Origin of the sequence: Nocardia sp. NPDC127526 (assembly GCF_042672265.1) — a bacterium.
Lineage (GTDB): Bacteria > Actinomycetota > Actinomycetes > Mycobacteriales > Mycobacteriaceae > Nocardia.
This window is the reverse complement of record NZ_JBHXVO010000013.1, coordinates 111697-167907: the sequence shown is the minus strand read 5'-3', so window position 1 is coordinate 167907 and position 56211 is coordinate 111697. Positions and strand designations below refer to the sequence as shown.

Genomic DNA, 56211 nt, shown 5'->3' with positions numbered 1-56211 from the left:
GTGGCCACCGACTGGTTCACCCGTTTCGAGGGCGCGGGATTCGACGGGGTGATGGCCAAGGCCGCGGATCTGCCCTACCTGCAGGACAAGCGGGTCATGTTGAAGATCAAGCACGAACGCACCGCCGACTGCGTGGTCGCCGGCTTCCGCTGGCACAAGGACGGCGCCGGCGTGGGCTCACTGCTGCTGGGGTTGTTCGACGAGGAGGGCAACCTCCATCACGTCGGGGTGGCCAGCAGCTTCACCGCCGCCCGCCGCAAGGAACTGGTCGCCGAGCTGGCGCCGCTGCGGGACAACGCCCTCGAGAACCATCCGTGGAAGAACTGGGCCGATGCCGCCGCCCAGGCCAAGGCCGAGGGCAAGATGCCCGGCGGGGTGAGCCGCTGGACCGGCGGCAAGGACCTGTCGTGGGAGCCGCTGCGCGCCGAACTGGTCGCCGAGGTCCGCTACGAGCACGTCATGGCCGGCAGGTTCCGCCACGGCGGGCGGCTGGTGCGGTTCCGTGACGACCGCACGCCCGAATCGTGCACCTACGCCCAGCTCGACGAGGTCGCACCCGCCGAACTCGCCACCATCTTCGACGAAGCGAGAGGCGCGAAACAGTGAGCGCGGCAACCGATATCGAAGTCGACGGGCGCACCGTCACCATCTCCAACCCGGACAAGATCTACTTCACCAAGCGCGGGGAAACCAAGCTGGATCTGGTCAACTACTATCTCGCCGTCGCCGCTCCGATCATGAACACCATCAAGGACCGCCCGGTACTGCTGGAGCGCTATCCCGACGGCGCGTCGGGCAAATCCTGGTTCCAGAAACGCGTCCCGAAATCGGTGCCCGACTGGTTGCAGACCACGGTGGTCTCCACCCCCAACGGCACCACCAGCGACGCCCTGGTCGCCGCCGACATGGCGCACATCCTGTGGGCGGTCAACCTGGGCTGCCTGGGATTTCACGTCTGGCCCACCCACGCCGACCCCGGCAGCACCGACTCCCCCACCGTCTACGACGCCGCCGGGGAAGTCCTGCCCCCCACCGGCGCCACCGACGAGTTGCGCATCGACCTGGACCCCTCACCCGGCATCTCCTTCGACGACCTGCGCACCGCCGCGCTCAAAACCCGTGCGCTGTGCACCGAACTCGGCATCGACGTGCGCATCAAAACCTCCGGCTCGCGCGGCCTGCACCTGTACGCCCTGCTGCAACCGCGCTGGGACGGCTACCAGGTGCGCGCCGCCGCCGTCGCCCTGGCCCGCGAACTCGAACGCCGCCACCCCGACACCATCACCGCCGCCTGGTGGAAAGAGGAACGCGGCTCCCGCGTCTTCGTCGACTACAACCAGAACGCCCCGCACAAAACGGTTTTCGGCGCCTGGTGCGTGCGCCCCAAGGTCGGCGCCCAGGTCTCCACCCCCATCCCCTGGGACGACCTGCCCACCGTCACCAACGACGACCTGACCATCGCCACCGTCCCCGCCCGCGTCGCCGAACACGGCGACCCCTGGGCCGACCGCACCCCCCAATCCATCGAACCCCTCCTGGACATGTCGGCCAAGGACATGGCCGCCGGCCTCATGGACGCCCCCTGGCCACCCCAATACCCGAAAATGCCCAACGAACCTTCCCGCGTACAGCCCAGCCGCGCCCGAAAGGACAACGGCGACTGACGAACTCACCGAGCGCGTCGCAGACTCGCGAGTTGCCGAACGCGCACGGCGCGCCGCCCCGCGTGGCGGTCCACGGGTTTCGCCTGCACCCGAAACATCGTCGCGGGGCGGGCGGGGCGCGGGTAGCCTCGCGGCGTGACCACTGTGGATGCACCGATTGTCGCTGTTGTCGTCTATCCGGGCCAGGCGCGTATCACCCGGCGCGCGGTCGTCGCGGTCGAGGCCGGGGCCCAGCAGGTGCGGGTCGGCGGGCTACCGATCGGTTTGCTGCGGGATTCGGTGCGGGTGAACGGGCGCGGGGACGCCAGCGTGGTGGGCGTGGATGTCGCCATGCAGCAGCATCCGCGCTCGCCCGATGCCACGGTGCAGGAATTGGAGCAGCGGCTCACCGCGGCGCGGGTGGCGTTGGCCGAGACCGCCGACCATGTCGCGGTCGAGGACGGGCGCGCCGAAGTGCTCGCCACGCTCGGGCGCGAAGCCGGTAGCGCGTTCGCGCGGACCGTGGCCAAGGGCAAGGTCGACCCGGATCGGGTGGCGGGGTTCACCGATGCGCTGGCCGAGCAGACCGCGGCGGTGCTCGCCCGCAAGCGGGAGCTGGCGGCGCAGCGGCTGCGGCAGGACGAGGAGCTGCGTTCGCTCGAACGCCGGATCGCCGCGCATCGCAAGCAGCGTCAACCGGATCGGCGCATGGTCGTGGTCGACCTGGAGGTGCGGTCGGGCGGGGAGATCGAGATCGAACTGTCCTATGTCATCGACGACGCGCGGTGGACGTCGAGCTATGACATTCGGTTGCGCGGCGAGCAGCTCATCCTCACCTGGCATGCCGAGATCACCCAGAACACCGGGGAGGACTGGCCCGAAGGCGAATTGGCGTTGTCCACCGCGCGCCCGGCCATCACCGCGCAACTGCCGGAACTGAATCCGTGGTTTCTCGACCGCATGCCGCCGCCCATGCCGCCGATGGCGGTCGGCGCACCGGCCGCCTACGGTGCGCCGCCGCCCGCGCCGGGCGGGGCGGTAATGCGCCGCGCCGCACCCACGCGGGCCGAGGCGCACGAAGAGCTGGCCGATTTCGCCGCGGCCGCCGAACCGGCCGTGGAGCACGGCGCGGCGGCCACCACCTACCGGCCCGCGCGACCGGTGGCGGTGCCCAGCGACGGCACCGCGCACCGCGCCACGGTCGCCGTCATCGACCTGGCCGCCACCCTCGACCACGTGACCGCCCCGGTGCACGGCCCGGAGGCGTTCCTGCGGGCGACCGCGGTCAACACCTCCGAGCACACGCTGCGCCCGGGCAAGGCCTCGGTCTTCCACGAATCCGAATTCGTCGGCACCACCACCCTGGAGGTGTGGGCCCCGCAGGAGGAGATCGAACTCAATCTCGGTGTGGACGACCGCATCCGCGTCGAGCGCGATCTGATCAAGCGCACCGCGGGCAAGGCCGTCCTCGGCGGCACCACCCGCCGCGAGCTCGGCTACCGCATCAAGGTCGGCAACTACGGCCGCCGCGCCACCAAAGTCACTGTGCTCGACCAGATTCCGGTATCGCGCGACGACGGCATCACCGTCAAGGACGTGGCCTGCCGCCCGGATCCCAAGCAGCGCACCGACCTCGGCGAACTGACCTGGGAGCTGCCGCTGGACCCGAGCGCGACCGCGGAGATCACCGTCGGCTTCCGCGTCGACATCGCGCGCGGAGTCGAGCTGCGCGGCTGGCGCGAATAGCGGCCCACACCTCGAGAGGCCGGCCCACACCGCATTTCGCGCCGGCAACGATGAGCATCGGCCGCGAAATGCGGTGCGCGTCCAGGTGGAATCCGCCGGTGCGGCCGGTCCTGCCCGCGGGCTCGCCTCGTCATTCCGGCGCGGTCGTGGCCGGAATCCGCACGCTCAGTTGGCTCGCTCGGCCAGCACCGGTGCCAGAGCGCGCAGCGCGGGCAGGTAGTCGCTGCCGAGGATCTGCACGGCCACGTGGTCGGCGCCGGCGCGCAGGTGCGCGGTGAGCTGGTCGGCGATCTGCTCGGGAGTGCCGTGCACGGCGAGGGCGTCGAGGATGCGGTCGGTGCCCGGGGCGGTGAGGTCGGCGTCGGTGAAGCCGAAGCGGCGCAGGTTGTTGGTGTAGTTGCTCAGGCCCAGGTAGAAGCCGACGGTGTCGCGGCCGGTGGCGCGGGCGCGCTCGGGGTCCTCGTCGAAGACGACCTTGTGCTCGACGCCGATGAAGGTGTCGGGGCCGAGCAACTCGCGCAGGCTCGCGGTGTGCTCGGGGACGGTCAGGTACGGCAACGGGCCCAGGGTGCGGTCGCGGGCCAGTTTGGCCACGCGGGGGCCGAGGGCGGCCAGGGCGCGCTGGCCGGCGGGGACACCGGCGGCGTCGAGGTCGTCGAGATAGGCGGCCAGGGCGTCATAGGGTTTGGTGTAAGCGTCGGTCTGCTCACGGTGCCCGGCGCCGACACCGAGGATGAAGCGGCCCGGGAAGCGGTCGTTCAGGCGGTGGAAGGTGGCGGCGGCGTCCTTGGAAGGGGAGGCCCAGATGTTGACGATGCTGCTGGCGAGGGTGATCGTGTCGGAGCCTTCGAGCAGGGCGTCGTAGCCGTCCCAGTTCGCGGGCGGGGAACCGCCGAGCCAGACGGTGCCGTAGCCGAGTTGCTCGAGTTCACGCATCGCGGCGGGGGTGAGCGCCGAGTAGTACTGCCAGACACCGATCTTACCGAGATCATCCTTTGCCATACCGGCAGCCAACAGTTCACGATCGGGCAGCATTCCCGGATCGGACCGTGTTCTCGGTGTCGAAACTCTCACGCGCGGTGAGCACCTCGTCCATGTTCGCTTCGGCCCACTCGCGCACCGACCGCAGCACCGGCATCAGGCTCGCGCCCAGCGGGGTGATCGCGTAGTCCACGCGCACCGACACCTGCGCATCGACGTGGCCGCCCGCGCCGGAGCCCTCGACGGCATCGTGCCGCGGCGCGACCATCACGTGCCGGGCGTCGAATCGGATTCAGTTGCTGCCGTTCACCTTCGGGAACGATTCGGTGATCAGCGTGGTGAGGGTGTCGCACAGCAGATTGTGCACCTGCGCCCGATTCAGGCTGCCGCGCACGATCCACTCCCGGCCCGCGGCCTTCACCAGCCCGCCGTAACAGCGCACCAGGGCCCGCAATTCGGCGCTGTGCAGCGAATCGCTGAGCCCCACCATCTGCACCACGCGTTCGGCGGCGGCATTGTCGGCCTCGTCGAGGATGCGCTGCACCTCCGGATCGTCGCCGATGCCCTCCAGGCCGGTGACCTTCACCCAGGTGGTGCCGTGCTCGCCGATGGTGTCCAGCAACCACGACACGCTCGCGTCGATGCGCTCGCGGGTGCTGCCTTCCAGGGGCATCACCATAGTGCCGGGCCGCGGCAGGGTCACCATGCGCCGCACCACCGCCAGATACAGGTCGCGCTTGTTGCCGAAATAGTGGTTGATCAGCCCGCGCGCCACCCCGGCCCGCTGAGCCAGCTCGGCGGTGGACACGGCCGCATACGGCCGTTCGCCGAACATCTCGATGGCGCAGGCCAGGATCTGGGCGCGGCGCTCGTCGGGTTCGAGCCGGCGCCGCCGCGCACGCGCGTCGGCCTCGGCCGTGCCATGGGCGGCAGGGCCGGTGGAGCCGGCGGCGGTGCTCGCGGCACCGCCGGTGGGGTTCGGCTCGATCGTGGTGTCAGAGTGAGCGGGCAATGAGGTCCTTCATCACCTCGTTGGCGCCCGCGAGGATCCGCAGAACCCGGGCGCCGGTGTACAACTGGGAAATCGGGTATTCGGTCATGTAGCCATAGCCGCCGAACAGTTGCAGGCAGCGATCCACCACATTACCGAGTTGGTCGGTCAACCAGTACTTCGACATCGCCGCCGTGGGAATGTCGAGCTCACCGCGCAGGTGCTTGCCGATGCAGTCGTCGAGGAACACCCGGGCCACCTTGGCGATGGTCGCGCACTCCGCGAGCTCGAAGCGCGTGTTCTGCATGGCGAACAGCGGTTTGCCGAACGCCTCGCGGCCCTTGGTGTAGTCGACGGTCAGCTCGACCGCCTTCTCGGTCATGGCCACCGCCAGGATGGCGGTCACCAGGCGTTCCTGGGCCAGCATCTGCATCATCTGATAGAAGCCCTGGCCCTCGGCCTCGCCCAGCAGGTTCGAGGCCGGCACCCGCACGCCGTCGAAGAACAGCTCCGCGGTGTCCTGCCCCTTGCCGCCGATCTTGGACAGGATGCGGCCGCGCTTGAACCCCGGCGTCTCGTCGGAGACCTCGGCGAAGATCAGCGAGATGCCGGCCGCGCCCTGGCTGGAGTCGGTCTTGGCGGCGATGATGATGCCGTCGCACAGCCAGCCATTGGAGATGAAGATCTTCTGGCCGGTGATGACGTACTCGTCGCCCTCGCGCACCGCGCGGGTCTTGATGTTCTGCAGATCCGAACCGGTGCCGGGTTCGGTCATGCCGATGGACAGCAGCATCTCCCCGCTGGCCGCCTTGGGCAGCACCCGCCGCTTGAGCTCCTCGGACCCGAACTGGTGAATGTAGGGGGCGATGATCGAGGAGTGCACCGACATGCCCAGCGCGCCGTCGCCGGTGTGGGTCTGGGCCTCGATGATGGCCGCCTCGTGCGCGAAGGTGCCGCCGCCACCGCCGTATTCGGCGGGGATGGCCGCGCACAGCAGACCCAGTTCACCGGCGCGCCGGTACAGGGCGCGGTCGGGATGTCCCTGGGCGATGAACTTCTCCTCGTGCGGGATCACCTCCTTCTCGAAGAAGGTGGTCGCCAGACCACGGACCGCCTCGACCTCGTCGTCGCTCCATGCGGGGCGTGTCATCGAAAGTTCCTTCACGTCGCAACCGTGCGCTCGCGCGCCTCGTGACAAGGGTGCACGGCTATTGGCGAAGTGTCAACAGGATGTCAATGCCCACCCGAGCGGGCCTGGTTGACCTCGGCGAGCGTCGTGAAAATCGGCGTGTCCGGATCGGCCTCGATGCCCTGGCGGCGCAGGAAACCATCCATCAGACCCCACACCAACTCGGTCGCCTGATCGATGAACTCCGCGGTCTGCGAGTCGGTCGGAGTATCGGAATCGGCGAGCCACAGATCGGTGATGGCCACCACCACGCCGATCACCGCGCGCGAGAAATAGTCGATACCCGCGACATCCAGGGGCACCGCCTCGGCGACCTGACGCGCCATCTTGGTCAGCTGCCGCGCCGCGTCGCGGCCCAGATCGAACTGCAGCACCCCCGACTGCTGCATGGCCGGGGCCTGCCCCAGATAGCGGAAGACGTTGGGATGCTCCAGGATTCCCTGCGCGTACTGCTCGAACACCCGCCGCAGCGCCACCCGCGGCGGCGCCAGCATGAGCGTCATATCGGTCCCGGCCGCGGCGAAGGCCAGCCGCGACATGCGCGCGGCGATCTCGGTGAACAGATCACCCTTGTCGGCGAACTGCCGATACAGCCGCGGTTTGGTGATGCGCGCCTCGCGCGCGATGTCGTCCATGCTGGGCCGCGGGCCGTCGCGATCGATCACCCGGATGGCCGCGTCCACGATGTCGTCGCGGGTCACCACGGTGCGAGAAGCCGGTCCGGCACTGGTACGAGCCACAGCCGGGAGTGTATACGTACCGCCGGTACGGCCGATACCCCGCGCGCATACCTCCACAGATCCCGGGTAAGCGAGTGACCGAAGCCACATTTCAGGTCAACCGACCGGGATTGATTTCGCGGGGACCGTACTGCCAGTATCGGTAACCGTACCGCCGGTACGCACCGGAGCCAACGACCCGGAAAGACGCCGATGTCCGACGCCGCACACCAGCTCAGCACCACCCTGCAGGCCCCCCTGCCCGACGCCTTCGACCGGCTCCCGGACACGGACCTCACCGAACTCGACCGCCTCCTGCGCACCGCCCTGGCGCGCCGCGCCGACAACCTCGACGCCGCCATCGGCACCTCCCTCGACTTCGTGCCGCGCCTCATGCGCCCGGCCGTCAAGAAAGCACTGGGACTGTGAGCGAACACCTCGTAGCCGTCGCCGAAACCACCAAACTCGCGCGCCTGCTCGGCATCACCGACGCCACCGAACTCGACTTCCTCGTCGACCTGCCACCCGCCGCGATCCGCGAATTCCGCGAACGCGCCACCGACCTGCTCTTCGACCGCGACGCCAAGAAACTCAAAGGCATCGCCTCCGCCAGCAAACTGGTGCCCGTCGCCATCAGCGCCAAAGTCGCCGAACGCGCCTTCGGACCCGTCCTGTGCGCCGCCACCGCCAGCACCGTCGACCCCCACCGCGCCATCGACATCGCCAAGGCCCTCCCGGCACGCTTCCTCGCCGAATGCTCGGTGCAGCTCGACCCGCGCCGCACCGCCGACATCATCGCCGCCGTCCCGCCCAAGATGGTCGCCGACGTCGCCCGCGAACTGCTCGCCCGCGGCGACCACATCACCATGGGCCGCTTCGTGCACGTCGTCCCCGAACCCGCCCTGCGCGCCGCCGCCCCCGTCATGAGCGACGTCGACCTGCTGCGCATCGGCTTCCTGCTCGAAGACAAATCCGCCATCGACAATGTCCTGCACATCGTCTCCGACCGCGTCGCCGGCATCATCCGCGCCGCCGCCGAACAAAACATGTGGGCCGAGGGCATCGACCTGCTCGACTCCATCGCACCCCACAACCGCGCCTGGATCGGCGACATCACCGCCGGCCTCGGCGCCGACATCCTCGACGCCATCATCGACGCCGTCCACGACCTCAACGCCTGGCCCACCCTGCTGCCCATCACCAGCGCCATGAGCCACGACAGCCTGCGCCTGTTCGCCGAACGCCCACCCGTACACACCGAACCGGTCATCGCCGCCATCATGGACACCGCCCTTGACGGCGGCCAATGGCTCGACCTGCTCCCCCTCGCCGGCCACCTCCCCGCCCCCGCCCTCGCCTTCGTCGCCGCCCGCGTCGGCGACCAAACCGACGAGCGCCTCACCGAACTCATCCGCGACGCCGACACCGCCGGCCTCTGGGACGCCATGATCCCCATCGCCCTCGCCATGACCGACGACAACCGCCGCCGCATGGCCGCACTGCCGATCATGTCCGAACCCGATGTCCTGCGCGCCGTCATCACCAGCACCGCCGAACACGAATTGTGGTCACAGGCACTGCCTTTGGTCGACGCCCTGCCCGAGGCCACCAAACCCGTCCTGGCCTCCTGCGTCGGCGACCTCACCCGCGAGCAGATGCTCGCGGCCCTGCTCACCGCCTCCCGCAGCGACAACATCCACACCCTCGTCGGCATCGCCCTCGCCCAGGACCACGCCGGCCGCGCCCGCGTCCTCGACCTCATCGCCGGCATGGACGATCTCGAGGAATTCCTCTCCGCCCTCACCCCGGACACCCCCGACGTGGTGTGGAACGCCCTGCACGAGGTCCGCGACGAAATCCCGCCCGCACTGCTCACGCTGCTCGCCGAACGCGCCCGCGAACTCGGCCGCGACGACGACGCGGCCGCCCTCGAACCCGTGAGCGCCACAACCGAATAGCACCAGCACGCCACACAAGGGCCCGGCCGGACACCATAGGCCGGGCCGCACCCATGTCCGCCGCCGCAGCCCATGGCGGGGACGACCCCGCCACGATGCGACAATGGTCGGGTCAACCACCCCCGCACGAAGGATCACCGCACACCCCGATGGCCGAGCACAGCACCACGGCGTACCCGATCGACACCTCGGCCAGCGACACCGCCGAGGCCGCTATCGACCCCCGGGAACTGGCCATCTGCCTGCGGGTTCTCGAACAGGCCGGACAGCTCGACAAGGCGCATCCGGACTCGGTGACCGTGCAGCGGGCCGTGAGCCACATGTTCAAGAAGTTCAAGCAGCGCCGCCGCATCGAGGCGCGCGACGCCATCTCCGAGGCGGACCGGGCCGTCATCGCGGCCACCGCCACCGGATCGCCCAACCGGATCGACGATGAGACCGCGGGCATTCCGATCAGCTCCAGCACCGAAGGCGCCAGCGCCGGCGAACTGCTGCGGCCGCGGCCCTGCTACATCTGCAAGCAGCGCTACACCCGCGTCGACGCCTTCTACCACCAGCTCTGCCCCGACTGTGCGGCCAAGAGCCACGCCAAGCGCGACGCCCGCACCGACCTCACCGGGCGGCGTGCGCTGCTGACCGGCGGCCGCGCCAAGATCGGCATGTACATCGCGCTGCGACTGCTGCGCGACGGCGCGCACACGACGATCACCACCCGGTTCCCGAACGATGCGATTCGCCGCTTCGCCGCTCAGCCCGACAGCGCCAACTGGCTGCACCGGCTCCGGATCGTCGGCATCGACCTGCGCGATCCGGCACAGGTCGTCGCACTCGCCGACGACATTGCCGCACAAGGGCCGCTCGACATCCTGATCAACAACGCCGCGCAGACCGTGCGCCGCTCCCCCGGCGCGTACAGCGCGCTCGTCGAAGCCGAGAGCGGTCCGCTGCCCGCCGGCGAACTGCCCGATGTCATCACCTTCGGCAAGACCATGCAGGCGCACCCGACCGCTTTGACCGCCTCACTCGCGCCGACCCTCACCGCTGCCGACATCACCGACCTGGCCTTGGTCGCGGGATCGGCCACCCCCGAACGCATTTCGCAAGGCGTGGCCATCGACGCCGGCGGCCTGGTCCCCGACCTCGCGCACACCAACAGCTGGGTGCAGGGCGTCGGCGAGGTCGACGCCACCGAACTGCTCGAAGTCCAGCTCTGCAATTCCACCGCGCCGTTCATCCTCATCTCGCGCCTGCGCCCCGCCATGGCCGCCGCCGCGGCCCGCCGCAAGTACGTCGTCAACGTCTCCGCCATGGAAGGCGTCTTCGCCCGCGGCTACAAGGGCCCCGGCCACCCCCACACCAATATGGCCAAGGCCGCGCTGAACATGCTCACCCGCACCAGCGCCCGCGAAATGTACGAGACCGACGGCATTCTCATGACCGCCGTCGACACCGGCTGGATCACCGACGAGCGCCCGCACTACACCAAGATCCGCCTCGCCGAAGAAGGCTTCCACGCCCCCCTCGACCTCGTCGACGGCGCCGCCCGCGTCTACGACCCCATCGTCCGCGGCGAAGCCGGTGACGACCTCCACGGCGTCTTCCTCAAGGACTACGCGCCCTCCAACTGGTAAGCCCAACTCTCGGGGGCTCTCAGGGGCTTCGCCCCCGACCCCCAAACCCCGAGGCTCTCTGGGACTTCGGTTCCGATCCCTTGCACTACGGCTTCGCACCGCGGCTCTGCGGCTTCACCTAGAGCTCTGAGCTCCGCATGCGCTGCGGCTTTCACACTCGAACCCCCGGCGCATGCGGCTTCAGCGCTCTGTGACTGCGTCTTTGAACTTGTGCCTGTGCTTTTTGGCATCTGTCTTGGCTGTTTTTGGTCAGGAGGTTGGCTGGGTCGAGGTGTGGGATTATGGGTTGACACATAGTTAGATGCGCATATCGCAGTACTGATGTGTAACGGTCACTGAAATGAGAAGGCCAGGTAAGTGACTTGTCCGCCCTTGGCTCGGGGTGCCTCTTTGCGCTTTCTGGGCCCCACTCCCCTAGGTGACACGGCCGAAACGCTGGTCGTTCTCATGTTTAGATGCGCATATCGGTATGCTCGCATTCGCTCAGGCACTCCCCTACCCTGCCGAGCGGGCGCTCCTATCCTGGTGCCATGATCTATCGGCTGCTCGCCGATCTCACCGCGGGTGTGCATTTTGCGTTCGTGGCGTATGTGGTGGTGGGCGGGTTTTTGGCGTGGCGGTGGCCGCGCACCATCTGGCTGCACCTGGTGGCGTTCGGGTGGGGGTTCGGGACCGTTCTGATCGGATATGACTGTCCGCTGACCCATGTGGAGAATTGGGCGCGGCGGAAGGCTGGGCAGGCCGGATTGCCGCCCAGCGGGTTCATCGATCACTACCTCACGGGCGTGATTTATCCGGAGAATGCGCTGGGGTTGGTGCGGGCGCTGGTGGTGGTTGCCGTGCTGGTGTCGTGGGTGGGGTTCGCGGTGTTGTCGAGGCGGCGGGCGATGGCTTCGGCCAGGGCGGATTGATTTTCGGGCAGGTCGAGGTAGAAGTGGCCGCCGGGGAAGGTGGCGGTGTCGAAGGCGGCGCTGGTGTAGTCGCGCCATTCTTCGGCTTGGGCCATGGAGGTCGTCGGGTCGGCGGTGCTCACGAAGGTCGTGAGGGGACAGCGCAGGGGTGTGCCTGGTTGGTAGCGGTAGGTTTCGACGGCCTGGTAGTCGCTGCGCAGGGGCGGGAGGACGAGTTCGGCCAGGCTGGGTTCGGCGCGCAGCAGGGCGACCGAGGAGGGATCGTTGGCGAGGCGTTCGAGTTCGCCGATGAGGGCGTCGTCGGAGCCCAGGTGCAGGCGGCCGGGTTCGGCGAAAGCCGGTGCGGGGCGGCCGGAGACGATCAGGCGCTTCGGCTCGCGGCCGGCGGCCTCGAGGGCGCGGGCGGTTTCGTAGGCGACGGTGGCGCCCATGCTGTGGCCGAACAGCGCCAGCGGGGTGGTGGCGGGCCAGCGCAGCAGTTCCGCCGCGATGCGGGCGGCGAGATCGGTCAGGTCCGGAATCGAGGGTTCGCCCAGGCGATCCTGGCGGCCGGGGTACTGCACGCCGAAGACGGCCGTGCCCGCGCCGAACCGCTGCGCCAGGGGCCGGTAGGCGGTGACGGAGCCGCCGCCGGGCGGCAGGCACACCAGCACGGTTCGCGGGGCGGGATCTGGGCGCAGTTCGCGCAGCCAGGCGGTGCCGGTGAGATTTGCCATATGCCGGTTTCTCCTTAGGGATTCGTCGCGCGACTAGGGTCGGACTCGTGGCTGCCTACGCAGAGTTGGTCCGCGAGTACGAGTCCGGGATCGGGATCACCGGATCGAGTATGCCCGCCGTCGATCCCGGCGCGTATCTGGCTGCGACACTGCCGGTGTGGGCGCTGGCCGGGGGCGCGGTGGCGAGCTTCGCACGGGCGGCCGACCGGCTGCGGGTCGCGCGCGGGCTGGAACCTTTGGGCGGAACGCCGGATCCGGGACGGGTGGCCGCGGCATTCTCGAGTGAGAAGCTGTTCCGGCTCGATGGCGCCCCGCCCCATGTTTTCGCCGAGCTGTCGGGCTTTTTCGCGACTGCGGACGGCATGGTGCGAACGCACGCAAACTATTCGCATCATCGCGCGCGCCTATTGACGGCTCTCGGATTACCGGCCGATGCCGGCCGTAATGCGGTCGTTGCCCGGATCGCGGAACTGCCCGCACAGGAAATCGAGGATCGGGCCGCCGAATCGGGAGCGATCGCCGCGCGGGTGCGGACCGAACAGGAGTGGTCGGACAGCCCGCAGGGCAAGTCCGCCGCCGCCGGACCCCTCGTCGCGCTGGAGCGGCGCGCGGATGCGGGAGCGATCGAATCCTCCTCTGGCGCAACGGGCATGCTGCCGCTGCGCGGGGTGCGGGTACTTGATATGACACGTGTCATCGCGGGACCGGTAGCCACCCGGGCGCTGGCCATGCTGGGCGCGGAGGTGCTGCGAATCGACCCGCCGCAACTGCCGGAAATCGAATGGCAGTACCTCGATACCTGTCAGGGCAAACGTTCCGCATTGTCGGATTTGCATATCGAACTAGTTCATATACAGGAACTGCTGAGTAACGCCGACGTGCTCATCACAGGTTACCGACCAGGCGCTTTGACACGGCTGGGACCGGTGGCCAACGAAATTCGGCCAGGAATTGTGCACGGCCGTGTTTCGGCCTGGGGTGAGCACGGTCCGTGGGGTGATCGGCGTGGTTTCGACAGCATTGTCCAAGCCGCCTCCGGAATATCGCTGATCGAGGCTCCGCGCGGGGGTTCCGACCCCGCGACGCCGGTCGGCGCGCTGCCGGCGCAGGCTCTCGATCATGCCAGCGGGTATCTGCTCGCGACCGGCGTCCTGGACGCACTCCTCGCACGGGACGCCGATGGAGTCGGACGAGATGTGCGAGTTGCGCTGGCGCGCACCGCATCCTGGCTGCTCGGCGCGCCGGGGCGCACACCCGGGCACCCGCGGCCGCGGATCCCGGGACCGGAGTACGCCCGCATCCACGGCGCGGTGACGACGGCCGCGCCCGCCTTCACAGAGTATTCGGACTATCCGTGGCCCGCGCCCGCCTATGGTGGCGATGCCCTGCGCTGGCATGACCGACCAGACAGTTCGGAATAGCCTCGGCGGCATAGCTTCGACGGTGTATACAGCCGTCTGCACGCACACTCGCAAAGTCATCCGCGAATTGTGCGAATTACCTTCGTAGAGCCGCTTTTTGTGTCGTTAATAGATGGGATCCTGAAACCGACATCGTTATTGCCGGCACTCGATTGCCGGTGCGGATGGAGGACGTCATCGTGGACACACCAGCCCCCCTGCTAACCGGCGCCACAGCAACGGGTTCGACCAAGGTGGGACGGCGGGAGTGGACTGGATTGGCGGTGCTGGCCCTGGCGTGTCTGGTGTATTCGATGGACCTCACCGTCCTGCACCTGGCCGTGCCGCAGATCAGTGCCGAACTCAGACCCAGCAGCTCCCAATTGCTCTGGATCATCGACGTTTACGGGTTCCTGGTGGCAGGGCTGCTGCTCACCATGGGAACCATCGGCGACCGAATCGGGCGAAGGCGACTCCTCATGACCGGGGCGGGCGCATTCGCACTGGTCTCGATCATCGCCGCCTTCGCGCCCTCCGCGCCGGTGCTGATCGGCTGCCGCGCCCTGCTCGGCATCGCGGGGGCCACGCTCGCGCCGTCCACACTGTCGTTGATATTCACCATGTTTCGCGATCCGGCGCAGCGCTCCATCGCCGTCGGGGTCTGGGTGGGCTCCTACTCGGTCGGCGGCTCCATCGGCCCGCTCGCCGGTGGGTTGGTACTGGAGAACTTCTGGTGGGGCGCGGTATTCCTGCTCGCCGTGCCGGTCATGGTGCTGCTGCTGATTCTCGCGCCGCGGGTATTGCCGGAGTACCGGGACCCGGAGGCGGGCCGGCTGGATCTGGTCAGCGCGGCCATGTGCACCGGCGCGGTGCTGCTGGTCGTGTTCGGCATGAAGAAGTTCGCCCAGGACGGGCCGGGTTCGGTGGCGCTGGGCGCGCTCGCGGCCGGGTTCATCGTGGGCGGGGCGTTCGTGCGCAGGCAGCTCACCGTCAGTGAGCCCATGCTGGATCTGCGCCTGTTCCGATTGGGCAGCTTCCGCACCGCGCTCGCCATCAACCTGGTGTCGATCTTCGTGGCATTCGGCTACTTCCTGTTCGTGGGCCAGTACTTCCAGCTGGTGCTGGGCATGTCGCCGCTGGAAGCCGGAATCTGCACCATCCCGGCCGGATTGGGCTTCATGATCGGCTCGCAACTGGGCCCGCGCATCGGGCGCATCGTGCGACCGGCGTACATCCTGGGCGGCGGAATGGCCATGGCGGGCACCGGATTGCTGCTGCTGACCCGGATCACCGCGGAGGGCGGGGTGGGCCTCACCATTGTTGCCTCGCTGCTGGTGGCCTTCGGGCTGGCGCCGGTCTTCGGCATCACCACCGAGCTGATCGTCGGCACCGCGCCGCCCGAACAGGCCGGGGCCGCCTCCGGGCTCTCCGAGACCGGAGCGGAGTTCGGTGGCGCACTGGGTATTTCGATTCTGGGCAGCATCAGCATCGCCATCTATCGCGGCCAGCTGGCCACCACGCTCCCCTACGGCCTGCGCGATGCCGATGCCGATGCCGCGCGCGACACCCTCGGCGCGGCAATGGTAGTCGCGGACGCCCTGCCCGGGAAGCTGGGCGTGGCGGTGGCGGAATCGGCCAAACAGGCCTTCCTCACGGGCATGCACCTGACCTCCGCCATCGCGGCCGCGGCCGCGATGCTGCTGGCCGTGATCGCGCTGACCCGGCTGCGGCGGATTCCGGGCGGCTGAGCCGGATCCATGCCGCGGCAGGCCCGATCGGGCTGTGCCGCAGGGCGGATCACTCGCCGCGCACGGCCCGGACCGCGCGCACCAGTTCATCGCCGTCGAGCAGTTCGGCGGCCGGTGCGATGAGGGCCTGCACGGCCATGCCCTGGAACAGGACGTAGAACAGCTTGCCGACCGCACGCGCCTCGTCGGCGGACAGAGCGGGATGGGCCTCGCGCACCACTACGGCGAGGTCGTCGTACGCCTCGGCGGTGGCCTCGGCCATGAAGCCCTGCGACTCCGGGTCGCGGGCTATCTGAATCCCGTTCTCGATGCTCAGCATCAGGTTCTCGCGATGGCGCATCACCACGTCGACCAGGTTGTTCCAGGTCCCCGGCAGCGCATCGGCGAGGGAGCGGCCCTCCCCCGCGTCCTTGATGGCCGCGTCCATATCGTCGCCGATCATGCTGCCCAGGCCCGTGGTGACCGCCTCGGTCACGAGCCGGTCCTTCGAGCCGAAGTGATAGCCGATGGCGGCCAGGCTCACCCCCGCTGCATTGGCGATATCGCGGGCGGTCACCTTGGCCAGGCCGCGATCGAGGATGGCCTTGCGCGCTCCCGTCAACAGGTCTTCTCGGTTTCCCATAACCCCACCTTACCAGCGTCTTAGACATTTGTTCTAGACAACTGTGTAAGCGTCTGTTAGACATTTGTCTTAGACAGCCGTTCTTCCTCGCACAGGAGTTCCGATATGAGCACCAGCACCAACCCCCGCGTCCTCGTCGCCGGCGGCGGCATCGCCGGCAATGCCGTTGCGCTGCAACTGCTCCGCGCCGGCATCGCCACCACGGTGGTCGAGCGGGCCGCCGCTCCCCGCCCGGGCGGGCAGGCCGTCGACCTGCGCGGCCCCAGCCGCGAGGTGGCCGAGCGCATGGGCCTGATGCCCGGCATCCGCAAACATCAGCTGCACGAGCTCGGCATGAACCTGGTCGACCGCGAGGGCCGCGACATCTACCGCATGCCCGCGGAGATGTTCGACGGCAAGGGCGCGGTCGCGGAAATCGAGATCACCCGCGGCGACCTCAATGACGTGCTGCTCGAGCAACTCGCTTCCGTCGCAGCGCGACTCGACTACCGCTACGGCGACTGGATCGAAACCCTCGACCAGGACGAGACCGGCGTCGCCGTCGGCTTCGCCTGCGGGCGCAGCGAACGCTACGACCTGGTGATCGGCGCGGACGGCGTGCACTCGGCCACCCGGAAACTCGCCTTCGGTCCCGAGGAGCAGTTCAGCACCTATCTCGGCGGCTACATGTCGTTCTTCACCATGCCCACCCCGGCGAACGCCGAACCGGGCTGGATGACCATGCACGTGCGGCCCGGCGCCTCGGTGGGCGTGCGCGCCGATGCCGATCCGGCCACCTCCAAGGCCATCATCACCTTGCGCCTGGATCAGGATCCGCAGCTGCGCCGCGATCCCGCCGCACAGAAGCAGCGCATTCGCGAAATGCTCGCCGATGCCGGGTGGCTGGCGCCGCAGGTGCTCGCCGCCATGGACTCCGCGACCGACTTCTACTTCGACGAACTCGAGCGCGTGGACATGCCGAACCTGTCGACCGGGCGGGTCACGCTGCTGGGCGACGCCGGCTTCTGCGGTTCCCCCATGACCGGTATGGGCACCGCCATGGCCTTGGTCGGCGCGTACATCCTGGGCGGTGAAATCGCGGCCACCCCGGGGGATCTGCGCGGCGCGCTGGCGCGCTACGAGGCGGCGGTGACGCCGTTCCTGGACAAGGCCAAGGAGCTGCCGGGCGGCGGCATCAAGATGATGGTGCCCAACTCCGAGTTCGGCGTCCGGGCCGGGCAGCTCATCGGCAAGCTCATGACCACCCGGATCATGAAGCCGGTCATGATGAAAATGCTCGACAAGACCGAGGACTACGTCCTGCCGACCTACTGACGGCTCGATCATCGCCTGTAACAGCTTGCGGATAGGCTCGAACCGTGGCGCAGAAGATCATCATGGACGTCGACACCGGCATCGACGATTCGCTGGCCCTGCTCTATCTGCTCGCCTCCCCCGAGGCCGAGATCATCGGAATCGCCGCCACCGCGGGCAATGTGCCCGCACCGGCGGTGGCGGCGAACAATCTGGCCTGGCTGGACGTGTGCCGGGCCCCCGCCATCGAGGTCGCGCTCGGCGCCGAGGAGCCGCTTGCGATTCCGCTGCGGACCACCGAGGACACGCACGGCCCGCAGGGGATCGGGTACGCGGAATTGCCGGTCTCGGACAGAACGCTTTCCGATCGCACGGCCGCGCGCATGTGGGTGGAGCTGGTGCGGGAGCATCCGGGCGAGATCGTCGGGCTGTGCACCGGGCCGCTGACCAATCTGGCGCTGGCGCTGCGGCTGGAGCCGGAACTCCCCCGGCTGTTGCGGCGGCTGGTGATCATGGGCGGGGCGTTCCATCATCCCGGCAACACCACGCCCACCAACGAATGGAACGTGCACGTCGATCCGGAGGCCGCCAAGGAGGTGTTCGACGCCTTCTCGGCCGCGCCAGCGGAGCGGCGGCCGATCGTGTGCGCGCTCGATATCACCGAGACCATCGAGATGCGGCCCAAGCATCTGGCGCTGCTGGCCGAGCGGGCGGGCAGTGCGCCCGTCGAGATGGTGTCGGAAGGCGACGGGCCGGAGATCCGGTCGGCGACAAGCAATCCGATCATTCGGTACCTGACCGATGCGGTGCGCTTCTACTTCGACTTCCACAAGCTCTACGACCAGGGCTATCTCGCGCATATGCACGATCCGTTCGCGGCGGCGGTCGCCCTGGATCCCGGCCTGGCGATCACCCGGCCCGCCACGGTGGACGTCGAGCTCACCGGGACCCTCACCCGCGCCACCACGGTCGCCGACTGGGCGGGCATGTGGGGGCGGGAACCCAACGCCGACATCGTGATCGGCACCGACCCGGACCAGTTCTTCGATCGGCTCATCGGCCGTGTCGGCGATTTCGCGCGGACGGTGTATCCGCCGCAGGAAGGACGGGCGAACCGGTGAACGAGGCCGACGGCGCATACGTCACCGGATTCCGTGAGCGGCTGGGGCTGCCCGGAATCGTGGACATCCACACCCATTTCATGCCCGAGCAGGTCATGCGCAAGGTGTGGGAGTACTTCGACTCGGCCGGGCCGCTCATCGGGGACCGGGAATGGCCGATCACCTACCGCGACGAGGAGCAGGTGCGACTGAAGACGCTGCGCGGCTTCGGCGTTCAGGCCTTCACCTCGCTGGTGTACCCGCACAAGCCGGATATGGCGGCCTGGCTCAACGAGTGGGCCGCCGACTTCGCCGCGCGCACCCCGGATTGCCTGCACACCGCGACCTTCTTCCCCGAGCACGGCGCGGACAGCTATGTGGAAGCCGCCCTCGAGGCCGGTGCGCGAATCTTCAAGGTGCACATCCAGGTCGGCGACTTCCACCCCGGCGACCCGCTGCTCACCAAGGTGTGGGGACAGCTCGAAGACGCCCGCATCCCGATCATCATCCATTGCGGATCCGGCCCCGCCGCCGGGGAATTCACCGGCCCCGAACCGATCGCCGCACTGCTGCGCCGCTTCCCGCGCCTGCGTCTGATCATCGCGCACATGGGCGCACCCGAATACACCGAATTCCTCAACATCGCACAGGGTTACGACGGCGTCATGTTCGACACCACCATGACCTTCACCGACTTCTTCGAGTCCGCCGACCCGTTCCCCGCCGCCGAACACGAGCGACTCCGATACTTCGGCGACCGCATCCTCTTCGGCAGCGACTTCCCGAACATCCCCTACGCCTACGGCCATGCCCTCTACGCACTCGAACGCCTGGACCTCGGCGACGACTGGCTGCGCCAGGTCTGTCACGACAACGCCGCCCGCATCTTCGGACTCGGCTGACCGTGGCGCGAATTCCCGAGGCGACCAGGCAGTGACGGTTACCGGTGTGGCCAGCCGCTCGGGTTGCTGACCGGGCGGTCCACGTCGACCGGGACGACCGAGCGGGCTTCGTACTGGGTCGACAGCACGATGTGGGTTTCGATGGTGCCGTGTTCGCCGATGCGCTCGGCCAGGCCCTCGAAATGTTGCAGGGAGGCGGAGCGGACCTTGAGGAGGGTGCAGTGCGCGCCGCTGAGTTTGTGGACCTCGACGACTTCCGGATAGGCCTCGGCGGTACTGGTTTTCAGAAGGCAGCGGCCCAGGGCGCAGCGGAGTTGGATGAAGGCCAGGACGGGCTGGCCGGTGCGGCGGGGGTCGACCCGGGCTTCGTAGCCGGTGATGACGCCCGCCTCTTCGAGCTTGCGGACGCGGTCGGCGACGGCGGGGGCGGAGAGGTGGATGCGGCGGGCGAGCTGGTTGTAGGACAGGCGGCCGTCGGCCTGCAGTTCGGCGAGGATGCGCCAGTCGAGGTCGTCCAGGGGTTTGTCCATCTGTAAACCGATACCTCCCGAACGCGTTTCGATCGGCAATCGCACCGGCCGAATCTCCTTGTACATCTTATTCTTTGCGCCCTGACCGGCTTCTAGTTTTGTCGTATGACAGCAATCGAGACCCGCGCACCGGTGATCCGGCGGCGCTGGCTGGTGGCCTTGTTCGTGGGCGCCGCGTGCATGAGCCTGGCCATGGTGACCGCGAGCACCCTGGGCACGCTCGTCGCCGCGGAGGCGTGGGGAGCGGCCTGGTCCGGGCTGCCCAGCGCCGCCGGGGTGATCGGCACCGCCATCGGCGCGGCGGCGCTGACCGCCATTATGTCGCGGTGGGGGCGGCGCGCCGGGCTGGTCGCCGGGTATGCGATCGGGACGGTGGGCGGCCTGCTCGCGGTGCTGTCGACGGCGACGGTGTGGTCGCTGGTCGCGGGAATGGTGCTGCTCGGCGTCGGCAACTCGGCCGCGCAGCTGTCCCGCTATGTGGCCGCGGATCTGCGGCCGGGGCGGCCGGGCACGATTCTGGCCGTGGTGGTGTGGGCGGGAACCATTGGGGCCGTGGGCGGTCCGCTGCTGCTGGCCCCGATCTCGGCCGCGTCGGCCGCGAGCGGGCTGGAGGCTTCGACGGGGGTGTTCCTGCTGGGCACGACGGCGGTGGCGCTCGCGGCGCTCGCCGCCACCACACTGCGCCGCGGGACCTACACGGTCCCCGCCGCGACGGCCACGCGCCTGCCGCCCATGCGGCTGGCGCTGGCCACCATGCTCGTCGCGCAGATCGTCATGACAACGATCATGACCGCCGCGCCGCTCGCCATCCACCAGCACGGGCACGGCCTGCACACCGTCGGCGCGATGATCTCCGCCCATACCTTCGGCATGTTCGCGCTCGCACCGGTATCGGGCCTGCTCTGCGATCGCTTCGGCGGCCGGGCGATCATTGCCGGCGGGCTTGCGCTGCTGGCTGTTTCGTCCACGGCGACCGTCGCCGCCGGGTCCGCCGGCGGGCCCGCCCTCGCGATCGTGCTGTTCGTCCTCGGTTACGGCTGGAACCTCGCCTATGTGGGTGCGAGCAGCCTGATCTCGGGCAGCCTGCCCGAGGTGGAGCAGATGCGGCTCGAGGGCGCGGTGGAATCCCGGGTGTGGGGCGGCTCGGCGGTGGCGACCCTGGCCTCCACCATCGGCTTCGCCGTCGGCGGCTACGGCCTGCTGGCCGTCCTGTCCCTCGTCGCGCTGGCCGTCCCGGTCGCCCTGCTGTCCCGCCGTGCCTGACCCACCGCGACACCGGCAATCCCGTTCGCAAACGTCACGATGGTTGCCCGGGCCGGTCGCCGGGCCCGGATTCACCTGTTTGTTGCCGGTAGGCGGCCAAGGCGGTGGGCAAGGTCGGGTAGAGCCGGTCCGCGCCGATGCGGTCGACGAGCCCGGCCGCCGCCAAGGCGTCGCGCAGGTCCTGTTTCACCCTGGCGAGGGCGAAAACGATTCCGCGGGACTCCAATTCGGTGCGCAGCTGCTCCATCGCGTCCAGGGCGGTGAGGTCGACCTCCACATTCGCCTCCACATTGAGCACGAACCAGCGCACCGGGCCGTGCCCCGCGCCCGCCGCATCGGCGGAGGCCAGCGCGCGGCGGCGGAAATCCTCGGCATTGGCGAAGCACAGCGGCGCGTCGTAGCGGTAGACCACCAGGCCCGGAACGACTTTCGCCTCCGGATAGTCGTCGATGTCGTGCATGCCCGCCAGGCCGGGGACGAACCCCTGGATGGCGTCGTGGCCGCGCGCCACCCGGCGCAGCAGGTCCAGCACCGACAGCGCGATGGCGATACCGATGCCGTAGAGCACGCCGAACACCAGCACCGCGGCGGTCGTGCTGAGCGCCAGTACCAGTTCACTGCGCCGGAATCGGGCAATGCGCTGGAACTCGGGAATGTCGATCAGGCGCAGGGCGGCGTAGCACACCAGCGCGCCCAGCGCGGCGGTGGGAAAACTCGCGAGGATACCGCGCGCGCCGATCAGCACCGCCAGGATCGTCGCCACCGAGACCACCGAATACAGCTGCGTCCGGGCCCCCGGAGACATCGGCGATGGTGGTGCGGCTGCCGCTGCAGCTCACCGGGAAACCGTGCAGCAGGCCCGTGGCGATATTGGTCGCGCCCAGCGCGCCCAGCTCGCGATTGGCGTCGATGCGCTCGTTGTGGCGGGCGGCGAAAGCGCGTGCGGTGAGCGCATTGTCGGAGAATCCGACCAGGGCGATACCGATGGCCGGCACGATCAGCACGGCCAGATCCTCGAGGCGCACATCCGGCACGCCCGGCGACGGGAATCCGGCCGGGATCGCTCCCACGACGTGGATTCCGTACCGCTGCAACGAGAATGCCCACACCGCGAGCGAGGCGAACAGCACCGCCAGCAGTGGGCCGGGTGCGCGGGGCGCCCGCCAGGCGAGCACGATCAGCGCGATCAGGGTGACGGCGGCGAGCACCGTCGTCTGCCAGTGCAGGTCCTCGATATGCGCGGCGAAGGAGCGCACCTGCTCGGGAATGGTCCCGCCGTCCACCTCGACGCCGGTCACCTTGCCGAGCTGGCTGGCGATCATGATTCCGGCCGTGCCCGCGAGATAGCCGACCAGCACCGGCCGCGACAGCAGATCGGCCAGCACCCCCAGGCGGGCGAAGGCGCCGGCCATGCCGAGCACGCCCACCAGCAGCGCGAGCGCGGCGGCCAGGGCCGCGTAGCGTCCGGCGTCCCCGGCCGCCAGCGGCGCCAGCGCCACCGCGGTCATGAGCGCCGTGGTGGATTCCGGGCCGACGGACAACCGTTTCGACGTGCCCAGCACGACGTACACCAGCAGCGGGGCGATGGTCGACCACAAGCCGACGACCGGCGGCAGGCCGGCCAGCGTCGCGTAGGCCATCACCTGGGGAATCAGATAGGCGGCCACCGTGATCCCGGCCAGCGCGTCGGCGCGCAGCCAGGCCGGGCGATACCCGCGGAACTGGTCGAGGCCGGGCAGCAGCGATACCGCATATCGGTTCATCAGATCCCGACAGTACCGCTCGGTCTCACCCGGTGTGCCGAACCCGGCGGCCGCTCACAGGCCGCCGAAGTCGACCTCGGCGAGATCCTCGACGACCAGATCGGCCCCGGCCGCGCGCAGGCTCTCGCCATTGCCGCCGCGGTCGATGCCGATCACCAGGGCGAAACCGCCGCGCTTGCCCGCCTCCACCCCGGCGGCCGCGTCCTCGACGACCACCGTCGCGCCGGGCTCGGCGTGCACCCGCCGGGCGGCCTCGATCAGCATGTCGGGATCGGGTTTTCCGGTCAGGCCGAGCTCGTCGGCGACCACGCCGTCGACACGCACGGTGAACAGATCGCCGATACCGGCGGCCGAGAGCACCTCGGCGGCATTGCGGCTCGCGGAGAAGATGGCCGTGGCCACGCCCGCGGCCTTCAGTTCCCGCACCAGCGCCACCGTCGAGTGGAAGACCGGGACCCCGGTGCTCGCGATGCGGGTCCGGAACAACCGGTCCTTGCGATTACCCAGGCCGCACACGGTATTCGCGCCCTCGGAATCGGAGGGCTCACCCCAGGGCAGCGAGATGCCGCGCGCGGCAAGGAAATCCGCGACGCCGCGGTAGCGCGGCTTGCCGTCCACGTGGCGCAGGTAGTCCGCGCGGGTGAACGGGGAGTGATTCTCCTCCGGCGCGGCGGGCAGGCGGGCGAGGAACTCGTCGAACAGCACGGTCCACACGGCCGCGTGAATGGAGGCGGTATCGGTGACCACGCCGTCCATATCGAAGATGACCGCATCGTGCAGCCGGGCGTCGATGACCGGTTCGTCGGGATCGCGGTCGGTCATACCGCCGCGCCCTGCCGTGTCACCCAGCTGGTCTGCTGCGCCGGCGCGTGCGTGGGCACCAGCATGACCGGCACACAGGCCCCGGCGATGGCGGTGCGCACGGTCTGGGCGCGCCCCGGCAGCAGCCGCCGCGACCAGCCCAGAATGATCAGATCGGCGGCGTCCTCGGCGACCTGGACGACATTCTCGCCGGGATGGCCGCTGCGCAGCGTCACCAGCGGCGGCGGGCCGTCGAAGAACGGGACGCAGTGGCGCGCCAGGAACTCCTCCTCCCAGGCCGAGCGGGCGTGCGCGGGCTGATCCCAGCAGGCGGGCACGGTGGCGCGGTCGAACACGTGCAGCACGATGATCTCGGTGCCGGCGGCCCGGAACAGGCACACCGCTTCGGCGACGGCGTGCGCGGCTTCCTCGGTGCCGTCCAGCGGCACCAGCACGCGCTTGATCACGTCCGCGCCGAGCCGCAGCGAATGCGGCACCAGCACAACGGGTTTGGCCGACCCTTCGACAATCGGCCAGCCACCCCCGTCCAGGGCGGCGACGCCGAGCACGACGTCCGGATGGCCGAGATCGCGCAGGAACTCCGCTTCCGACGCGCCCGCGGCGACCGGGCGGACCCGCGCGGCCAGGATATCGGCGAGGGAGGCGGCCACCGTCGTGGCCGCGTCCGTGGGCTGGACCAGGATGTCATTCACTGTGTTCCTCCTCCGACCAGGGACACCACATGTCGCCGGTCACCACGACCGGCGACCGCTTTCCGATCGCCACCCGGATCGGCCCGTCGGTGCGCACGCCGACACCGCGCGGCGTGATCCGCAGCCGCACGCGGCGGCCCAGGCAGCGGAAGGCGATCCCGAGTTCGCGCCAGGCGCTGGGCAATTCGGGATGCAGGGACAGCACGCCGTCCTGCACCCGCGCGCCCGCGAAACCGGCGAGCAGCGCCTGCCAGACCCCGCCCAGGGTGGCCATGTGCAGGCCGGAGGCGGTGCTGGCGGTGCGATCGTCTAGGTCCAGGCGCAGCGCGGCGCGCAGCAGTTCCAGGGCTTCGTCCGGGCGGCCCGCGCGGGCCAGCAGGGCGGCCATGATCGCGGGTGAGAGCGAGGAGCCGTGGGTGGTGTGCGGGGCGTAGTAGTCGAGGTTGACCTGCAGCGATCCGGGTTCGAGCTCCTCGGGGATCAGGTGGTGCAGCATCAGCACGTCGGGCTGTTTGATCAGCTTCGAGCGGGCCACGCGCTGCTGGCCCAGCAGCACGTCGGCGGCCAGCGGCGGGCGGGAGACGTCGGCGGCGAGCAGCGGTTCCAGGCTGAAATAGCCGGTGAACTGCTGATAGCGGCCGTCGGGATACAGTTGATCGACCACCCGGTCGGCCAGGTCGCGCCATTGCGCGAATTCACCGGCCTCCATGGCGTTTCGCGGCTGCAGCCGCGCGGCGCGGCGCAGATTCCAGCGGGCCATCACATTGGTGTAGGCATTGTCGTCGACGGATTCGTGGTACTCGTCCGGGCCGATGATGTTCGAGATGTGCGCGCGGCCTTCGGAATCCTCGTCGAAGCGGGAGGCCCAGTAGCGGGCGGTGTCGACGAGCAGGTCGCGGGCGGTGGTCTCCAGGAACTCGGTGTCGCCGGTCCATTCGGCGTAATGGTGTGCGGCCCAGGCGACGTCGGCGGTGATGTGCTCCTCGCGGGTGCCGGTGAGGATGGGAACCGGTATGCCGCCGAGGAATCCGCTGCGCGGGGTGACATCGGTGCCGTCCAGGGCCGACTCCCAGGGGAAGCGCGCGCCGCGCCGGCCCTCGGCCGCGGCGCGTTCGCGCGCGGCGGGCAGGCGGTTCACCCGGTAGGCGACAATGGCGGCAGCCGCGTCCGGATCCATGCTGACCAGGGCGGGCAGCACGAATACGTCCGAGTCCCAGAACACGTGACCGCTGTACCCGGAACCGGACAGGCCACGCGCGCCGATCGCGTTCTCGCCGTGTGCGCCCGCATTGCACCACAGCTGGAACAGGGCGAAGCGGACGGCCATCTCGGTCTCGGGATCATCGGGAAGATCGATCCCGGTGGTGGCCCAGCGGCGCGCCCAGGCCGCGCGGTGGGAAGTCAACAAGCTGTCAACCCCGGTTTCCCAGGCCCGGGTGAGCATGCGCCGCGATCTGGCCGCGCCGTCGCCCGCCGCGGAATCCGCGACCACGGCCGCGATCCGGTCCAGCCCGGCCGCGGTGCACTGCTGCGCACCCGCCGTCACCACCGCGCCATCGATATCGGATTCCACACGCAGACAGCGGGTTTCGACATCGGGAGCGAGGTCATCGATGTCGATGTCGGCGGTGCGCACGCCGGACTCGATGCCCGGTCTCCGCACCGGCGGACCCGGGTTCAGCTCGCGCGCGGTCTCCACGCGCATCACCAGCACCCCGGGCCGGTCCGCGCAGGCGAACCGGATACTGCGAAAGGTGCCGTCTCCCACCGCTTCCACACGATGCAGTACACCGCCGTACAGGTCGAGAAAACGCTGCGCCGCCTGAGGCGGATCCACATCGACCCGGGTCCAGCGCGGCCCCTCCAGCAAATGTTGCTCCGGACCAGCGCCGATGTACACACCCGAGATCAGCGTCTCGGGTCCGGCCCCGGCCTCGGACTCCTCGGGCACGCCGCGGGTCGCGACCGCGCCGGCGCCGATGGTGAAGACCGAGATGTCGGATACGTTGTGCCGCAAGGGGTTCTCCCCCACCGTCCAGCGCGGGTCCTGACCCGGCGGGCCGGCGGGCAGGTGCGCGGCCACCTGCCCGTCGACATGAGCGGGCGTCTGCCCCCCTTGTCCGGACGCGTCCCCGACATGCGGAGTCTGCGTGCCGGTTTCGACCTGATCGTGCCCGCCCATCGCTTCGATCTCACTTCCGGTATCGCGTGGCCCTCTCCTTTCGATGATCCGCCCGTGCGGTCCGGTTGCGCGAAGAATCTTCAGAGTGCGGGTTCGCGCGCGCCCTGATCGAGACGGAACGGCGGATAGTCGTCCCGCAGGAGCGCGGCGTAGGCGAGCACCCGGTAGTACCAGCGGTTGACGCCCAGCACGAAGTCGAAGACGCCGCGGGGATAGCGGGCGGTGAACAGCAGCGCGATGGCGGCGATGAGGACCAGCACGTCGAGCAGCGCGGGCATGAAGTTGAAGTAGTCGGAGTCCACGTCGATGACCAGAGTTCCGCTGGTCATGGCCCACACGATCAGGTAGTGCGGGATCGCCAGCAGCCACCACTTCACCAGCACCAGGCCGCGGGACAACTGCTCCGGATACTCCACGGACAGGTCGGCCGGATAGGTGTCGTCGGAATGCAGCGAGAACGGTGGATACCGGTCGGTTCCGAGCGCGTTGTAGCTGTAGAACAGCACCCGCCACGACCAGCGCATGATGCCGACATTGATATCGAAGAGGGACCGCGGGTATTTGCCGGTGATCAGAATGGCGAAGAACGCCACGATGGTCAGCAGCAGGAAGCCGATCCACAGCAGGATGAGAATCAGATAGTGCGGAATCGCGAGGATCCACTTCACCAGCCACAACCAGCGCGATAGTGGCTCGTCCAGATCACCGCGCAGCTGCACCGGATAGGCGGCGGGCCGTTTGGGTTCGGCAGCGGGGGTCTCGGGGTTCATGACGGCGCTCCTTCCTGAACGCAATGCCGTGCCGCGCCGGCATCGCGCGCCGCGAGACCAGCGCCGCTGCTTTCAGGATCGCCCTCGATTGCGGGGCGGGTGGAAGTTTTGTCGCGACGTAATCAATCCGGAGTACAGATAGTAGGAACACGCCGTCATCGCAGAAAGAAGGCAGTTTCACAGCCGCCGGCAGCGAGCCCGGCGGCCGCAATCGGGCTGCGGCGGCCGGGCTTCGGAGAACAGGATCAGCGTCGCTGGGCCAGGCGCGCGGCGACCGCGCGGTAGACGCGCAGCACCAGGCGGCCCAGAAAATAGGCGGAGAGCAGGCCCGCCGCCGCGGCCCCGAGCCGCAGCAGGTAGTGCCGAACGGTGCCGTCGGGGACGCGCCGGGGTATTCCGGAGCTCAGCGACTTCGGAACCCCCGAGGACACGCGCAGCCGGACCGGCTTCATCTCACGACCGGCCAGCGGGACACGCGCTTTCAGTCGCCACAGCGGGTATTCCTCGGGAACCGGCGGCACCAGTTGGTCCGGGTGCAGTTCGGCCCACTGCGGGCGGAACTCCACCTGCACCTCGTGCTCGATTCCCTCTTCGACGAGTGGATCCTGCCAGCCGGTCGGGACCATGAGCTCACCATCGGGGGTGAGCAGGCACAGCATCGGCATCGACGTGCCGCCGTCGACGGTGATGTCGGCGACGCACACCGCGAAGTGTGGCAGTGTTCCCGGCCGACTCACCGGTCGGCGGACCGCATCGGCGCTATTCATGTCGAACTCCCTGGGGTAGGAACCGTTTTCCTAATTCCCAGATTCAGACATCTCACACATTTACGCGCGAGTAGTTGCCTACCTAATTCCGGCCACCAAGATCGGCGGGGACTACCTGCGGCCAGCTGTACTCGTACTCGTCCAGCGCAAAGCCCTGCGGGAAAACCGCTGTGCGACGGTCGGTTCGGCGGCCGCCGTGCCGTTCGTAGAAGGCGATGGCCGGGGCGTTGTCGGCGAGGACTTCCAGGTAGACCACGCTGCCCGGATGCGCGGCGGCCGCCCACTCGAAGGCGCGGCGCAGCAGCCGCCCGCCCAAGCCGGAACGCTTGCGGCCGGGGTGGACGTGCAGGTTGTCGATGAGGATCCGGCCGTCCGCGCGCGGCATGAGGTACGCGAATCCGGCCAGGTCAGCCCCGGATTCGGCAATGATCAGATGGCCGGACGCGCCGCCCCCGGCGAGGCGGCCACGCCACAGGGCCCGGCGTTCTTCGAGCAGCGGTCCCTCGAGGTAGTCCTGCGGCATGATCCCCGCATAGGCCGTGCGCCAGCTCGCGGTGTGCAATGCGGCGATCGCCTCCGCGTCACCGGCCGCACCGTCCCGGAACCGCACCTGCTCGTCCGGCATCGATCAACCTCTCGCGTCGAAGGCGCGCAGAATCTCCTCCGCGGCCAGTGCGGGCGTGAGCGAACCGTCACGAATCTGCTTCTCCACCTGGGGGCGAAGAGCTTTCACCGCCGGATTGTCGGTCAGCCGGCGAAGCAGGTTGTCGTGCACCATGGTCCAGGTCCAGTCGATCTGCTGCCGTCGGCGCTTCTCCGCGAATTCCCCTGCCTCGGTGAGCACTCGGCGATGAGTGAGCACCACATCCCAGAACCGGTCCAGCCCCGTGCCGTTCAACCCACTCATCGTCAATACCGGTGGATGCCACAGTGATTCACGCGGGTGAATCAAGCGCATGGCGCCACTGAGTTCGCGCGCGGCGGTCTTGGCCTCCAGCTCGTGCTTGCCGTCGGCCTTGTTCACCGCGACCAGGTCCGCCAGCTCGAGCACACCCTTCTTGATCCCCTGCAACTGATCGCCGGTCCGAGCCAAGGTGAGGAAGCAGAACACGTCCACCATATTGGCCACGGTGACCTCGGACTGCCCGACACCGACGGTCTCCACCAGGATCACGTCGTAACCGGCCGCCTCGAGCAGCACGATCGTCTCGCGCGTGGCCTTGGCGACGCCGCCGAGCGTGCCCGCGGTCGGCGACGGGCGGATGAACGCGTCCCGCTCCACCGCCAGCCGGGCCATGCGGGTCTTGTCGCCCAGAATCGAACCGCCGGTGCGCGTCGAGGACGGATCCACCGCCAGCACCGCGACCCGATGGCCTTCACCGATCAGGTACATGCCGAGCGCATCGATGAAGGTCGATTTGCCCACGCCCGGCACACCGGTGATCCCCACCCGATTGGACACGACCGTGTCCTCGGCCGGGGTCAGCCGCAGCAGCAACTGCTGGGCCAGCTCCCGATGATCCGCGCGCGTGGATTCGACCAGGGTGATCGCCCGCGCCAGCGCGGCACGCTGCCCGCCGCGGATCTGCTCCGCGAGAGCGTCCACATCGATCGTCCGCCGCGCCCCGCCGGCCGCCGCCGGGGTTACGCCGCCGGGCATCGCGACGCCCGCCGTAGTTCCGAGCCGAGGGCCGTGTCCGCCCTCGGCTCGCCGTGCGGCGTCGTTCATGCCCTGCCCTTCCCCGAGGAGGCGGACCGCCGCGCATTCACGCCACACTCCCACGCGCGGCATCGACCGCTCATACCGTGCCCACTTCGCGAGCCAGTGGCGCACTCGATGGTCACGGTGCGCCGCTGCCTGCGCGCATGGCTGCTCATTCGGCCGCGCCGGTGCCGATCTCGTGGCCCAGGGATTCGGCCAGTTTCTTGATGAGGTCGACGGCCGCGTCGGCGATCACGGTGCCGGGCGGGAAGATGGCGGCCGCGCCGGCTTCGTAGAGTTCGGCGAAGTCGCCGGGTGGGATGACGCCGCCGACGATGACCATGATGTCGGGGCGGCCGACGTCGGCGAGTGCCTGCCGGAGGGCGGGCACCAGCGTGAGGTGGCCTGCCGCCAGGGAGGAGACGCCGACGATGTGCACGTCGTTGTCGGCCGCCTGCTGGGCCACCTCTTCGGGGGTCTGGAACAGCGGGCCCACATCGACGTCCATGCCGAGGTCGGCGAAGGCGGTGGCGATCACCTTCTGGCCGCGGTCGTGGCCGTCCTGGCCCATCTTGGCGACCAGGATGCGGGGGCGGCGGCCCTCGGCTTCGGCGAATTCCTCGACCAGATCGATGGCACGGCTGATATTGGTCACCTTGCCCGCCTCTTCTCGGTAAACGCCGGAGAGCGTACGGATTTCGGCCTGGTGGCGGCCGTAGACCTTTTCCAGGGCGTCGGAGATCTCGCCGACGGTGGCCTTGGCGCGCGCGGCGTCGATGGCCAGGGCGAGGAGGTTGTTCGCCATGCCGCCCTCGGAGGAGGCTGCGGCGCGGGTCAATTCGGCCAGGGCCTTCTCCACCTCGGCCGAATCCCGTTCCGCGCGCAGCCGCTTCAGCTTCTCGTTCTGCTCGGCGCGCACGCGGGTGTTGTCGACCTTGAGCACCTCGATCGGAGTGTCCTCTTCGACCTGGTACTTGTTGACGCCGATGACCGGCTGCTGGCCGGTGTCGATGCGCGCCTGGGTGCGGGCGGCGGCCTCCTCGATGCGCAGTTTCGGGATGCCTTCCGAAATCGCCTGCGCCATACCGCCGTGCGCCTCCACCTCGGCGATGTGCGCGCGGGCGCGCTCGGCGAGCTGGTGGGTCAGCCATTCCACGTAGTAGGAGCCGCCCCACGGGTCGGCGGGCCGGGTGGTGTTGGACTCCTGCTGGATGAGCAGCTGGGTGTTGCGGGCGATGCGGGCGGAGAAGTCCGTCGGCAGGGCCAGCGCCTCGTCGAGGGCGTTGGTGTGCAGCGACTGGGTGTGGCCCTGGGTCGCGGCCATGGCCTCCACGCAGGTGCGGGCCACATTGTTGAACACGTCCTGCGCGGTGAGCGACCAGCCCGAGGTCTGCGAATGAGTCCGCAGCGCAAGGGATTTGGCGCTCTTTGGCTCGAACTTGGCGACCAGCTCGCTCCACAGCAGGCGGCCGGCGCGCAGCTTGGCGACCTCCATGAAGAAGTTCATGCCGATGGCCCAGAAGAACGACAGGCGCGGGGCGAACTTGTCGACCTCCATGCCCGCCTCGATGCCGGCGCGAATGTATTCGACGCCGTCGGCGAGGGTGTAGGCCAGCTCCAGGTCGGCGGTCGCACCGGCTTCCTGAATGTGGTAGCCGGAGATGGAGATCGAGTTGAACTTCGGCATCTTGGCCGAGGTGAAGGCGAAGATGTCGGAGATGATCCGCATGGACGGCTTGGGCGGGTAGATGTAGGTGTTGCGGACCATGAACTCCTTCAGAATGTCGTTCTGAATGGTTCCGGCCAGCTGTTCGGGTTTGACGCCCTGCTCCTCGGCGGCCACGACGTAGAGCGCCAGAATGGGCAGCACCGCGCCGTTCATGGTCATCGACACCGAGACCTGGTCCAGCGGAATGTGATCGAACAACTCCCGCATGTCCAGGATGGAGTCGATGGCCACACCGGCCATGCCCACATCGCCGGTGACGCGCGGGTGATCGGAGTCGTAGCCGCGGTGGGTGGCCAGGTCGAAGGCCACCGACAGGCCCTTCTGGCCCGCCTGCAGGTTGCGGCGGTAGAAGGCATTGGAGTCGGCGGCGGTGGAGAAACCGGCGTACTGGCGGATCGTCCACGGCTGGTTCACGTACATGGTGGGGTACGGGCCGCGCACGAACGGGGCCACGCCGGGCACGCTGTCGAGCGGATAGCCCGCGGCGGCAATGGCATCCCGGTCGGCCTTGGTGAAAACCGGTGGGACGTCGATGCCTTCGGGCGTCGCCCAGGTGAGCTGTTCGGGCGCATAGTTGTTGGCGGCCGCGGCCTCCTTGACGAAGGCGTCCACCGCGGTGGCCTCGACCGTGGCGTCCGCGGGCTCGCCGAGCGGAACCTCGGCGAAATTGCCGATCAGATGCTTGATGTCACTCATCTCTATGCTCCCAGCTTTTCCAGCAGGCCGGACAGCGCCGTCACCGCATCCATCCGCGCCGTCAGGAATCCGTCCGGCCGCTGCGCGCCGGACAGGTCGGCGACCGCCTTCTCGGGACCGGCCAGCAGGACCGTGGTCACGCCCGCTTCTCGCAGCGCCGCCACGGCCGCACCGGCATCGGAGCCGTAGCGGGCGTCGGAACCGCACAGCACCGCGAGGGTGGCTTCGGATTCGGTTGCCGCCGCACCGATCCCGGCCCCGACCAGCGCGCCCGGGTTGATCGATTCGATACCGCCCGACGCGAGGAGGTTGGCCGTGAAGGTGACCCGCACATTGTGCTCCGAGACCGGACCCAGCGGCACCAGCAGCGCCTTGGGCCGTGCGCCATTGGCGACCAGGTAGGCGTCGCTGCGATTGCGCAGGGCCTCGAAGGCCGCGCCGTAGCTCGACTCCGGGCTCGCCAGCCGCGCCGCCTCCGACAGCGGTTCCTCGGCCAGGTTCGGGAATTCGTTCACGCCGGTGACGGCCGTCTTGCGGTGCGCCACATCGGCATCGCGCTCGGCCTTGGTCTCGGCGATGCGCTCGGCGAGCAGTCCGGACTCCAGGGCGGCCAGGTAGCCGCCGGCGGACTCCAGCTCCTGCATGAACTCCCACGCCTTGGCGGCCAGCGCGTCGGTGAGGGATTCGACGTACCAGGAGCCCGCGCCCGGATCCTGCACGTGGCCGAGGTGGGATTCCTCGAGCAGCAGCAACTGGGTGTTGCGGGCCATGCGCTCGGAGAACGCCTGCGAGACACCGAGTTCCCCGGCGGGCAGGGCATTGTCGAAGGGCAGCACCGTGACGATGTCCGCGCCGCCGACGCCGGCGCCGAAGGCGGCGAGGGTGGTGCGCAGCATGTTCACCCACGGATCGCGCTGGGTCATCATGGCCGGGGAGGTCATGGCGTGCTGGGGCGCGTTGCCGTAGTCGGGCGCGCCGCAGACCTGTGCCACGCGCGCCCAGAGTCGCCGGGCGGCACGGAATTTGGCCATGGTCTCGAACTGGTCGTCGGTGGCGGCGAAGCGGAATTCCAGCTGTTCGAGGGCATCCACGATGTCCGCGCCCGCGTCGGTGAGCGCGCGCAGGTACTCCAGGCCCGCGGCCACGGCCGCACCCAGTTCCTGGGCGTCGGAGGCCCCCGCGTTGTGGAAGGCGACGCCGCACACCGTGATCGCGCGCACCGTTTCGGGCCGGGCCACCGCCTGCTGGGCGAGGGCGATCGCGCCGTCCAGGTCGATGGCCGCGGTTCCGGCGAACAAGCTCGTCAGCGGGGTCGCGCCCAGCTGCACGCGAATGTCCTTGCGGTTCTCCACGGTATAGCCGTCGAGCACCGAGAACACCTGGGCCGCAGCCTCGGTCACGTCGGGGCCGGCGTCCAGGGTCAGCGGGGCCAGCTCGAACAGCAGGCCCGACAGGGCGGCCGGAATCCCGGCGACCGGGACGCCGCGCTCCCCCACGCCCAGCCCGATCGCGCTCACGCCGTTCTCCAGCGCGCCCATGATCGTCGCGTTGACGGCCTCGGCGTCCGGCCCGCCGAAGCGCTGGTTCACGAACCAGCCGCGATGCACGTCGCGGGTGGCGTCTCCGCCGCGCACGAACGGGAATTGCCCGGGCAGCGGCTGTTCGGGCAGCTCGTCACGGCGGGTATACAGCGGGTTGACCGTGAGCCCGTCGTAGGTCGAGACCGCGAGCAGCTTCTCCGGCTCTTCCGGCAGTTCCGATACGTCCACCCTGCGGGCCTTGGCCAGCACTCCGGCGACACCCTTGCGCCAGGCGGCGTACCCGGGCACCGGATCGGCGTCCGGGTCTGAAGCAATCGGCATAGCTGCTGTTCCTTCTTCCACTCCCCGACTTCAATGCCCGCTTTCGACCGCATTCACACAGCTCAGCGGGCACTTCGGTTAACGAGCATTCATCGTCTTTCCCCTGATGCTAACCACACCTTTCCGATTACTGTCGCCCGAGTCTCGCTACCGGCGGGTAACCTGGCGCGGTGCCAACAAGCCCGCCCGCGCCGCTCGAGCGCCGCCGCCGACCGCTGAGCCGACTGCCCGAACTGCTCGCGCGGCTGCGGCAACCGCGCGTGCTGGCACTGCTGCTCGCAGGCGTGGCGGTGCTGGCGCTGGCCGCGTTCGCACCGCATCCCGGACCGCAGCAGATTCGGGTATGGGCCGATTCGGTGGGCCCGTGGCTGCCGCTGGTGTTCTTCGTGGTGCACACCCTGGTGTGCATTCTCCCGTTCCCGCGCACGGTCTTCACCCTGAGCGCGGGCATGCTGTTCGGGTCGGCGCGGGGACTGTCGCTGGCCGTCGCGGCCACCACCGTGAGCGCGGTGCTGGCGCTGCTGCTGGTCCGCATGCTCGACAAGGAGCGGGTCCGCGCGCGCCTCACCCATCCGACCGTGCGGGCGGTGGACGCCCGCCTGGCCCGCCGCGGCTGGCTCGCGGTCGGATCACTGCGGCTCATCGCCTTCGCGCCGTTCGCGGTGGTCAACTACTGCGCGGCGCTGTCCTCGGTGCGGATGCTGCCCTACTTTCTCGCCACGGTCGTGGGCATCCTGCCGGGCACGGTGGCCACCGTCATGCTCGGCAATGCCCTCACCGGGCAAACCGATGCCGGGCAGATCATCGTGACCGCGCTGTGCGTGCTGCTCGGCGTCGCGGGGCTGGTTCTCGACAGCCGGCTCGGCACGCCGGAGGGCGATCCCGACCGGGAATTGGAAGCGCTCCCGAATTAGGGGCAGGGCCGGTTCTGGTGGCGCTGCTGCAGATTGACCATGTCCGGCGGGGTCTGGTTCAGCAGCAGCATGATCGCCGGATCGGTGCCCGGATCCGGGACGGTGCTCGCGGGCGGGGTATCGGCGTGCGCACTCGCGGTGGCGGCGACGGTGGCGAGAGGAACCACCGCCAGCATCCCGGCGACGAGAACCCGTGCGGCGGTGCGGCGGGCGGTGAAGATCGACTTGGCGGGCATGGCGATTCCTCTCTCGGACGAGGTGCGCCGGAGTGCGGCGCACACCTTCGATGGAAGACCCATTTCCTGGGAATCGCATGTGATTTCGCAGGGAAAACACCTGAATAGGGCTAATTTCAGGGCGCCGTGCGGGTGCCGGATCCGGGTCCCCTCAGGGTGGTTCCCCGATGCGAAGATCAGCTTTGCTGTGGGCCGCCCGCGGATGTCGGTGCGGCCCGCTAGCCTCACCCGCATGGGATTGGCCGTAGCGACACATGTTTTCGCCGACGCACTGCAGGACACCGACTATCCCGAGGAGGTCGACGAACTGCGCGACCAGCTGCGCGCCCTCAACGATCTGCTACTGCAAGAAGGAATTTCGCCGCATCACGAAGCGACGACGCACGGCCCGGCGACCGAGCGAGACACGGTCGGCAGTGTTCCCTACAGCTTCGTGCACTACCTGCGCCGCGCCTACGCACGCGCCCACAAGTACCCGGACGAGCCGCTCACTCCCGTCGCGGAGGGCGAGGATCCCACCGAAGACGGGGCGGTGGACAGCCTCATGTACATGTTCGAATCACATCTGCTGTGCCATTCGGACTGCGAAGGCTATTACGTACCGGTGGATTTCGACGAGGTGCTCTTCCCCGACGAGGAGCTGGGCCTGCCCGGCGGCATGGTCGGATCCAGCGACGGACTGCTGCGCGAACTGGAATACGTCGCCCCCTACCTCGGAATCACCCTGGTCGACGACGAACTATCGGATGCCGAAATCGCCAGGATCCTGGCCGAACACGGCGATGACGACGAGCACCCCTTCTACCGCGAACGAGAAACCTGGCTGCTCTTCTACGAGGCGGCCCGAGTCTCGGTGACGAACAGAACCCTCATCACCTTCTGCTGAGCAGCGAATCACCCCGCGGCATTGTCGCGTTCGCGCTGCTTGCGGATTCTGGCCGGCGCCGACAGCCACCACGCACTGTCGATCAACTCGTGCAACTGATCCTCATCCACCCGATCCAGGTCGATGAGAATGTACGGCGACCCGTCATAGTGCGGCGTGGTGTAGAAGGCGTCATCCCCCGAAGCGAGCAGCGCCTCCTTCTCCTCCGGCTCACACCGCAACACCAGCCCGCCCTCGGCCTCGCTCCGCAACCGCGCGAAACTCTTCCCGGCCACATTCAGCCCCGGACTCCGCCACCAGGTCCCTTCCTCCACCGCCGGGAGCGTGGTCGCGAGCGCCACGACGTCTTGCCAGGTCAAGGTCATGAAGCCAGTCTGCACCCGCGGCGCATACGTCGCTTGGACGAATGGGAACGGCTCGCCGCCCGATCACCTGCACGGCCCCTCTGACAAAGGCGAGAACAAATATCGCTCCACGAAGCTGCCGGGTGGGACCGTGCTCGCCGAGATCGACGCCACCGACGCACAGGAGCGGGTCGACGATGCGGAGGAGGCGTCCGGCGGAACGGCTTCCGTCACGTGCTTTCGCCGTCCGGCAAGGGCCAGCGGTCGATTGCGCTCAGCGGGGTGATGGGCGCGGGTAGCGAGCTCACGGCTTCCAGGCGGTAATCACGGGCGAGGCGGGTGCTCGTGCCGAGGCGCTCGGCCTCGGCCAGCCAGCCGGTGGCCTGGCGTAGGACTTCGGCGGCGGTCAGACGATCGTCGCCCGTCAGCAGGAGGCCGCCGAGACGGCGTGGCGCGGCCACCGCGGCCGAGCCGAGATGTTGCAGGCAGCGGGCGATTCCGGGGTTGTCGCGGAGGGCGCGGTAGTCGCGCAGGGCGGACTGCCAGCAGCGCGCCGCGGCTTCCGGTTCCTTCTTCGCCCACATCATCACGCCCATCGTTTCGTGGGTGTGGGCGCGGCCGGCGGGGTCGATGCCATTGCGGGTCAATGCCTCGGCGAGTTCCAGGCGATCGCCGGCGGCGTCGTAGCGGCCCTGGTGAATATGCACGACGGCGAGATTCACCAGGGTGCACACCTCTCCTTTGATGTCCGCGCGGGGCAGCAGCCACCACGCGGACTCGAAGGACCGTTCCGCGGTCGCCAGACGGCGCTGCACCGCACCGGCCCGCGCGACGGCCGCTGATACTCCGGGGCCCGGCGCGGGCACGGGAGCCGGGCGGAGCAGGCGTTGGGCGCGGCGATGTTCCTTGCGGGCGGCCAGACTCGAGCGAAACCGCCCGCGGGCGCGCTTTCGCTGCGGCCCGAAGTCGGTGCCGCGTCGGATGGCCGCCAATTCTTGTGCCGCCGTTTCGTTCTCGATGCCCCGTATGCGCAGCAGGGCATTCGGAAGGCTCAGACCCGCGGCGGGCGGCGGGCCGTCCTCGTCCGCGCCGAGCTGCCCGTACCAAGCGTCGAGCGCGTCCGCGATCCGCGCCAGGTCGTGGACGGCGGAGGCGGGCAGGATCGGCGCGGTGGGCGCACCGCAGTCGATGACCAGGCTCCGCAGGGCGGGTCCCTCCCGCTCGAACCATCGGCGGGCAGCGGCGCCGAGCGCGACGGTGTCGAGGGCGATCGTCCACCGGCTCGCACGGTCGGCGTGGTGGGCGAGCAGCGCGGGCAGCGCGGCCGCGCGCATGGCGGCGACCACGGCGTCCGGCGCATCCGGCATTGTCTCGGACTCGTCGCGAGTCCGCCGGTATCCATCGGGGCCGTCCAGCCGCAATTCGCCGCGCGTGAAGAGCTCGGCGAGCACGACGGCGGGGGCTCCGGGCGGTGGATTCCATTGCTGCGCCGCACTGGCGGGTATGCGGGCCGGCGCCTCCACCATCGCGCCCAGCATGACCATGAATCCGGTCCGGCAGTATGTCTCCACGGGCGACGTCCGCAGCACCCGTATCACCGCGTTGACGCCGTCCTGCTGCACCACCGCGTTGACACCGGGACGAATCCCCTGCCGTTCCTCCGAACTGCCCTCGACCGCAATCGGTCCCGGCCCGGTCAAGCCGGCCAGCACATCCGCCTCCCGGGCACGCCGGCGCCGTTCCCGCATCACGCCCGCGGACCGGTACAGCACATACGCGCCGGCCGGTGCGACGATCACGACCGGAAGCCACAGCAGGGCCTGCAGGTACGGCTTCACCGCGGGATTGTCACCGAAGGCGTCCACCACCAGGGTGCGGGCCAGCTGGTAGATGAGCGCGGTGGCGACCGCCGAGGCCGTGGCGAGGAAGCCGCGCCACAGCGATGACCGGGGTGTGGCGATCAACGGCGACTGTCCGCTGGGTCGCTCCGGCTGGGTCATTGCCGCACCCCCGTAATGCCGGGCACCACCCATCGCCGCCACGTGCACAGCAGCAGGACGACGGGCAGGATCGCCGACAGCAGTGCGCCCGCCGCGAGATGGCTCGCATTCTCGTGGAATTGGCGGGCCTCGCCCCACAGCAGCCGCGACCACGGGGTTTCGCCGACACCGCCGATCAGCAGGCCGATGAAGAAGTCGTTCCACACTTGAATGAATTCCAGGACCGCCACCGCCCCGATCGCCGGGCCGGCCAGCTCCAGGAACCGCCGCCGAATCGTTGCGGGCCTTGCCAATCCGTGCAACGCGTCGGCGGCCGGCGAATCCGGCGGCGCCAGTAGCGCGCCGCGCAGAATGAGAATCGCCATGGGCAGACCGGCGGCCGCGTGCACGAAGATCAGCGGAATGCGACTGCCGGACAGGCCCCACGCATCCAGCAGGGTCCGGATCGGGCCGCCGTAGAGCTGCGCGGGCATGACGGTGAGGATCACCACCAACGGCACCGCGATGCGCGATATCCATTGCCCCGGGGCGAGTTCGGCCAGCAGGAAGGCGACCGGCACGGCGGCGGTCACCACCACCAGGGTCGCCAGCGAGCTCACCCACAGTGTGGTCTCGAGCGAACGCCACAGCGCGGCATCGCTCCACGCCCAGCGCACGCCTTCGGCGCCGAAGCCACGCGATTGCCGCAGCGCCACCCAGATCAGCCAGCCGATCGGGAACAGCACCGGCGTCAGCAGCAGCAATCGCCACAGCCATGACCGCCACGACAGCCGCGGCCGATCCGAATCCCGGTCCGGGGCACGGGTTTCCGGTCCAGGTCTGCGGTAGCGGCGCATATCGGGCTGCAACACCCATGCGGTCAGGCCGATGAGGACGGCCAGCGGCAGTGCGTAGGCGGCCGCGTACCCGTCGCCGAATCCCGCCGTGCCGGCCAGATACCACCAGTGCACGGTGGCGCTCTCGGCCGATGGTTGCAGCGGGCCCGGCACCGCGATCAGGACGACGTCGAAAACCCGGGCCGCCGCGACGCCGACGATCAGCCCGAGCATCAGCAGGGTCGGATGCAGCAACTTGCGTGCCTCGTGCAGCATGCGGATCTGGTTGCGCAGGCGGCGCGCCTGCCGCCGCACGAAACCGCCGCGCCCGGAGCCGCCGACATCCGGCCCGTGCATCGTCCGCGACTGCACGGGATCGGCCTCCACCCCGAGGATGGCCGCACGCCACATCCCGGCCAGCGCACCCAGCCAGGTCCAGGCGAATGCCAGCCCGAGCATGACGACGAACAGCCACCGGTATTCGCCGACATCGTCCAATCGACCGGCGTCCCCGCCCCGTTCGAACATCAGCCGGAACGCGATGCCCGAGGCGAACGCGGAGACTCCGAACGGCAGGACCAGCGGCGGCCACGCCCGGCGCGGGCCGCGGCCGATCCAGGCCAGCAGCAGTGCGAGCAATACCAGGAACACTCCCCACAGCACCCAGCCCAGCGTCCGCACATACGCCCAGGCGCCCGCCGCACCGAATTCCGCGACCACCACCACGCCGACGATCAGCAGCCCCAGCATCGACAGCCAGCGCCGCGTCCGGCCCACGACGGTATCCGCGATCCCGCACAGGACGGCGAGGCCGCAGCCGACCGCCACCACGGGCCGGGCATCGATCGCGAGATGGACCGTCCACCCGACGGGAGCCACCAGCAGGACGCCGATCAATACGAAGGCCGGGATCCGGACCGCCCAGCCGAACCACCGCCGCGGGTGGTGGCCGGGGATGAGCGGACCCGACAGCCGGCGCGTGGCCAGTTCCATGCGCAGATCGGGGGTTTCGAAGACGCGCGGGTCGAACTCCGGGGCGGTCATGGGGATCCGCCCGTCCGGAACTCGTCGAGCTTCGCGATCACCCGGTCCACGGCGGCCTCGACTCCCATGACGCCCGAGTCGGCGATGTCGAGCAGGAAGTCGGTGAGGATGCGGCGCAGGCCCCACCGGCCGCCGGCGGCGCCGACGCGGTCGGACAGGTCGAAGCTGGACCAGGAATCGAGCTCGCGCGCGACCGGATCCATGAGCGGGGAATGGCGGTGCGTGCTGCGCAGGTTCGGCACCACGAAGCCGCCTATGTCGTCGATCCATGGCGTGGCCGCGTCGGGTGCGGCCAGTTCGGCCAGCAGCATCCGGGCATCGGCGCCGGCCTCGCCGGTCAGCACCATGACATCGCCGGCGCCGATCAGGGGGCGCTGGCTGCCGGGTGAGAGGGCGGGGAAGGGCAGGATGCCGACGATGCCGGTGTTGCGGCCCGAGTTCACCAGGCTGCGATGCACGTAGGGTTCGGCGAAATCCGGTGCGGCGACCATCAGGGCGCGGCGGTGATCGAAGACGTCGCGGACGGCATCGGGGAATTGCCGCGTCAGGGCGACGGCCAGGCCGCGCGGAAAGGCGGCCGGATGAGCGCACAGCTCCCCCATGCGGCGCAGGGCGGCCCGCACCTCCGGTTGATCCCAGCGCCAGTGCGTGGTCCCGGTCTCCAATTCCGTGTACACCGAGCGCGATTCGGCGTGCAGCAGATTCTCGAAGAGGTCGGTGACCACCCACCCGTCGGCCGCGCCGAAGGCCAGCAGGCGCACGCCGCTGGGCTCCAGGGCCGTCATGGCGGTCGCCCAGTCGGCGACGGTCCACGCAGCGGGCTCCCCCAAACCGTGTGCGCCGAGCGATTTCTCGTGTGTCTCGAAGGTTTGCCGGTCGTACCAGATCAGCGATTTCTGCGCGCTCTTGAACGGGAGCCCGTACCGCACGTCGTCGCGTCCGAGCAAGCCGTTGCGGCGCAGCACATAATCCCAGTGCTGCCCGTATCGCAGTCCGACCCGGTCCTCCCACAGCTCGTTGTCGATGGCCGGTGGGGAATTCTTGTCCGCGAGCAACTCCCGGATTCGCCCGATTTGCGGCAGCATGACGATTTCCGGCGCCGATGCGCCCCGCGCCGAGAATGCGGTGTCGATATCGTCGCCGAGCAAGATCAATTGTGTTTCGCGGCGCATGCCGAGTTTCGCGGCACGCTCGCGAGCGCCGGCGAGAACCGCATCGAAGGCCAGCAATTCGAATCCGCTCCAGGGCACCGCGATTCGCACCTTGTCGCGATCACCCAGGAGGACATTCGGCGCGCAGGCCGTGGCCAGCGGGAGAAGTACACCCGCTCGCAGTATCGCTCTGCGCGTCGTTGTCATGCCCTATATGCCCCCCCGGTTCGCCGACGTCGGCGTCGGCGAAAATGACTACTGCACAGTATGCCTCAGGTTGTGTATCGACGCAGTCGAATGAAAAGCGATGGCCCCGTCCGCAATTGCGGACGGGGCCATCGGATGAGGCTCGGGTGGCGTCAGAGGTGGGCGCCGCAGACCGGCCAGGCGCCGGGGCCCTGGGTGGCCAGGACGTTCTCGGCGACGCGGATCTGCTCTTCGCGACTGGCGTTGGCCGGGTTGCCGGAGCCGCCGTTGGCGGCCCAGGTGCTCGGGCTGAACTGCAGGCCGCCGTAGTAGCCGTTACCGGTGTTGATGGCCCAGTTGCCGCCGCTCTCGCACTGCGCGACGGCGTCCCAGTTGTGGCCCTCGGCCGAGGCGGTCGCGGTGGTCAGCGCGAACGGAACGGACGCGATGGCGGCGACAGCGGCGGTGGCGGCGAACATGCGGGTGCTGAACTTGCGATGCATAGGGGATTCCTGGCCTGCGCCCATGCGGCCCGCGCTCTGCGCCTCGCCCGAGATCTCGAGGAAAGCTGCGGGTCCCCGTCCCCAGGGATGTCGGTTGCTCTGCGAACCGCGGGACGGGGTTACCGATGTTCGGCGGTTCGAGGTCGGGCTCGGCCTGTGTCCGAGCCGCAGACGACCATAACGGAACAATCACGTCGAATCACAGAGTGATCACGCAGCAATTGACAATCGAGAATTAGGATTGCTCACGCCGTTATCGCAGATGAAATCGGCGGAATCCGGAATGACAATTCTGTTATTTAGAGCGAGTTTTGTGGCGGAGGTCACCGAATAAACGTGATTCCGCTCGCGTATTTCGGGAATCGGTAACGCGAGAGGCCCCCTCGACGGTGCGTCGAGGGGGCCTCCGTGTCGTGCCGGTGGGGCGGCGGGGTCGTGCCGGCCGCCTAGCGGCCCAGGGGGCGCGGCGCGGGCGGCGGCCACTGCTGCTCGCCGGGCGGCTCCGGACGGCGCGGCTGCGGTGTCTGGGGTCGCTGTTCACCCTGCGGATGCTGCGGCTGGCCCTGCGGATGCTGCTGCCCCTGCGGCAGCTCTTCCTGCTTGTCCGGCCGCAGCCGGGCACCCTGCGGCAGCGCGGTGTCCACCGGTGTGCGCGCATCGGCCTCGGCGGCGCGCACGGCGCGTTCGGCGGCCGGGTCGGTGGCGGTGTTGAACCAGTCGGCGACCTCGTCGGAGTCGTCCTCGGGCCGTTCGGCCGTCTCCCCGTCGGGCGCGGGCTCGTAGCGGAACACCCCGTCCTCGCCCTTGGTGGCGAAGCCGCGGGCGAACCCCTCCAGGGCCTTGCCGAAGTCGCTGGGCACCAGCCACACCTTGTTGGCATCGCCCTTGGCGACCAGCGGCAGGGTCTGCATGTACTGGTAGGCCAGCAGTTCGGGGGTGGGCTTGCCGGACTTGATGGCGGCGAAGACCTTCTCGATGGCCTTGGCCTGGCCCTGCGCCTGCAGGTAGGCCGCGGCGCGCTCACCCTGGGCGCGCAGGATGCGGGACTGCCGCTCGCCTTCGGCGGACAGGATCGCGGACTGCTTGGAACCCTCGGCCGAGAGGATCTGCGCCTGCTTCTGACCCTCGGCGGTCTTGATGGACGCCTCGCGCTGGCCCTCGGCGGTCAGGATCATGGCCCGCTTCTCGCGGTCGGCCTTCATCTGCTTCTCCATCGATTCCTGAATCGACGGCGGCGGATCGATGGCCTTGAGCTCGACGCGCGACACCCGCAGCCCCCAGCGTCCGGTGGCCTCGTCGAGCACACCGCGCAGCTGGCTGTTGATCTGATCGCGGGAGGTGAGCGTCTCCTCCAGGGTCATCCCGCCCACCACATTGCGCAGCGTGGTGATGGTCAATTGCTCAACGGCGGCAATGTAATTGCTGATCTCGTAGACCGCGGCCTGCGGGCTGGTGACCTGGAAGTAGACCACCGAGTCGATCTGCACGGTCAGGTTGTCCTGGGTGATCACCGGCTGCGGCGGGAAGGACACCACCCGCTCGCGTAGGTCCACCTTGGCGCGAATGCGGTCGGCGAACGGCACCAGGAAGGTCAGCTGCCCGGACACGGTGCGCGAATACCGGCCCAGCCGTTCGATGACCGCCGCCTCCGCCTGCGGCACCAGCGCCACCGACTTGAACACGACCACCACGACCAGCAGCACCAGGACGGCGGCGACTATCAAAACGGCCATCTGTTATGGACCTTTCCACACGACGGCGTGCGCGCCGTCGATCCTCATGACGTAGACGGTCGTGCCCTCGGAATAGCTCTCCGCCGAGTCGAATGGGCGGGCACTCCACACTTCCCCGTCCAATTTCACCCGGCCGCCGTTCTCGTCGACCGTCTCGAGCACCTTCGCGGTCTTGCCCGGCAATGCGTCCACATTGGTCGGCGTCGGCGGCGGCGTCGCATAGCGCCGCAACAGAACTGGGCGAACCAGCAGAATCAGGGCCGCGGCCGTGATGCCGAAGACGATGGCATCCACCACCACCCCGGTCCCGGTCAGACCACTCCAGCCGGCCGTGACGAGTGCGGCGCTCCCCAGCATGAGCAGGGTGAGATCACCGACGAGCATCTCTGCCGCCGCGAGGAGAATCCCCGCGACCAGCCAAATGATTGCGGCCACGACATCAACAGTAATCGTTCCACGGTCCGGCGGCCGAAGATCGGCGGTGTGCGTATCCGCCGTATGCCCCGCCGTGACCGTTGCGGGGATCTCACGCCGCGCGCCGCGTCGTGCCGGGCCGGTCGCGGCCGGGACCGGTACCTTCGTTCGGGTGAGTGGGCGTGACATCTATGGCGGCGACATCTTTTCCGGTCATTCCCGGACCCGCAAGCGCGAGGTTCCGAAGGTGGTGGCCGAACGCGATCTCGTCGCCGAGGACGCCGCCACCGGATTCTGCGGCGCCGTAGTGGGTTTCGATCGCAGCTACGACGGGGAGTTCGTGAAACTCGAGGACCGGCACGGGCGGGTGCGGCTGTTCGCCTTGCGGGAGGCGGCGTTTCTCATTGATGGGCAGCCGGTGACGCTGGTGCGGCCGACCGCCGCGCCGCCCAAGCAGCCGACCCGGTCGGCGTCCGGTTCCACGCGCGTCGAGGGCTTGCGCGCGCGAGTGGCTCGCGGCAGCCGCATCTGGGTCGAGGGCGTGCACGACGCCGCGCTCGTCGAGCGGGTCTGGGGTCACGATCTGCGGGTCGAGGGCGTGGTTGTCGAACAGCTCGAGGGTCTGGACCACCTCGCGGCCAGACTCGCCGAATTCGAACCCGGGCCGGGCCGTCGCGTGGGCGTCCTCGTCGACCACCTGGTCACCGAGTCGAAGGAAACCAACCTCACCACCGGACTCGGGCCGCACGTCCTGGTCACCGGTCACCCCTATATCGACGTCTGGCAAGCGGTGCGTCCCGCCGCCGTGGGCATCGACGCCTGGCCGGAGGTTCCCCGTGGCGAAGACTGGAAAACGGGTATTTGCCGCCGGCTGCGGTGGGGCACACCGCAAGACGGGTGGCGGCGGGTCTACAACGGTGTCAACTCCTTCCGCGACCTGGAGACCCCTCTCATCGGAGCCGTCGAACGACTGATCGATTTCGTCACAGAGCCTTAGCTGCCAGCCAGTTATCCTGTTGAACATGAGTTCCCCGAGCGCCACGCTGACGGTCTGGGCCGGTTCCTGGCTGGCGGGTCGCAGCGCACCCGACGACGTACTGGACGCCCTGCGCGTATGGGCGCCGCTGCAGACCGTCGCCGCCGGGGATCCGGTCACCGGCGGGCACACCGGGCTGCCGTGGGCCTCCGAGGAAGGCGCGGCCGGAGCCGGAATCATGGTGCTGCTCAAGCTGATCCGGGAGGCCCTGCACGGGCCCGACGCGCAGGTGCGGCTGGTGCTGCCGGTGCCGGGCGATGTGCGGGGGCTACCGGTGGGAAGCGAATTCGCCGCCGCCGCAACCGAAGCCGGAGAAGGACTGTTCATCGGGGTGCCCGGTCGGGAGGGCACGGGACTGGTCCCGTTCTGGTCCGACGACGAAACCCTGCAATGGCGGGTCTACGCGACTCCCATTCCACCGGCCATCGAACCGGATATGCCGCTGGGCGAAGCCGAATATTCGATGCGGCAAGCGGTGCGCGAGGCCGCCGACGCCTTGCAGCGCTTGCAGACCACCGGACTCGGCTCGGGCGGCACGCCACCCCGAGACCTCATCGAGGACGAGCTGGCCGCGTATTCCCGCCACGGCTACCCGGATTCGATGCCCCTGCGCGCCCGGCGGATTCTCGATACCGCCGATCAAGTCGCGGCGATCCTCACCGTCGCCGAGCGCGAACCCGCCGCAGCGCCGACCTCCGCGAGCGCGGCCGCCGCACAGGAGGCACTACTGCGCCCCTTGTGGAACGCCATTCGCGCGGCCCGACTGGCAGCAGTCCACGCCCGCTAACGAAGCCGACGGCGTCGAACCGCCCAACAAACCCTCACGGCCCTCCTCCCGGGCCCGCTCATCGGTCACCCTCCGAGCTGGGCACGAGCCCGTCCAGATCCAGCTGTAATTCGGCATGCTCGACGACGCGCCCTTGCCGCTCAATCGAATTCACCGTCACCACATCGTGCGCGCGTGCCCGCAGTCGGCATACTCGTACCGGAAGCGGCCGGCCGCGCACTAGCAGGCGGCCGCGCACGAACGGGTAGCCGTACACGAACGAGCGGCCGTACACGAACGGGCGGCCGCGCGCGAACGAGCAGCCGCGCACGAACGAGCAGCCGCGCACGAACGAGCAGCCGTACACGAGCGAGCACCCGCGCACGAACGAGCAGCCGCGCACAAACGAGCAGCCGCGCACAAACGAGCGGCCGCGCACAAGCCGACAGCGGGGGCTGGCGGGGGAATTGCTTTGTGGGGCTGCGGTTGGGCACGGCTCTTGTTGCTGCGACCGCTGGTCTATGGCCAGTTTCGAGGGTGTTCTGATTAGGCACGCTCGTGGCTGTGTTTAATTTGCCCTCCGCTTCGCTCCGGGCGGGGTTCGGGCCCCTTGGTCCCGATTCTTCCCTCCCTCCGCACGCTCCTCCGCTTCGCTCCCCCGCGCGCTCCACTCAGTCCAGAATCGGGACGGCCCGAACCCTGACAGTGGGTGCACCAACTGGCTTGCCGCCTGTTTGTTGGGAGTTCGCCTTCGGCGGACGGGCTCGGATCGGGTGGGGTGTCGGGTCACTCGGGGGCGGGGTTGCATGCCGGGTTCGGGTCAGTGGACACCGGGTCGGCTGGGGTCGGTTCGGTCTGAAAGGTCATCGACCGGGAACTGGTGGCGGGGGCTTGTCGCGATTCGCCGCCACAGTTTCCCGGTGATCGCACGTCCAGCTCCGCGGGGGCCGATTATTCGGAGGCGGCGGCGGTCTGCTGCTCGTAGTAGGGCTGCATGGAGGGGAAGTAGTCGGCGAAGTCGGGGAGGGGGGCGCCGGTGCGGGAGGCTACGAGCATGTCGAGGTAGTACTCCCAGCCGGGGCCGACGCTGGCGGGGTCTGCGTCGGGGGCCAGGTGGTGGGTGAAGCGGAGTTCGGTGGTGTCCGCCTGCTGGGTGAGTTCCAGTTCGAGGTGCCAGGTGCCGTGTTCGTCGACGGCGGTGAGGGAGAGGTGGCGGGGTGGGTTGCAGGCGACGATGTGCATTTCCAGCCAGGGCTGGGATTCCTCGAAGAGCATCTGCACCTTGATGTTTCGGCCCGGTCCGGGTTCGCCGGTCCAGGGGCCGTACCAACGGGCGGTGCGGTCGGGTTCGGTGACGCTGGCCCAGACGTCGTCGATGGGGGCGCGGAAGGTGCGGGTGAGGATCAGGTCGCGGCCGGTGGGGGTGGGCTGGATGCGGCCGGTGGGGGTGGTGGTCATGCGGTGTTCTCCTTTGTGGTCCGGGTGTCCGGGGGTCCGGCGCGGCGTTCGCGGCGGGTTCGGTAGACCTCGGTCTCCAGGGCGTCGAGGTGTTGTTCCCAGGGGGCGCGCCGGTCGAATTCGGCTATCCAGGCCGAGATTTCGCGGAGCGGTTCGACGTCGAGGGTGTAGAAGCGCTGCCGGCCGGCCGATTCGTCGTGCACGAGCCCGCTTTCGCGCAGCACGCGCAGGTGCCGGCTGATGGCGGGCCGGCTGATATCGAATCGGTCGGCGATCTCCCCGGCGGTCAATCGGGCACCGTGCAGCATCGTGAGGATCTCCCGGCGGACCGGATCGGCAATAGCCGCGGCGGCTTCGTCCACCCGAAAAGCGTAACATGGTGGTTACGCGTTTTGGCGGCGAAATCTGAGCAGCATCGCGCGCGCACGCCGCACAGCCCCCGTTGCCGCAGGTCCGGAGGTATTTCCCAGGCGCGCACGAAGACACCGAACGCGAGTTGTCAGCGCGCTCGGGCACCGTGACGCTGAGGGGGTGGATTACCTCCGATATGTGAAGTTCCTGCCCTCCCACTACTTTCCGGAGGCACCGGCCGCACCCGCATCGACCTGGTGGGAGTGGCGGGGACGCCGGGTGCACGTGGCGCGCGCGGCCGCCCCGGAGGCGGACGTGCGCGTGCTGGCCATTCATGGCGCGGGTGGTCATGCGGGACTGCTGTGGCCGCTCGCCGCGCAGGGTGCGCGCGCGGGCGCCGAGACCGCCGCCATCGATCTGCCGCTCTACGGCGACACCGTCGAACCGCGGCCGCGGTCCGTGCGTTACCGGGACTGGGTCGATCTGCTGTGCGAATTCGTCACCGCCGAAACGGAATCCGACGATCGGCCGCTGGTGCTGTTCGGCGCGAGCGTGGGCGGCATGCTGGCCTACGAGGTGGCGGCCCGGACCGGCGCGGTGGCGCACGTGGTGGCGACCTGTCTGCTCGATCCCGCCGATCCGGCGGCCCGGCGCGCCGCTGCCCGCTAGTCGTTCACCGGGCCGCCGGCGCCGACAGTGTTGCGCGCGATGGAGCCTTTGCTGGGCGGCGTCCGCGTACCCATCCGGTGGCTGGTCGACATGCAGAACATGAGCTTGGATCCGCGACTGTCACAACTGTGCGCCACCGATCCGAAAGGCGGTGGCGTGCAGGTGCCGCTCGGATTTCTGGGCAGCTTCCTCGGGTACCGGCACACGCCGCCGGAAGACTTCCGCGCCGCACCGGTGACGTTGGTCCATCCGGCCGCCGATCGCTGGACGCCACCGGAACTGAGCATCCGATTCCTCGACCGCATCGCCGCGCCGACCGACCTCGTACTCCTCGACGGCTGCGGGCATTTCCCGATCGAGGAACCCGGGGTGACCCAGTTGGCCGACGCCTTGCGCGGCGTCCTCACGGCTGCCGGCGCGACTCCCCCAGCAGCCGGTACACCAACTCCGTGACCTGTCCCGTCTCGATCGAACGATGAACGAGCACCCGATGCAGGTGGGTGTCGACCCCGTGCACCACGGTCCGCGCCGTGAACGCCGGGTCGGCCCCACCCCGATCGCACCGCACGAGGTGATAGGTGATCTCGTCGACCAGATGATCCTCGAAGGCGCGAATCGCGGCCAGCTCGGCCGCATTCCGCGGCGCCAGCCGATGCAGGAGCCCGTGCAGCACCGGACGATCCCGGTGCAGTTCCACCACGACCTCGACGATCGCGGACATGGTCTCCTCGAACGGCGGCTCGGTCCGCCGCAGCCGCGCGAACACCTCGCCGAGCCGCACGCCCGCTTCGCTCACATGCCGTTCGGCCGCCGCGTGCAATACCGCGAACTTATCCGGAAAGTACTGGTAGAGCGTGCCGATGGAGACACCGGCCCGCTCCGCGATGCGATTGGTCGTGGCCGTGAGCCCCTCACGCGAGAACACCTGGGCGGCGGCCTCCACGAGGATGGTCACCGTCTCCCGAGACCGCCGCTGCCGAGGTGTCCGGCGTGGAGCGTCGCTCATCTCTTCACGGTAGCCGCAGGCGATTCCGGCGCGGCGGCCGGTGCGGCCACCAGCGAGAGGGCACGCAGCAGGCACAGCCAGCCGATTCCGCCGATCGCCATGCGGACGTAATTGAGGCCGGTCCACCAGGTGACGAAGGTGTCGATGCGGTCCGGGCTCCAGTCGCCGCCGCCGGATTGGAACATCAGCATCTGCGGGACGAAATAGGCATAGCTGAAAACGGCGTAGACCGTCATCGTCGCGGCGCCGGCGAGCCACCATGTCCGGTTCAACGCCGGGGTGCGCCAGGCGATGATCAGGTTCACCACCGCGAACAGCGCCACCACCGGAGAAACGAAGGGCCAGAAGGCGCGTCCCGCCCGGTGCATACCGGATTCCTCCATGGTGGCGAGCACCTGCTCCGGTGATGCGGCGGACCACAGTTCGACAATGGCGAGCTTCTCGTACCAGCCGGCGCCGAACTGGATGCCCACGAAGATCACCAGCATGGGCCACATGGGATCAGGGACGACCCGGACCGAAACCCTGAAATCACTCCAGGCGCAGCTGCGGATACAAGCCACGCGCACCGTGGTGTTCCACACCGAGACGCTCCGCGGCGGAGCCTGACCCGGGTTCGGCGCGGAATTCCGGCGGGAAATCGCGGTCTCGTCACACCGGTCCGGGGCGCGAGTTTGCTTCCGGCGCAATCACTCAGGCATCTTAGGGCGCGGTGCCGGGGCGTCCGGTCGGCACGTCCCGCCGTGTTGCCCGGGCGGGGATGGTTCGTTCGTGGGAGTTACTGTGCGCGCTGCTATCCCGGGGCCATTGTTGTCCGCCGGGTCGGAAACTCGGGCCGAGCTGCCGGAGAGCACATCCGAGCGCCCGTATCGGGATGATCTGGATGGGCTGCGCGGGGTGGCGATCGCGCTGGTGGTGGCGTTCCACGTGTGGATGGGGCGGGTGTCCGGCGGCGTGGACGTCTTTCTGGTGCTGTCCGGGTTCTTCTTCACCGGAATGCTCTTGCGGCACACCGAGAAGACCGGCCGTGCGGGAGTGGGGGCAACACTGCGGCGTACCGGTCGCAGGCTGCTGCCGGCACTGGTGGTGGTGCTCGCCGCGATCGCCATTGCCACGGTGGTCGCGCGGCCGTACACCCAGTGGAGCGACATCTCCGCACAGTTGCTGGCGTCCGGTTTCTATTTCCAGAACTGGTATCTGGCGATCGCGGAGCTGGACTACGCGGCGCCGGATCCGTCCATCAGTCCGCTGCAGCATCTGTGGTCGATGGCGGTGCAAGGCCAGTTCTATCTGGTGATCCTGGTGGTGATCGCCTTGTGGGCACGGGTGCGCCCGCAGTGGGATCGGCATCGCGCGGCACTGCTGATGCTGCTGCTCCTCGGCGCGGTCGTCTCCTTCCGATATGCCGCCATCGGCTCCGCCCAGCATCAGGCGTGGACGTACTACGACAGCGGCGCGCGGGCGTGGGAGCTGCTGACCGGTGCGGCGCTCGCGGTGGCGGCGCCCTGGATCTCCCCGCCCGCCTGGATGCGGTGGGCCGCAGGCGTTCTCGGTCTGGGCATGGTGGTCAGCTGCGGTCTGCTGATCGACGGCGCGGCGCGCTTTCCGGGTCCGGCGGCGCTGTTCCCGGTCGCCGCCACCCTGCTGCTCATCCTGTCGGGCCTGCATGTCCCGGCTGCCCAGCGCCCGTGGGCGAATCGCGTTCTCGCCAGCCGGGTCTGCACCGAGCTCGGCGTTCTCGCCTACCCCCTCTATCTCTGGCATTGGCCGATTCTCATTTTCTACCTCGCCGAAACCGGCCGCGAGCATGCGGGATTCGGGGACGGCCTGCTGGTGATCGCCGTATCCCTGCTGCTGGCGCTGGTGACGGCCCGGCTGATCGAAGCGCCCCTGCGCCGGCGATCGGGCACGGTTGCGCCCGCGCCCTCGTGGTATCGCCGCGGCGTCGGCGTGCTGGCGGCGACCGCCGGGGTGAGCGTGCTGGCCTCCGCCTCCGGCTGGCAGGTCGTCGCCATGACGAATCCGCCCCAGCCGCCGCAGGTGCTCGTGCCCAACCGGTATCCGGGCGCTGCCGCCCTGATCGAAGGGATAGATCCCGCGCCCGAACCCTTGCGGCCCTCCTTGCTCGAGGGCTTCGCGGACGCGCCGGCGCCGACGCTCGACGGCTGCATCACTCCGGACCGGGAGGTGCGCAGCTGCACCTACGGCGACACCACCGCCAACCGTGCCATCGCGGTGGTCGGCGGCTCGCATTCCGAGCAGTGGATGCCCGCCCTCGAAACCCTGTCCCGCGATTACGGATTCCGCGTGGTCACCTTCCTGAAGGAGAATTGCCCGCTGACCTTGGCCGACCAGCCCTCCTATGAGGAAGCGCCGTTCCCCGAATGCCGCGAATGGTCCGAGGAGGTGCTCGATCGGCTCGCAGTGGATCGCCCCGACTGGGTGTTCACCATTTCCACGCGTTTTCGCCCGTACGCCGACGGCGACGAGGTGCCGCCGGAGTTCCTGGATGTGTGGACCGCGCTGTCGGAGCGCGGCCTCAATGTGCTCGCGCTGCGGGACACTCCGCGGTTGCGCCACGGCGGCGTGTTCTACCGGGCCGTGGATTGTCTGGCCCAGCGCGGCACCACTCCGGAGAGCTGCGGCGTGCCGCGCGCTGTCGCGCTGGACCTCCTCGACCCGGCAGAAGAGCCGGCCGCGGCCTACCCGAACATCTTTCCGCTCGACCTGACCAATGCCATCTGCCGCTCGGACCGTTGCCGTGCCGCCGAGGGCAATGTCCTGATCTACCGCGATGAACACCACCTCACCGCCAGCTATGTCCGCTCCCTGGCGCCCGAGCTGGGACGGCAGATCGCGGCCGTCACGCAGTGGTGGTAAGCGGCCGTCCGCAGCGGTGGCACATGGCCGTCGGCAGTAGTGGCACGCGGCCCTCGGCAGTGGCGGCACGCGGCCGTCACGCCTTGGCGGTCAGTGCTGAGAAGCCCAGCGCGGCCATGACTTCCGCCGCAGCGCGCTCGCCGGAGCGCACAGCGCCTTCGAAGTAGCCGGTCCAGCGCGGCGCGGTTTCGGTGCCCGCCCAATGGACCCGGCCGGTGGCGGCGCCCGCGCGGGTGAGCGCGGACAGGTGGCCGGGTTTCGGCAGGGCGGAGTAGCCGCCGCCGACGTGCGGGTCGAGATGCCACGACTTCTCGTGCCAGCTCAGCGGATTCATGATGCGGTCGCCGAGGTGGCGGGACAGCGCGCGCAGCACGGTGTCGCGGCGTGCGGTGGGGGTGAGCTCATCCAACGTGCGCGCGGCACGGCCGGGGACGAGCAGGCCCACATGTCCCGGCCCGCCGGGCGGCGAGATGTCGAACGCGGCGGGCACCGGGCCGTCCAGGGAGACGATCTCGCCGCTGAGGCCGCGCTCCCGCCAGAACGGGGCGTCGTAGACGGCGATCGCCTTGTACATGACGCCCATCACGGTATTGCGTTCCGCGGCAGCACGTTCCGGAGGCAGCGGCGGATCGTGGCGGATGCCGGCGGCGACCGGAGGCGGCGCCGTGACCACAACCCGGTCCGCGCGGACCGGACCGGCGGGGGTATCGACGATGACACGGTCGGCCGTGCGCATGATCGCGGTCGCGCGACGGTTCAGGTGCACGCGGGCTCCGAGTTCGGCGGCCAGCGCCCGAGCCAGGCCACCGGCGCCGCCGGACAGCAAGGAATCCTGCGCACCGCCCGCGGTGCCGAGCATGGCGCGCAGGCCGCCCGCGGATTCGATCCCGGTCGTCAATGCGCGCACCGACACCTGATCGAGGTCGATGGCCAGCGCCTCGGACAGCACCACATCCAATAGCCGCCGCGCGCGTCGGCCCGGAACCCGGGACACCCAGTCGGCCACGGTCGTCCGGTCCGAACCCCGGCCGGTGCGAGCCATCAACTCCAGCCCGAGCAAGGCCACTCCCGCGGCGGCGATGGTCCCCGGCATGGTCTCCAGCCCGCGGGTCCCATCGACCATGAGGGTCCGGCCCGCCGTATGCGTCGGGAACAGCGTCATGCCGAATTCGCCTGCGAGCGCCGACATCCGGGTGTGGTCACGCCCGATCCATTGCCCGCCCAGGTCGACCGGTGTGCCCGCGGCCGACACCTCGGTGAGCGCGCGGCCGCCGGCACGATCCGCCGATTCCAGCACCAGGACGTCGATACCGCGAGCCCGCAGGGCCCGGGCCGTGGTGAGCCCGGCGAAGCCCGCGCCGACGATCGCGACGGTTGTCTGTTCCATGGCCACTCCTCTTCCTGAAACACACGTTTTAAAACTATTGTTTCACAAACCGGTATGCTGTCGCCATGCCTCGTCAGGTCGATTCCGCCGAACGTCTCGCCGCGGTCGGCGACGCCGTGGTGTCCATCGCCGTCGCCGCAGGCTTCGGCGCGGTGACCATCCGCGCGGTGGCCGAGCGCCTCGGCTCCTCGACTTCGGCGATCACCTATGTGGTCGGCGGGCGCGACGAGGTGCTGCGCACCGCGGTGCGCCGCGAGATCGAGGCGCGCCGCGCCCAGGCCGAGGCGGCGATCGGGGGCGCGAGCGGCGCGGCCGGGCTGCGCGGCCTGATCGAATGGGCGGTCCTCACCCCCGGCGAGCGCACCCATCGCCTCTGGCTGGCACTGGTGCTCGGCGCCCGCACCGAAGCGGTGCTGCGCGCCGAACTCGACGAGTTCAACCGCTGGTGGGACGAGCGTGTGCGAAACCTGCTCGCCGCGACCGGCATTCGCGACATCGCCACGGCCCGCGATGTGCTGGACGTGACCGTGGACGGCCTCGTCCTCACCGGATTCGACGAGGGCAGCCCCTGGTCCGCCGCCCGCCGCCGGCGGGTGCTCGACGCGATGTGGTCCGCCCTCGAACTCTGAGACCGAGCGCTCGGGCGCGTGCGGAGACGGCGGCCGTACCGACCACGGATGTCAGCGCGTCGCGGTCGCCGCGCGCATCCGGTCGAGGCCGTCGAGGATGAGGTCGAGGCCGAATTCGAACTCGGTCTGGTCGTCGCACCAGCCCAGGGTCGCCTCGGCCGGATCCTCGTGCGCCGCTTCGGTCATCATGCCCGTGATATGCGGGAACCGGTCGGCCATGGCCAGCAGCTGCTGGGCGGCCGCCTCCTCCTCGCTCTGGTCCGTGGGCGCACCGAACAACTCCTGCGTGAAACCCAGTGCGCGGCTGCCGAGCGCGTGCATGGCGTGGTGGGCCTGGTCGTAGGTGAAGCCGCCGATCCGCAGCAGACCGATCACCGCGTCGAAGTAGGTGATGAGCGAGAGCGTCATCGGCGAGCGCGTGCCGATCAGCGCGGGAGCCCAGGGATGCCGGAGCAGGACCGTGCGGGCGGTGAGAATGCGCTTGCGCAGCACCGGTTTCCACTCGTCGGGTGAGCCTGCCACCAGGGGCTCGACGGCCTCGTTGATGGTATCGACGACCACCTCGGCCATGCCGTCGAGCAGTTCCGCCTTGTTGGCCACGTGGTAGTAGAGCGACATCGCCTCGACGCCGAGGTCGGTGGCGATATTGCGCATGGTGACCGCCTCGACGCCATCCCGGTCGGCCCGGGCGACGGCGGCGTGCAGTATCTGCGCCCGGCTGAGCCGGGGCCGTTGATCGGTGACCATAGCGCTCCAATTTACCGTACGCGGTAAGGTTCCCCGCTCTTGACAGCCTTACGTTGTAATGCTTCCCTTACGTCATAAGACTTACAACGTAAGAGAGAGGTGTGGCCATGTGGATATGGATCGCGATCGGCGCGGGGACGCCGGTCTGCCTGGCTCTGGCCGCGGGCGTGTTCCTGGTGGTGGTGATGCGCACGGGCTACGGCCCCGGGCTCACGGCGGTGCGCCGCTTCAACCGGTGGTTCACCAATCCGCGCGCCCTGAAGGCCGCCGGACGGCCCGGCGCGGGCGCCTCGGTGATCCGGCATACGGGCCGGTCCAGCGGCAAGGTCTACGAGACGCCGGTCGGCATTACCGAGGCCGGGGACGATTTCCTCATTTCGCTGCCCTACGGCCCGCGCACCGATTGGCTCGCGAATCTCGCGGCGGCCGGAACCGCGGAGGTGATTCACGAGGGCGGGGTCTACCGGGTGTCCGAGCCCGAATTGGTGCCCGCCGCCTCGGTTGCCCGGTATCAGTCGCGGTCGGAACGCCTCGGGCTGTGGCTCTTCGGCGTGGACGAGGTGCTGCGGCTGCGCCGGACCGCGATCGAGCGCTGACGCATCGACTAGAGCAGGAAGGGAAAACCATGGTTTCGTATGCGATTCACGCCGAAGGGCTGCGCAAGGAGTTCGGCGGGACCGTCGCGGTCGACGGTGTCGATCTGCGGGTGCCGCAGGGTGGTGTGTACG

General features: G+C 69.2%; 52 protein-coding genes and 3 pseudogenes (2 of these 55 cut by a window edge). 22 read left to right on the top strand and 33 right to left on the bottom strand.

Annotated elements, in window-relative coordinates; all coding sequences use genetic code 11:
• The 3 genes from ACFVIV_RS22150 to ACFVIV_RS22140 form a co-directional block, all read left to right on the top strand.
• On the top strand, positions 1 to 606 hold the 3' portion of the coding sequence (locus ACFVIV_RS22150; protein ID WP_379199136.1) for an ATP-dependent DNA ligase. The gene continues 495 nt to the left of window position 1, outside the view; the window shows 606 of its 1101 coding nt (coding positions 496-1101); its start codon lies off the left edge, out of view; the stop codon is at positions 604 to 606.
• Complete coding sequence (locus tag ACFVIV_RS22145; protein ID WP_379199134.1) at positions 603 to 1664, top strand: DNA polymerase domain-containing protein; 1062 nt, start codon at positions 603 to 605, stop codon at positions 1662 to 1664. The genes ACFVIV_RS22150 and ACFVIV_RS22145 overlap by 4 nt, the downstream gene beginning before the upstream one ends.
• A gap of 135 nt (positions 1665 to 1799) precedes the next feature.
• On the top strand, positions 1800 to 3389 hold the full coding sequence (locus tag ACFVIV_RS22140) for a mucoidy inhibitor MuiA family protein (protein ID WP_379199132.1): 1590 nt from the start codon (positions 1800 to 1802) through the stop codon (positions 3387 to 3389).
• 165 nt (positions 3390 to 3554) lie between these two features.
• Here the strand turns inward: ACFVIV_RS22140 and ACFVIV_RS22135 are convergent, their stop codons facing one another.
• From ACFVIV_RS22135 to ACFVIV_RS22115, 5 genes are all read right to left on the bottom strand, one after another.
• Positions 3555 to 4391, bottom strand: coding sequence for an LLM class F420-dependent oxidoreductase (locus ACFVIV_RS22135; protein WP_379199130.1), 837 nt, complete (start codon positions 4389 to 4391; stop codon positions 3555 to 3557).
• A gap of 16 nt (positions 4392 to 4407) precedes the next feature.
• Entirely contained in the window at positions 4408 to 4638 is a 231-nt protein-coding gene (locus ACFVIV_RS22130) for a winged helix-turn-helix transcriptional regulator (RefSeq protein ID WP_379199167.1), read from the bottom strand.
• A gap of 24 nt (positions 4639 to 4662) precedes the next feature.
• Positions 4663 to 5226 (bottom strand): TetR/AcrR family transcriptional regulator, encoded by a 564-nt coding sequence (locus tag ACFVIV_RS22125; protein WP_379199165.1) that lies wholly within the window; start codon positions 5224 to 5226, stop codon positions 4663 to 4665.
• A 139-nt stretch (positions 5227 to 5365) separates the two neighbouring features.
• Positions 5366 to 6511 carry an acyl-CoA dehydrogenase family protein gene (locus ACFVIV_RS22120; RefSeq protein ID WP_379199128.1) on the bottom strand — a complete coding sequence of 382 codons (1146 nt, stop codon included), beginning with the start codon at positions 6509 to 6511 and terminating at the stop codon, positions 5366 to 5368.
• An 83-nt stretch (positions 6512 to 6594) separates the two neighbouring features.
• Positions 6595 to 7290, bottom strand: a complete 696-nt coding sequence (locus ACFVIV_RS22115) for a TetR/AcrR family transcriptional regulator (protein ID WP_379199126.1) — start codon at positions 7288 to 7290, stop codon at positions 6595 to 6597.
• A 192-nt stretch (positions 7291 to 7482) separates the two neighbouring features.
• Between ACFVIV_RS22115 and ACFVIV_RS22110 the strand changes: the two genes are divergently transcribed.
• The 4 genes from ACFVIV_RS22110 to ACFVIV_RS22095 all read left to right on the top strand — a co-directional run bounded on the left by ACFVIV_RS22110 (position 7483) and on the right by ACFVIV_RS22095 (position 11769).
• On the top strand, positions 7483 to 7698 hold the full coding sequence (locus ACFVIV_RS22110) for a hypothetical protein (RefSeq protein ID WP_379199124.1): 216 nt from the start codon (positions 7483 to 7485) through the stop codon (positions 7696 to 7698).
• Positions 7695 to 9227, top strand: a complete 1533-nt coding sequence (locus ACFVIV_RS22105) for a hypothetical protein (protein ID WP_379199122.1) — start codon at positions 7695 to 7697, stop codon at positions 9225 to 9227. Before ACFVIV_RS22110 ends, ACFVIV_RS22105 begins: the two co-directional genes overlap by 4 nt.
• Before the next feature lie 149 nt (positions 9228 to 9376).
• Complete coding sequence (locus ACFVIV_RS22100; protein WP_379199120.1) at positions 9377 to 10858, top strand: SDR family NAD(P)-dependent oxidoreductase; 1482 nt, start codon at positions 9377 to 9379, stop codon at positions 10856 to 10858.
• A 530-nt stretch (positions 10859 to 11388) separates the two neighbouring features.
• Entirely contained in the window at positions 11389 to 11769 is a 381-nt protein-coding gene (locus ACFVIV_RS22095; RefSeq protein ID WP_379199118.1) for a DUF2784 domain-containing protein, read from the top strand.
• Positions 11770 to 11786: 17 nt separating this feature from the next.
• Here the strand turns inward: ACFVIV_RS22095 and ACFVIV_RS22090 are convergent.
• A pseudogene (locus tag ACFVIV_RS22090) lies at positions 11787 to 12485 on the bottom strand (thioesterase II family protein); the annotation flags it as partial.
• 110 nt (positions 12486 to 12595) lie between these two features.
• Between ACFVIV_RS22090 and ACFVIV_RS22085 the strand changes: the two are divergent.
• Together ACFVIV_RS22085 and ACFVIV_RS22080 are read left to right on the top strand one after the other, a co-directional pair.
• Entirely contained in the window at positions 12596 to 13906 is a 1311-nt protein-coding gene (locus ACFVIV_RS22085) for a CoA transferase (protein ID WP_379199164.1), read from the top strand.
• A 197-nt stretch (positions 13907 to 14103) separates the two neighbouring features.
• The gene (locus tag ACFVIV_RS22080; RefSeq protein ID WP_379199162.1) at positions 14104 to 15633 is read left to right on the top strand and encodes an MFS transporter; all 1530 of its coding nucleotides are present in this window, start codon (positions 14104 to 14106) and stop codon (positions 15631 to 15633) included.
• A gap of 49 nt (positions 15634 to 15682) precedes the next feature.
• Here ACFVIV_RS22080 and ACFVIV_RS22075 read toward each other — a convergent pair whose 3' ends face one another.
• Complete coding sequence (locus tag ACFVIV_RS22075) at positions 15683 to 16255, bottom strand: TetR/AcrR family transcriptional regulator (RefSeq protein ID WP_379199116.1); 573 nt, start codon at positions 16253 to 16255, stop codon at positions 15683 to 15685.
• Between the two features lie 105 nt (positions 16256 to 16360).
• Here ACFVIV_RS22075 and ACFVIV_RS22070 point away from each other — a divergent pair, with 105 nt between their 5' ends.
• From ACFVIV_RS22070 to ACFVIV_RS22060, 3 genes are all read left to right on the top strand, one after another.
• Positions 16361 to 17569, top strand: coding sequence for an FAD-dependent monooxygenase (locus ACFVIV_RS22070; RefSeq protein ID WP_379199114.1), 1209 nt, complete (start codon positions 16361 to 16363; stop codon positions 17567 to 17569).
• A gap of 62 nt (positions 17570 to 17631) precedes the next feature.
• Positions 17632 to 18669 carry a nucleoside hydrolase gene (locus tag ACFVIV_RS22065; protein ID WP_379199161.1) on the top strand — a complete coding sequence of 346 codons (1038 nt, stop codon included), beginning with the start codon at positions 17632 to 17634 and terminating at the stop codon, positions 18667 to 18669.
• Positions 18666 to 19550, top strand: a complete 885-nt coding sequence (locus ACFVIV_RS22060) for an amidohydrolase family protein (protein ID WP_379199113.1) — start codon at positions 18666 to 18668, stop codon at positions 19548 to 19550. The genes ACFVIV_RS22065 and ACFVIV_RS22060 overlap by 4 nt, the downstream gene beginning before the upstream one ends.
• 38 nt (positions 19551 to 19588) lie before the next feature.
• Here ACFVIV_RS22060 and ACFVIV_RS22055 read toward each other — a convergent pair whose 3' ends face one another.
• Entirely contained in the window at positions 19589 to 20080 is a 492-nt protein-coding gene (locus ACFVIV_RS22055; protein WP_379199111.1) for an Lrp/AsnC family transcriptional regulator, read from the bottom strand.
• 105 nt (positions 20081 to 20185) lie between these two features.
• Between ACFVIV_RS22055 and ACFVIV_RS22050 the strand changes: the two genes are divergently transcribed.
• Positions 20186 to 21343 carry an MFS transporter gene (locus ACFVIV_RS22050; RefSeq protein ID WP_379199109.1) on the top strand — a complete coding sequence of 386 codons (1158 nt, stop codon included), beginning with the start codon at positions 20186 to 20188 and terminating at the stop codon, positions 21341 to 21343.
• 34 nt (positions 21344 to 21377) lie between these two features.
• Here the strand turns inward: ACFVIV_RS22050 and ACFVIV_RS22045 are convergent.
• From ACFVIV_RS22045 to ACFVIV_RS22000, 10 genes and pseudogenes are all read right to left on the bottom strand, one after another.
• A pseudogene (locus ACFVIV_RS22045) lies at positions 21378 to 23106 on the bottom strand (SulP family inorganic anion transporter).
• Positions 23107 to 23160: 54 nt separating this feature from the next.
• Positions 23161 to 23928, bottom strand: coding sequence for an HAD family hydrolase (locus ACFVIV_RS22040; RefSeq protein WP_379199107.1), 768 nt, complete (start codon positions 23926 to 23928; stop codon positions 23161 to 23163).
• Positions 23925 to 24620, bottom strand: a complete 696-nt coding sequence (locus ACFVIV_RS22035) for a universal stress protein (protein ID WP_379199105.1) — start codon at positions 24618 to 24620, stop codon at positions 23925 to 23927. Before ACFVIV_RS22035 ends, ACFVIV_RS22040 begins: the two co-directional genes overlap by 4 nt.
• Positions 24613 to 26802: a glycosyl hydrolase family 65 protein gene (locus ACFVIV_RS22030; RefSeq protein WP_379199103.1), complete on the bottom strand. Its 2190-nt coding sequence runs from the start codon at positions 26800 to 26802 to the stop codon at positions 24613 to 24615. Before ACFVIV_RS22030 ends, ACFVIV_RS22035 begins: the two co-directional genes overlap by 8 nt.
• 80 nt (positions 26803 to 26882) lie before the next feature.
• On the bottom strand, positions 26883 to 27572 hold the full coding sequence (locus ACFVIV_RS22025) for a DUF4389 domain-containing protein (RefSeq protein ID WP_379199101.1): 690 nt from the start codon (positions 27570 to 27572) through the stop codon (positions 26883 to 26885).
• Between the two features lie 245 nt (positions 27573 to 27817).
• Positions 27818 to 28339 (bottom strand): hypothetical protein, encoded by a 522-nt coding sequence (locus tag ACFVIV_RS22020; RefSeq protein ID WP_379199099.1) that lies wholly within the window; start codon positions 28337 to 28339, stop codon positions 27818 to 27820.
• Positions 28340 to 28421: 82 nt separating this feature from the next.
• Positions 28422 to 28964: a GNAT family N-acetyltransferase gene (locus ACFVIV_RS22015; protein ID WP_379199097.1), complete on the bottom strand. Its 543-nt coding sequence runs from the start codon at positions 28962 to 28964 to the stop codon at positions 28422 to 28424.
• 3 nt (positions 28965 to 28967) lie between these two features.
• The gene (meaB, locus tag ACFVIV_RS22010; protein ID WP_379199160.1) at positions 28968 to 29999 is read right to left on the bottom strand and encodes a methylmalonyl Co-A mutase-associated GTPase MeaB; all 1032 of its coding nucleotides are present in this window, start codon (positions 29997 to 29999) and stop codon (positions 28968 to 28970) included.
• 214 nt (positions 30000 to 30213) lie between these two features.
• Positions 30214 to 32466 (bottom strand): methylmalonyl-CoA mutase, encoded by a 2253-nt coding sequence (gene scpA, locus ACFVIV_RS22005; RefSeq protein ID WP_379199095.1) that lies wholly within the window; start codon positions 32464 to 32466, stop codon positions 30214 to 30216.
• Positions 32467 to 32468: 2 nt separating this feature from the next.
• Positions 32469 to 34328: a methylmalonyl-CoA mutase family protein gene (locus ACFVIV_RS22000; protein WP_379199093.1), complete on the bottom strand. Its 1860-nt coding sequence runs from the start codon at positions 34326 to 34328 to the stop codon at positions 32469 to 32471.
• A gap of 233 nt (positions 34329 to 34561) precedes the next feature.
• On the opposite strand from ACFVIV_RS22000, the gene ACFVIV_RS21995 reads away from it, so the two are divergent.
• Positions 34562 to 35242: a TVP38/TMEM64 family protein gene (locus ACFVIV_RS21995; protein WP_379199158.1), complete on the top strand. Its 681-nt coding sequence runs from the start codon at positions 34562 to 34564 to the stop codon at positions 35240 to 35242.
• Here ACFVIV_RS21995 and ACFVIV_RS21990 read toward each other — a convergent pair.
• Complete coding sequence (locus tag ACFVIV_RS21990) at positions 35239 to 35478, bottom strand: hypothetical protein (protein ID WP_379199091.1); 240 nt, start codon at positions 35476 to 35478, stop codon at positions 35239 to 35241. The two genes, ACFVIV_RS21995 and ACFVIV_RS21990, sit on opposite strands and share 4 nt — an antisense overlap.
• Before the next feature lie 232 nt (positions 35479 to 35710).
• On the opposite strand from ACFVIV_RS21990, the gene ACFVIV_RS21985 reads away from it, so the two are divergent.
• A complete protein-coding gene (locus tag ACFVIV_RS21985; RefSeq protein ID WP_379199090.1) occupies positions 35711 to 36364 on the top strand; it encodes a hypothetical protein in 654 nt (217 codons plus the stop codon).
• Between the two features lie 8 nt (positions 36365 to 36372).
• On the opposite strand, the gene ACFVIV_RS21980 is transcribed toward ACFVIV_RS21985, so the two are convergent.
• The 7 genes from ACFVIV_RS21980 to ACFVIV_RS21950 form a co-directional block, all read right to left on the bottom strand.
• On the bottom strand, positions 36373 to 36729 hold the full coding sequence (locus ACFVIV_RS21980) for an MmcQ/YjbR family DNA-binding protein (RefSeq protein ID WP_379199088.1): 357 nt from the start codon (positions 36727 to 36729) through the stop codon (positions 36373 to 36375).
• A 209-nt stretch (positions 36730 to 36938) separates the two neighbouring features.
• Positions 36939 to 38708: a hypothetical protein gene (locus ACFVIV_RS21975; protein WP_379199086.1), complete on the bottom strand. Its 1770-nt coding sequence runs from the start codon at positions 38706 to 38708 to the stop codon at positions 36939 to 36941.
• Complete coding sequence (locus ACFVIV_RS21970; RefSeq protein ID WP_379199084.1) at positions 38705 to 40567, bottom strand: hypothetical protein; 1863 nt, start codon at positions 40565 to 40567, stop codon at positions 38705 to 38707. The genes ACFVIV_RS21975 and ACFVIV_RS21970 overlap by 4 nt, the downstream gene beginning before the upstream one ends.
• On the bottom strand, positions 40564 to 41925 hold the full coding sequence (locus ACFVIV_RS21965; protein ID WP_379199082.1) for an ABC transporter substrate-binding protein: 1362 nt from the start codon (positions 41923 to 41925) through the stop codon (positions 40564 to 40566). The genes ACFVIV_RS21970 and ACFVIV_RS21965 overlap by 4 nt, the downstream gene beginning before the upstream one ends.
• A gap of 152 nt (positions 41926 to 42077) precedes the next feature.
• Positions 42078 to 42383, bottom strand: coding sequence for a transglycosylase family protein (locus tag ACFVIV_RS21960; RefSeq protein WP_379199156.1), 306 nt, complete (start codon positions 42381 to 42383; stop codon positions 42078 to 42080).
• 470 nt (positions 42384 to 42853) lie between these two features.
• Complete coding sequence (locus tag ACFVIV_RS21955) at positions 42854 to 44140, bottom strand: SPFH domain-containing protein (RefSeq protein ID WP_379199080.1); 1287 nt, start codon at positions 44138 to 44140, stop codon at positions 42854 to 42856.
• Positions 44141 to 44143: 3 nt separating this feature from the next.
• Positions 44144 to 44575, bottom strand: coding sequence for an NfeD family protein (locus ACFVIV_RS21950; protein ID WP_379199078.1), 432 nt, complete (start codon positions 44573 to 44575; stop codon positions 44144 to 44146).
• A gap of 151 nt (positions 44576 to 44726) precedes the next feature.
• Between ACFVIV_RS21950 and ACFVIV_RS21945 the strand changes: the two genes are divergently transcribed.
• Positions 44727 to 45551 (top strand): DUF3097 domain-containing protein, encoded by an 825-nt coding sequence (locus ACFVIV_RS21945; RefSeq protein WP_379199076.1) that lies wholly within the window; start codon positions 44727 to 44729, stop codon positions 45549 to 45551.
• Positions 45552 to 45576: 25 nt separating this feature from the next.
• Positions 45577 to 46377: a hypothetical protein gene (locus ACFVIV_RS21940; protein ID WP_379199074.1), complete on the top strand. Its 801-nt coding sequence runs from the start codon at positions 45577 to 45579 to the stop codon at positions 46375 to 46377.
• Between the two features lie 58 nt (positions 46378 to 46435).
• Here the strand turns inward: ACFVIV_RS21940 and ACFVIV_RS21935 are convergent, their stop codons facing one another.
• The 3 genes from ACFVIV_RS21935 to ACFVIV_RS21925 form a co-directional block, all read right to left on the bottom strand.
• Positions 46436 to 46795 carry a hypothetical protein gene (locus ACFVIV_RS21935; RefSeq protein WP_379199072.1) on the bottom strand — a complete coding sequence of 120 codons (360 nt, stop codon included), beginning with the start codon at positions 46793 to 46795 and terminating at the stop codon, positions 46436 to 46438.
• Between the two features lie 512 nt (positions 46796 to 47307).
• A complete protein-coding gene (locus ACFVIV_RS21930) occupies positions 47308 to 47814 on the bottom strand; it encodes an SRPBCC family protein (RefSeq protein ID WP_379199070.1) in 507 nt (168 codons plus the stop codon).
• On the bottom strand, positions 47811 to 48176 hold the full coding sequence (locus tag ACFVIV_RS21925; RefSeq protein ID WP_379199068.1) for a metalloregulator ArsR/SmtB family transcription factor: 366 nt from the start codon (positions 48174 to 48176) through the stop codon (positions 47811 to 47813). Before ACFVIV_RS21925 ends, ACFVIV_RS21930 begins: the two co-directional genes overlap by 4 nt.
• A 169-nt stretch (positions 48177 to 48345) precedes the next feature.
• Between ACFVIV_RS21925 and ACFVIV_RS21920 the strand changes: the two are divergent.
• Positions 48346 to 49287 (top strand): annotated as a pseudogene (locus ACFVIV_RS21920) (alpha/beta hydrolase).
• Here ACFVIV_RS21920 and ACFVIV_RS21915 read toward each other — a convergent pair.
• Positions 49238 to 49840 (bottom strand): TetR/AcrR family transcriptional regulator, encoded by a 603-nt coding sequence (locus tag ACFVIV_RS21915; protein WP_379199066.1) that lies wholly within the window; start codon positions 49838 to 49840, stop codon positions 49238 to 49240. The pseudogene ACFVIV_RS21920 and the gene ACFVIV_RS21915 overlap by 50 nt on opposite strands.
• Complete coding sequence (locus tag ACFVIV_RS21910) at positions 49837 to 50328, bottom strand: DUF1772 domain-containing protein (protein WP_379199065.1); 492 nt, start codon at positions 50326 to 50328, stop codon at positions 49837 to 49839. The genes ACFVIV_RS21915 and ACFVIV_RS21910 overlap by 4 nt, the downstream gene beginning before the upstream one ends.
• A 295-nt stretch (positions 50329 to 50623) precedes the next feature.
• Between ACFVIV_RS21910 and ACFVIV_RS21905 the strand changes: the two genes are divergently transcribed.
• A complete protein-coding gene (locus tag ACFVIV_RS21905; protein WP_379199063.1) occupies positions 50624 to 52720 on the top strand; it encodes an acyltransferase family protein in 2097 nt (698 codons plus the stop codon).
• 76 nt (positions 52721 to 52796) lie between these two features.
• Here the strand turns inward: ACFVIV_RS21905 and ACFVIV_RS21900 are convergent, their stop codons facing one another.
• A complete protein-coding gene (locus tag ACFVIV_RS21900) occupies positions 52797 to 54107 on the bottom strand; it encodes a flavin monoamine oxidase family protein (RefSeq protein WP_379199061.1) in 1311 nt (436 codons plus the stop codon).
• 65 nt (positions 54108 to 54172) lie between these two features.
• On the opposite strand from ACFVIV_RS21900, the gene ACFVIV_RS21895 reads away from it, so the two are divergent.
• Positions 54173 to 54736, top strand: coding sequence for a TetR/AcrR family transcriptional regulator (locus tag ACFVIV_RS21895; protein WP_379199059.1), 564 nt, complete (start codon positions 54173 to 54175; stop codon positions 54734 to 54736).
• A gap of 51 nt (positions 54737 to 54787) precedes the next feature.
• Here the strand turns inward: ACFVIV_RS21895 and ACFVIV_RS21890 are convergent, their stop codons facing one another.
• On the bottom strand, positions 54788 to 55483 hold the full coding sequence (locus ACFVIV_RS21890; protein ID WP_379199057.1) for a TetR/AcrR family transcriptional regulator C-terminal domain-containing protein: 696 nt from the start codon (positions 55481 to 55483) through the stop codon (positions 54788 to 54790).
• A 107-nt stretch (positions 55484 to 55590) separates the two neighbouring features.
• On the opposite strand from ACFVIV_RS21890, the gene ACFVIV_RS21885 reads away from it, so the two are divergent.
• Together ACFVIV_RS21885 and ACFVIV_RS21880 are read left to right on the top strand one after the other, a co-directional pair.
• Positions 55591 to 56079 (top strand): nitroreductase/quinone reductase family protein, encoded by a 489-nt coding sequence (locus ACFVIV_RS21885; protein ID WP_379199055.1) that lies wholly within the window; start codon positions 55591 to 55593, stop codon positions 56077 to 56079.
• Between the two features lie 29 nt (positions 56080 to 56108).
• On the top strand, positions 56109 to 56211 hold the 5' end (the start) of the coding sequence (locus ACFVIV_RS21880) for an ATP-binding cassette domain-containing protein (protein ID WP_379199053.1). It continues 866 nt past the right edge of the window; 103 of the gene's 969 nt are visible here — the first part of the coding sequence; its start codon is at positions 56109 to 56111; its stop codon lies beyond the right edge, outside the window.

What these genes read in the sequence shown, in the direction of transcription:
- ACFVIV_RS21890 (WP_379199057.1), bottom strand. Translation starts at nt 55,483, where the DNA reads ATGGTCACCGATCAACGGCCCCGGCTCAGCCGGGCGCAGATACTGCAC.
- ACFVIV_RS22130 (WP_379199167.1), bottom strand. Translation starts at nt 4,638, where the DNA reads ATGGTCGCGCCGCGGCACGATGCCGTCGAGGGCTCCGGCGCGGGCGGC.
- ACFVIV_RS22000 (WP_379199093.1), bottom strand. Translation starts at nt 34,328, where the DNA reads ATGCCGATTGCTTCAGACCCGGACGCCGATCCGGTGCCCGGGTACGCC.
- ACFVIV_RS21915 (WP_379199066.1), bottom strand. Translation starts at nt 49,840, where the DNA reads ATGAGCGACGCTCCACGCCGGACACCTCGGCAGCGGCGGTCTCGGGAG.
- ACFVIV_RS21960 (WP_379199156.1), bottom strand. Translation starts at nt 42,383, where the DNA reads ATGTTCGCCGCCACCGCCGCTGTCGCCGCCATCGCGTCCGTTCCGTTC.
- ACFVIV_RS22110 (WP_379199124.1), top strand. Translation starts at nt 7,483, where the DNA reads ATGTCCGACGCCGCACACCAGCTCAGCACCACCCTGCAGGCCCCCCTG.
- ACFVIV_RS22085 (WP_379199164.1), top strand. Translation starts at nt 12,596, where the DNA reads ATGCCCGCCGTCGATCCCGGCGCGTATCTGGCTGCGACACTGCCGGTG.
- ACFVIV_RS21965 (WP_379199082.1), bottom strand. Translation starts at nt 41,925, where the DNA reads ATGACAACGACGCGCAGAGCGATACTGCGAGCGGGTGTACTTCTCCCG.
- ACFVIV_RS21970 (WP_379199084.1), bottom strand. Translation starts at nt 40,567, where the DNA reads ATGACCGCCCCGGAGTTCGACCCGCGCGTCTTCGAAACCCCCGATCTG.
- ACFVIV_RS22070 (WP_379199114.1), top strand. Translation starts at nt 16,361, where the DNA reads ATGAGCACCAGCACCAACCCCCGCGTCCTCGTCGCCGGCGGCGGCATC.
- ACFVIV_RS22050 (WP_379199109.1), top strand. Translation starts at nt 20,186, where the DNA reads ATGACAGCAATCGAGACCCGCGCACCGGTGATCCGGCGGCGCTGGCTG.
- scpA (WP_379199095.1), bottom strand. Translation starts at nt 32,466, where the DNA reads ATGAGTGACATCAAGCATCTGATCGGCAATTTCGCCGAGGTTCCGCTC.
- ACFVIV_RS21910 (WP_379199065.1), bottom strand. Translation starts at nt 50,328, where the DNA reads ATGCTGGTGATCTTCGTGGGCATCCAGTTCGGCGCCGGCTGGTACGAG.
- ACFVIV_RS22055 (WP_379199111.1), bottom strand. Translation starts at nt 20,080, where the DNA reads ATGGACAAACCCCTGGACGACCTCGACTGGCGCATCCTCGCCGAACTG.
- ACFVIV_RS21990 (WP_379199091.1), bottom strand. Translation starts at nt 35,478, where the DNA reads ATGCCCGCCAAGTCGATCTTCACCGCCCGCCGCACCGCCGCACGGGTT.
- ACFVIV_RS21955 (WP_379199080.1), bottom strand. Translation starts at nt 44,140, where the DNA reads ATGGCCGTTTTGATAGTCGCCGCCGTCCTGGTGCTGCTGGTCGTGGTG.
- meaB (WP_379199160.1), bottom strand. Translation starts at nt 29,999, where the DNA reads ATGCCCGGCGGCGTAACCCCGGCGGCGGCCGGCGGGGCGCGGCGGACG.
- ACFVIV_RS22015 (WP_379199097.1), bottom strand. Translation starts at nt 28,964, where the DNA reads ATGCCGGACGAGCAGGTGCGGTTCCGGGACGGTGCGGCCGGTGACGCG.
- ACFVIV_RS21940 (WP_379199074.1), top strand. Translation starts at nt 45,577, where the DNA reads ATGAGTTCCCCGAGCGCCACGCTGACGGTCTGGGCCGGTTCCTGGCTG.
- ACFVIV_RS21930 (WP_379199070.1), bottom strand. Translation starts at nt 47,814, where the DNA reads ATGACCACCACCCCCACCGGCCGCATCCAGCCCACCCCCACCGGCCGC.
- ACFVIV_RS21975 (WP_379199086.1), bottom strand. Translation starts at nt 38,708, where the DNA reads ATGACCCAGCCGGAGCGACCCAGCGGACAGTCGCCGTTGATCGCCACA.
- ACFVIV_RS21885 (WP_379199055.1), top strand. Translation starts at nt 55,591, where the DNA reads ATGTGGATATGGATCGCGATCGGCGCGGGGACGCCGGTCTGCCTGGCT.
- ACFVIV_RS22030 (WP_379199103.1), bottom strand. Translation starts at nt 26,802, where the DNA reads ATGGGCGGGCACGATCAGGTCGAAACCGGCACGCAGACTCCGCATGTC.
- ACFVIV_RS21895 (WP_379199059.1), top strand. Translation starts at nt 54,173, where the DNA reads ATGCCTCGTCAGGTCGATTCCGCCGAACGTCTCGCCGCGGTCGGCGAC.
- ACFVIV_RS22065 (WP_379199161.1), top strand. Translation starts at nt 17,632, where the DNA reads ATGGACGTCGACACCGGCATCGACGATTCGCTGGCCCTGCTCTATCTG.
- ACFVIV_RS22020 (WP_379199099.1), bottom strand. Translation starts at nt 28,339, where the DNA reads ATGAATAGCGCCGATGCGGTCCGCCGACCGGTGAGTCGGCCGGGAACA.
- ACFVIV_RS22040 (WP_379199107.1), bottom strand. Translation starts at nt 23,928, where the DNA reads ATGACCGACCGCGATCCCGACGAACCGGTCATCGACGCCCGGCTGCAC.
- ACFVIV_RS22075 (WP_379199116.1), bottom strand. Translation starts at nt 16,255, where the DNA reads ATGGGAAACCGAGAAGACCTGTTGACGGGAGCGCGCAAGGCCATCCTC.
- ACFVIV_RS22135 (WP_379199130.1), bottom strand. Translation starts at nt 4,391, where the DNA reads ATGGCAAAGGATGATCTCGGTAAGATCGGTGTCTGGCAGTACTACTCG.
- ACFVIV_RS22095 (WP_379199118.1), top strand. Translation starts at nt 11,389, where the DNA reads ATGATCTATCGGCTGCTCGCCGATCTCACCGCGGGTGTGCATTTTGCG.
- ACFVIV_RS21900 (WP_379199061.1), bottom strand. Translation starts at nt 54,107, where the DNA reads ATGGAACAGACAACCGTCGCGATCGTCGGCGCGGGCTTCGCCGGGCTC.
- ACFVIV_RS22120 (WP_379199128.1), bottom strand. Translation starts at nt 6,511, where the DNA reads ATGACACGCCCCGCATGGAGCGACGACGAGGTCGAGGCGGTCCGTGGT.
- ACFVIV_RS21985 (WP_379199090.1), top strand. Translation starts at nt 35,711, where the DNA reads ATGGGATTGGCCGTAGCGACACATGTTTTCGCCGACGCACTGCAGGAC.
- ACFVIV_RS22100 (WP_379199120.1), top strand. Translation starts at nt 9,377, where the DNA reads ATGGCCGAGCACAGCACCACGGCGTACCCGATCGACACCTCGGCCAGC.
- ACFVIV_RS22025 (WP_379199101.1), bottom strand. Translation starts at nt 27,572, where the DNA reads ATGAACCCCGAGACCCCCGCTGCCGAACCCAAACGGCCCGCCGCCTAT.
- ACFVIV_RS21980 (WP_379199088.1), bottom strand. Translation starts at nt 36,729, where the DNA reads ATGACCTTGACCTGGCAAGACGTCGTGGCGCTCGCGACCACGCTCCCG.